62 protein-coding genes, 2 tRNA genes and 1 other annotated feature (1 of these 65 only partly in view) are annotated in these 57,254 nt (G+C 38.9%); of the genes, 42 read left to right on the plus strand and 22 right to left on the minus strand.

Going from position 1 to position 57,254, the window contains the following annotated elements:
• Positions 1-106, plus strand: the end of a protein-coding gene (locus G6554_RS06465) for a CobW family GTP-binding protein (protein ID WP_166239931.1). The gene continues 803 nt to the left of window position 1, outside the view; 106 of the gene's 909 nt are visible here — the last part of the coding sequence; the start codon falls outside the window, past its left edge; the stop codon is at positions 104-106.
• A 69-nt stretch (positions 107-175) separates the two neighbouring features.
• Entirely contained in the window at positions 176-997 is an 822-nt protein-coding gene (locus G6554_RS06470; protein WP_166239933.1) for a hypothetical protein, read from the plus strand.
• A 41-nt stretch (positions 998-1,038) separates the two neighbouring features.
• On the opposite strand, the gene G6554_RS06475 is transcribed toward G6554_RS06470, so the two are convergent.
• Positions 1,039-1,281: a DNA alkylation repair protein gene (locus G6554_RS06475; protein ID WP_166239935.1), complete on the minus strand. Its 243-nt coding sequence runs from the start codon at positions 1,279-1,281 to the stop codon at positions 1,039-1,041.
• A gap of 95 nt (positions 1,282-1,376) precedes the next feature.
• On the opposite strand from G6554_RS06475, the gene G6554_RS06480 reads away from it, so the two are divergent.
• Entirely contained in the window at positions 1,377-1,655 is a 279-nt protein-coding gene (locus G6554_RS06480; protein ID WP_166239937.1) for a hypothetical protein, read from the plus strand.
• Between the two features lie 12 nt (positions 1,656-1,667).
• A complete protein-coding gene (locus tag G6554_RS06485; protein WP_166239939.1) occupies positions 1,668-2,132 on the plus strand; it encodes a FixH family protein in 465 nt (154 codons plus the stop codon).
• 73 nt (positions 2,133-2,205) lie between these two features.
• On the opposite strand, the gene G6554_RS06490 is transcribed toward G6554_RS06485, so the two are convergent.
• From G6554_RS06490 to G6554_RS06510, 5 genes are all read right to left on the minus strand, one after another.
• The gene (locus G6554_RS06490) at positions 2,206-2,592 is read right to left on the minus strand and encodes a hypothetical protein (protein WP_166239941.1); all 387 of its coding nucleotides are present in this window, start codon (positions 2,590-2,592) and stop codon (positions 2,206-2,208) included.
• A 9-nt stretch (positions 2,593-2,601) separates the two neighbouring features.
• Positions 2,602-3,081: an Hsp20/alpha crystallin family protein gene (locus G6554_RS06495; protein WP_166239943.1), complete on the minus strand. Its 480-nt coding sequence runs from the start codon at positions 3,079-3,081 to the stop codon at positions 2,602-2,604.
• Positions 3,082-3,155: 74 nt separating this feature from the next.
• Complete coding sequence (locus G6554_RS06500; protein ID WP_166239945.1) at positions 3,156-3,632, minus strand: Hsp20/alpha crystallin family protein; 477 nt, start codon at positions 3,630-3,632, stop codon at positions 3,156-3,158.
• 20 nt (positions 3,633-3,652) lie between these two features.
• On the minus strand, positions 3,653-3,895 hold the full coding sequence (locus G6554_RS06505; RefSeq protein ID WP_166239947.1) for a spore germination protein: 243 nt from the start codon (positions 3,893-3,895) through the stop codon (positions 3,653-3,655).
• A gap of 7 nt (positions 3,896-3,902) precedes the next feature.
• Positions 3,903-4,154, minus strand: a complete 252-nt coding sequence (locus G6554_RS06510) for a spore germination protein (protein WP_166239949.1) — start codon at positions 4,152-4,154, stop codon at positions 3,903-3,905.
• 373 nt (positions 4,155-4,527) lie between these two features.
• Here G6554_RS06510 and G6554_RS06515 point away from each other — a divergent pair, with 373 nt between their 5' ends.
• Both G6554_RS06515 and G6554_RS06520 read left to right on the plus strand, forming a co-directional pair.
• On the plus strand, positions 4,528-5,295 hold the full coding sequence (locus G6554_RS06515; RefSeq protein ID WP_166239951.1) for an SDR family oxidoreductase: 768 nt from the start codon (positions 4,528-4,530) through the stop codon (positions 5,293-5,295).
• A gap of 87 nt (positions 5,296-5,382) precedes the next feature.
• Positions 5,383-5,541 (plus strand): hypothetical protein, encoded by a 159-nt coding sequence (locus tag G6554_RS06520; RefSeq protein ID WP_166239953.1) that lies wholly within the window; start codon positions 5,383-5,385, stop codon positions 5,539-5,541.
• A gap of 122 nt (positions 5,542-5,663) precedes the next feature.
• Here G6554_RS06520 and G6554_RS06525 read toward each other — a convergent pair whose 3' ends face one another.
• Together G6554_RS06525 and G6554_RS06530 are read right to left on the minus strand one after the other, a co-directional pair.
• Entirely contained in the window at positions 5,664-6,224 is a 561-nt protein-coding gene (locus G6554_RS06525; protein WP_166239955.1) for a GNAT family N-acetyltransferase, read from the minus strand.
• Between the two features lie 308 nt (positions 6,225-6,532).
• Positions 6,533-7,660 carry an amidohydrolase gene (locus tag G6554_RS06530; RefSeq protein ID WP_166239957.1) on the minus strand — a complete coding sequence of 376 codons (1,128 nt, stop codon included), beginning with the start codon at positions 7,658-7,660 and terminating at the stop codon, positions 6,533-6,535.
• A 188-nt stretch (positions 7,661-7,848) separates the two neighbouring features.
• Between G6554_RS06530 and G6554_RS06535 the strand changes: the two genes are divergently transcribed.
• The 7 genes from G6554_RS06535 (at position 7,849) to dapF (ending at position 13,061) form a co-directional block, all read left to right on the plus strand.
• On the plus strand, positions 7,849-8,172 hold the full coding sequence (locus G6554_RS06535; RefSeq protein WP_207342930.1) for a DUF4870 domain-containing protein: 324 nt from the start codon (positions 7,849-7,851) through the stop codon (positions 8,170-8,172).
• Positions 8,173-8,276: 104 nt separating this feature from the next.
• Positions 8,277-8,474 carry a PLD nuclease N-terminal domain-containing protein gene (locus G6554_RS06540; protein WP_166239959.1) on the plus strand — a complete coding sequence of 66 codons (198 nt, stop codon included), beginning with the start codon at positions 8,277-8,279 and terminating at the stop codon, positions 8,472-8,474.
• A complete protein-coding gene (locus G6554_RS06545) occupies positions 8,474-9,382 on the plus strand; it encodes an ABC transporter ATP-binding protein (RefSeq protein WP_166239961.1) in 909 nt (302 codons plus the stop codon). The genes G6554_RS06540 and G6554_RS06545 overlap by 1 nt, the downstream gene beginning before the upstream one ends.
• The gene (locus tag G6554_RS06550) at positions 9,379-10,158 is read left to right on the plus strand and encodes an ABC transporter permease subunit (RefSeq protein ID WP_166239963.1); all 780 of its coding nucleotides are present in this window, start codon (positions 9,379-9,381) and stop codon (positions 10,156-10,158) included. Before G6554_RS06545 ends, G6554_RS06550 begins: the two co-directional genes overlap by 4 nt.
• Before the next feature lie 93 nt (positions 10,159-10,251).
• Positions 10,252-11,106, plus strand: coding sequence for a patatin-like phospholipase family protein (locus tag G6554_RS06555; RefSeq protein WP_166239965.1), 855 nt, complete (start codon positions 10,252-10,254; stop codon positions 11,104-11,106).
• Positions 11,107-11,218: 112 nt separating this feature from the next.
• Positions 11,219-12,004, plus strand: a complete 786-nt coding sequence (locus tag G6554_RS06560) for a hypothetical protein (RefSeq protein WP_166239967.1) — start codon at positions 11,219-11,221, stop codon at positions 12,002-12,004.
• A gap of 73 nt (positions 12,005-12,077) precedes the next feature.
• The gene (dapF, locus tag G6554_RS06565; protein ID WP_166239969.1) at positions 12,078-13,061 is read left to right on the plus strand and encodes a diaminopimelate epimerase; all 984 of its coding nucleotides are present in this window, start codon (positions 12,078-12,080) and stop codon (positions 13,059-13,061) included.
• Positions 13,062-13,071: 10 nt separating this feature from the next.
• Here dapF and G6554_RS06570 read toward each other — a convergent pair whose 3' ends face one another.
• Positions 13,072-14,910: a DNA ligase D gene (locus tag G6554_RS06570; RefSeq protein WP_166239971.1), complete on the minus strand. Its 1,839-nt coding sequence runs from the start codon at positions 14,908-14,910 to the stop codon at positions 13,072-13,074.
• 127 nt (positions 14,911-15,037) lie between these two features.
• Between G6554_RS06570 and ku the strand changes: the two genes are divergently transcribed.
• From ku to G6554_RS06590, 4 genes are all read left to right on the plus strand, one after another.
• Positions 15,038-15,868, plus strand: coding sequence for a non-homologous end joining protein Ku (ku, locus tag G6554_RS06575; RefSeq protein ID WP_166239973.1), 831 nt, complete (start codon positions 15,038-15,040; stop codon positions 15,866-15,868).
• Positions 15,869-15,998: 130 nt separating this feature from the next.
• On the plus strand, positions 15,999-16,961 hold the full coding sequence (locus G6554_RS06580) for a nucleoside hydrolase (protein WP_166239975.1): 963 nt from the start codon (positions 15,999-16,001) through the stop codon (positions 16,959-16,961).
• Between the two features lie 229 nt (positions 16,962-17,190).
• Positions 17,191-17,391 carry a cold-shock protein gene (locus G6554_RS06585; protein ID WP_166239977.1) on the plus strand — a complete coding sequence of 67 codons (201 nt, stop codon included), beginning with the start codon at positions 17,191-17,193 and terminating at the stop codon, positions 17,389-17,391.
• A 135-nt stretch (positions 17,392-17,526) separates the two neighbouring features.
• Entirely contained in the window at positions 17,527-17,730 is a 204-nt protein-coding gene (locus G6554_RS06590) for a cold-shock protein (RefSeq protein WP_207342931.1), read from the plus strand.
• Positions 17,731-17,765: 35 nt separating this feature from the next.
• Here G6554_RS06590 and G6554_RS06595 read toward each other — a convergent pair whose 3' ends face one another.
• Positions 17,766-18,059 carry a DUF6509 family protein gene (locus G6554_RS06595; protein WP_166239979.1) on the minus strand — a complete coding sequence of 98 codons (294 nt, stop codon included), beginning with the start codon at positions 18,057-18,059 and terminating at the stop codon, positions 17,766-17,768.
• Between the two features lie 233 nt (positions 18,060-18,292).
• Here G6554_RS06595 and G6554_RS06600 point away from each other — a divergent pair, with 233 nt between their 5' ends.
• Genes G6554_RS06600 through G6554_RS06615 form a run of 4 tightly spaced genes read left to right on the plus strand, consistent with a single transcriptional unit; the run spans position 18,293 to position 22,870 of the window.
• Positions 18,293-18,958 carry a TorD/DmsD family molecular chaperone gene (locus tag G6554_RS06600; protein WP_166239981.1) on the plus strand — a complete coding sequence of 222 codons (666 nt, stop codon included), beginning with the start codon at positions 18,293-18,295 and terminating at the stop codon, positions 18,956-18,958.
• Positions 18,951-21,344 (plus strand): DMSO/selenate family reductase complex A subunit, encoded by a 2,394-nt coding sequence (locus G6554_RS06605; RefSeq protein WP_242637688.1) that lies wholly within the window; start codon positions 18,951-18,953, stop codon positions 21,342-21,344. Before G6554_RS06600 ends, G6554_RS06605 begins: the two co-directional genes overlap by 8 nt.
• Positions 21,345-21,356: 12 nt before the next feature.
• Positions 21,357-21,944 carry a DMSO/selenate family reductase complex B subunit gene (locus G6554_RS06610; protein ID WP_166239983.1) on the plus strand — a complete coding sequence of 196 codons (588 nt, stop codon included), beginning with the start codon at positions 21,357-21,359 and terminating at the stop codon, positions 21,942-21,944.
• A gap of 20 nt (positions 21,945-21,964) precedes the next feature.
• Positions 21,965-22,870, plus strand: coding sequence for a DUF362 domain-containing protein (locus G6554_RS06615; RefSeq protein WP_166239985.1), 906 nt, complete (start codon positions 21,965-21,967; stop codon positions 22,868-22,870).
• Positions 22,871-22,934: 64 nt separating this feature from the next.
• Here G6554_RS06615 and G6554_RS06620 read toward each other — a convergent pair.
• Positions 22,935-23,023 (minus strand) — tRNA-Ser (locus G6554_RS06620).
• A gap of 9 nt (positions 23,024-23,032) precedes the next feature.
• A tRNA-Gly gene (locus G6554_RS06625) sits at positions 23,033-23,106 on the minus strand.
• Positions 23,107-23,278: 172 nt separating this feature from the next.
• Here G6554_RS06625 and G6554_RS06630 point away from each other — a divergent pair.
• Genes G6554_RS06630 through G6554_RS06640 form a run of 3 tightly spaced genes read left to right on the plus strand, consistent with a single transcriptional unit; the run spans position 23,279 to position 26,824 of the window.
• Positions 23,279-24,031: a DeoR/GlpR family DNA-binding transcription regulator gene (locus G6554_RS06630; protein WP_166239987.1), complete on the plus strand. Its 753-nt coding sequence runs from the start codon at positions 23,279-23,281 to the stop codon at positions 24,029-24,031.
• Positions 24,028-24,942, plus strand: coding sequence for a 1-phosphofructokinase (gene pfkB / locus G6554_RS06635; RefSeq protein WP_166239989.1), 915 nt, complete (start codon positions 24,028-24,030; stop codon positions 24,940-24,942). The genes G6554_RS06630 and pfkB overlap by 4 nt, the downstream gene beginning before the upstream one ends.
• 13 nt (positions 24,943-24,955) lie before the next feature.
• Positions 24,956-26,824, plus strand: a complete 1,869-nt coding sequence (locus G6554_RS06640; protein ID WP_166239991.1) for a PTS fructose transporter subunit IIABC — start codon at positions 24,956-24,958, stop codon at positions 26,822-26,824.
• Positions 26,825-26,869: 45 nt separating this feature from the next.
• Here G6554_RS06640 and bcbE read toward each other — a convergent pair whose 3' ends face one another.
• The gene (gene bcbE / locus G6554_RS06645) at positions 26,870-28,147 is read right to left on the minus strand and encodes a bacillibactin exporter BcbE (protein ID WP_166239993.1); all 1,278 of its coding nucleotides are present in this window, start codon (positions 28,145-28,147) and stop codon (positions 26,870-26,872) included.
• Between the two features lie 177 nt (positions 28,148-28,324).
• Positions 28,325-28,575, plus strand: a binding site (T-box leader).
• A 63-nt stretch (positions 28,576-28,638) separates the two neighbouring features.
• Between bcbE and trpE the strand changes: the two genes are divergently transcribed.
• From trpE to odhB, 11 genes are all read left to right on the plus strand, one after another.
• A complete protein-coding gene (gene trpE / locus G6554_RS06650) occupies positions 28,639-30,027 on the plus strand; it encodes an anthranilate synthase component I (protein ID WP_166239995.1) in 1,389 nt (462 codons plus the stop codon).
• Entirely contained in the window at positions 30,024-30,635 is a 612-nt protein-coding gene (locus G6554_RS06655; protein WP_166239997.1) for an anthranilate synthase component II, read from the plus strand. The genes trpE and G6554_RS06655 overlap by 4 nt, the downstream gene beginning before the upstream one ends.
• A complete protein-coding gene (gene trpD / locus G6554_RS06660; RefSeq protein WP_166239999.1) occupies positions 30,607-31,632 on the plus strand; it encodes an anthranilate phosphoribosyltransferase in 1,026 nt (341 codons plus the stop codon). The genes G6554_RS06655 and trpD overlap by 29 nt, the downstream gene beginning before the upstream one ends.
• On the plus strand, positions 31,633-32,424 hold the full coding sequence (gene trpC / locus G6554_RS06665) for an indole-3-glycerol phosphate synthase TrpC (RefSeq protein WP_166240000.1): 792 nt from the start codon (positions 31,633-31,635) through the stop codon (positions 32,422-32,424).
• Entirely contained in the window at positions 32,421-33,062 is a 642-nt protein-coding gene (locus tag G6554_RS06670) for a phosphoribosylanthranilate isomerase (protein ID WP_166240002.1), read from the plus strand. Before trpC ends, G6554_RS06670 begins: the two co-directional genes overlap by 4 nt.
• Entirely contained in the window at positions 33,037-34,251 is a 1,215-nt protein-coding gene (gene trpB / locus G6554_RS06675; RefSeq protein WP_166240004.1) for a tryptophan synthase subunit beta, read from the plus strand. Before G6554_RS06670 ends, trpB begins: the two co-directional genes overlap by 26 nt.
• Positions 34,238-35,047, plus strand: a complete 810-nt coding sequence (gene trpA / locus G6554_RS06680; RefSeq protein ID WP_166240006.1) for a tryptophan synthase subunit alpha — start codon at positions 34,238-34,240, stop codon at positions 35,045-35,047. The genes trpB and trpA overlap by 14 nt, the downstream gene beginning before the upstream one ends.
• Positions 35,048-35,161: 114 nt before the next feature.
• Positions 35,162-35,551: a hypothetical protein gene (locus G6554_RS06685; protein ID WP_166240008.1), complete on the plus strand. Its 390-nt coding sequence runs from the start codon at positions 35,162-35,164 to the stop codon at positions 35,549-35,551.
• A gap of 216 nt (positions 35,552-35,767) precedes the next feature.
• Positions 35,768-36,841 (plus strand): tRNA 2-selenouridine(34) synthase MnmH, encoded by a 1,074-nt coding sequence (gene mnmH, locus G6554_RS06690; protein ID WP_166240010.1) that lies wholly within the window; start codon positions 35,768-35,770, stop codon positions 36,839-36,841.
• A 117-nt stretch (positions 36,842-36,958) separates the two neighbouring features.
• A complete protein-coding gene (locus G6554_RS06695; RefSeq protein ID WP_166240012.1) occupies positions 36,959-39,826 on the plus strand; it encodes a 2-oxoglutarate dehydrogenase E1 component in 2,868 nt (955 codons plus the stop codon).
• A complete protein-coding gene (gene odhB / locus G6554_RS06700) occupies positions 39,819-41,081 on the plus strand; it encodes a 2-oxoglutarate dehydrogenase complex dihydrolipoyllysine-residue succinyltransferase (RefSeq protein WP_166240014.1) in 1,263 nt (420 codons plus the stop codon). The genes G6554_RS06695 and odhB overlap by 8 nt, the downstream gene beginning before the upstream one ends.
• A 45-nt stretch (positions 41,082-41,126) precedes the next feature.
• Here the strand turns inward: odhB and sda are convergent, their stop codons facing one another.
• Positions 41,127-41,255 carry a sporulation histidine kinase inhibitor Sda gene (gene sda, locus G6554_RS06705; protein ID WP_481747911.1) on the minus strand — a complete coding sequence of 43 codons (129 nt, stop codon included), beginning with the start codon at positions 41,253-41,255 and terminating at the stop codon, positions 41,127-41,129.
• A gap of 229 nt (positions 41,256-41,484) precedes the next feature.
• Here sda and G6554_RS06710 point away from each other — a divergent pair, with 229 nt between their 5' ends.
• Positions 41,485-43,122: an AMP-binding protein gene (locus G6554_RS06710; protein WP_166240018.1), complete on the plus strand. Its 1,638-nt coding sequence runs from the start codon at positions 41,485-41,487 to the stop codon at positions 43,120-43,122.
• Between the two features lie 97 nt (positions 43,123-43,219).
• On the plus strand, positions 43,220-43,423 hold the full coding sequence (locus tag G6554_RS06715; protein WP_166240098.1) for a DUF6501 family protein: 204 nt from the start codon (positions 43,220-43,222) through the stop codon (positions 43,421-43,423).
• Between the two features lie 60 nt (positions 43,424-43,483).
• Here the strand turns inward: G6554_RS06715 and G6554_RS06720 are convergent, their stop codons facing one another.
• The 5 genes from G6554_RS06720 to G6554_RS06740 all read right to left on the minus strand — a co-directional run bounded on the left by G6554_RS06720 (position 43,484) and on the right by G6554_RS06740 (position 49,297).
• Positions 43,484-44,077, minus strand: coding sequence for a YhcN/YlaJ family sporulation lipoprotein (locus tag G6554_RS06720; protein WP_166240020.1), 594 nt, complete (start codon positions 44,075-44,077; stop codon positions 43,484-43,486).
• 129 nt (positions 44,078-44,206) lie between these two features.
• Entirely contained in the window at positions 44,207-45,001 is a 795-nt protein-coding gene (gene yidC, locus G6554_RS06725) for a membrane protein insertase YidC (RefSeq protein ID WP_166240022.1), read from the minus strand.
• 481 nt (positions 45,002-45,482) lie between these two features.
• Positions 45,483-46,223 (minus strand): pyruvate formate-lyase-activating protein, encoded by a 741-nt coding sequence (gene pflA, locus G6554_RS06730; RefSeq protein WP_166240024.1) that lies wholly within the window; start codon positions 46,221-46,223, stop codon positions 45,483-45,485.
• A gap of 61 nt (positions 46,224-46,284) precedes the next feature.
• Positions 46,285-48,510, minus strand: coding sequence for a formate C-acetyltransferase (gene pflB, locus G6554_RS06735; protein WP_166240026.1), 2,226 nt, complete (start codon positions 48,508-48,510; stop codon positions 46,285-46,287).
• A gap of 334 nt (positions 48,511-48,844) precedes the next feature.
• On the minus strand, positions 48,845-49,297 hold the full coding sequence (locus G6554_RS06740; protein WP_166240028.1) for a cupredoxin domain-containing protein: 453 nt from the start codon (positions 49,295-49,297) through the stop codon (positions 48,845-48,847).
• A gap of 263 nt (positions 49,298-49,560) precedes the next feature.
• Here G6554_RS06740 and mprF point away from each other — a divergent pair, with 263 nt between their 5' ends.
• Together mprF and G6554_RS06750 are read left to right on the plus strand one after the other, a co-directional pair.
• Positions 49,561-52,089 (plus strand): bifunctional lysylphosphatidylglycerol flippase/synthetase MprF, encoded by a 2,529-nt coding sequence (mprF, locus tag G6554_RS06745; RefSeq protein ID WP_242637689.1) that lies wholly within the window; start codon positions 49,561-49,563, stop codon positions 52,087-52,089.
• A 103-nt stretch (positions 52,090-52,192) separates the two neighbouring features.
• A complete protein-coding gene (locus G6554_RS06750) occupies positions 52,193-53,368 on the plus strand; it encodes a D-alanyl-D-alanine carboxypeptidase family protein (RefSeq protein WP_166240032.1) in 1,176 nt (391 codons plus the stop codon).
• A gap of 52 nt (positions 53,369-53,420) precedes the next feature.
• Here the strand turns inward: G6554_RS06750 and G6554_RS06755 are convergent, their stop codons facing one another.
• Positions 53,421-53,681: a hypothetical protein gene (locus tag G6554_RS06755; RefSeq protein WP_166240034.1), complete on the minus strand. Its 261-nt coding sequence runs from the start codon at positions 53,679-53,681 to the stop codon at positions 53,421-53,423.
• Positions 53,682-53,859: 178 nt separating this feature from the next.
• Here G6554_RS06755 and G6554_RS06760 point away from each other — a divergent pair, with 178 nt between their 5' ends.
• Complete coding sequence (locus tag G6554_RS06760; protein WP_166240036.1) at positions 53,860-54,348, plus strand: Hsp20/alpha crystallin family protein; 489 nt, start codon at positions 53,860-53,862, stop codon at positions 54,346-54,348.
• Positions 54,349-54,472: 124 nt separating this feature from the next.
• The gene (locus tag G6554_RS06765; protein ID WP_166240038.1) at positions 54,473-54,883 is read left to right on the plus strand and encodes a hypothetical protein; all 411 of its coding nucleotides are present in this window, start codon (positions 54,473-54,475) and stop codon (positions 54,881-54,883) included.
• A 95-nt stretch (positions 54,884-54,978) separates the two neighbouring features.
• Here the strand turns inward: G6554_RS06765 and G6554_RS06770 are convergent, their stop codons facing one another.
• Complete coding sequence (locus tag G6554_RS06770; protein ID WP_166240040.1) at positions 54,979-55,221, minus strand: YkuS family protein; 243 nt, start codon at positions 55,219-55,221, stop codon at positions 54,979-54,981.
• Between the two features lie 101 nt (positions 55,222-55,322).
• Between G6554_RS06770 and G6554_RS06775 the strand changes: the two genes are divergently transcribed.
• On the plus strand, positions 55,323-55,460 hold the full coding sequence (locus tag G6554_RS06775) for a YuzL family protein (protein ID WP_166240042.1): 138 nt from the start codon (positions 55,323-55,325) through the stop codon (positions 55,458-55,460).
• Between the two features lie 60 nt (positions 55,461-55,520).
• On the opposite strand, the gene G6554_RS06780 is transcribed toward G6554_RS06775, so the two are convergent.
• Positions 55,521-57,140, minus strand: coding sequence for an ABC-F family ATP-binding cassette domain-containing protein (locus G6554_RS06780; protein ID WP_166240044.1), 1,620 nt, complete (start codon positions 57,138-57,140; stop codon positions 55,521-55,523).
• Positions 57,141-57,254 lie beyond the last annotated feature (114 nt).

Raw genomic sequence — 57,254 nt, forward strand, 5'->3', positions numbered from 1 at the left:
TTTAAAGGAAGAGATGAATTTACCGTTAAATCTTGTCTTTATTGGCGAAAATATCGATTGGAATGGTATTCAGGAACAACTTGCCAACCTCGAAAAAAATAGCTAGGAATGAATGAACATTTCCCCTTCAGGTAACTCTTTTAATGTAGCGAAAAACATTAAAAGGGGGTCTTAAATGAAAAGGGCAGCTAGTTTCATCGTATTCATTCATTTCCTCCTTTATGGGCAAGGAGTTCAGGCTAAAGCAGATATTAGTTATAAAATAGAAATGCTGAACTGGAATGAAGTGAATCAACTAGTACCAAAATACACCAAATTCACGGTTATGGATGTAGAAACAGGGAAACGATTCAAGGTCCAGAGACGAGCAGGAAGTCATCATGCTGATGTACAACCGTTAACAGCAAAAGATACGAAAATGATGAAAAAGATATACAGCGGAAAGTGGAGCTGGAAACGCCGTGCCATTATTGTCATTCACAAAGAAAATTGGATTGCCGCATCCATGCATGGGATGCCACATGGTGGAGGCGCACTGCAAAATAATTTTCCCGGTCATTTTTGCATTCATTTCTATGGGAGTACAACGCACCGTACCAATTCCATGGATCTATCCCATATGCTCATGGTTCTGAAGGCTTCAGGTAAATTAGATGATTATCTTGGAAAGGCAAACCCATACGAGGTGATTAATGCCTATGTAGCCGGGTTTAAGCAGCAGGATGTCCGGATTACCTCTCAAGCTTCTTTGCAAAAAGTAAGATGGAAGCCCATTTTACAGAAGGTTGAAAATGTAAGACTATCGCGATTAGAGCTTTTGCCCCCAGAAGATTTAAAAGAAGAAATTAGTTTGGATGTTCCTGCAGTGGTTGACTGGTACATAGAAGATAGGGGCAGGCAAACATTTAGCGGGGATATCCATTTGGTTAGGTTTTCACCTACTGACCCTTGGAAAGTTGATTCGGAGGATTTTTTAAAAGAAAACCATCTGCCATAATACGCAAAAAACACCTTTGATTAAAGGTGTTTTTTGCGTAATTATCCCTGCTCACCAAATTTGATAAAGGTCCGTTCATCTTCGATTAAGCCGCAGGCACCGCATTGTATCCGATAATCCGGTCCGTTGTAGGGAAGATGAAAGGGTTCTAATTCATTTTCACCATACCCCCTAACAACGACACCTGATACGGGGTCAAGCTTAACAGATTGTGATACTTGCTGAATGATATTAAACCGGCTGCGATTCGTTTTGCAATTCGGGCATTTGTATGGAGTGGACATAGGTTTCTCCTTTCGTGGTATGGTTAACCTCTATTTTTTGCAATAATGACAGGAAATATGTAACAATGCTAATGTAGAGTAAAGGGGGGATTTGTTTGGAAAAGGAAAAAGAGAATTATCAATTTTTATTAGAAGAATACCGCTCGATATGGAACAATAGGTCATTATCAACAAGGGATCAAACAAGTGAAGAGACATTAATCGAGGCAATCAAACGGGAATTGTTAGATGAAAACTCCCATCCTAGAATCCGAAAAGACAAATATGAAAAATATTATTCAGCAGTAAAGAGGGTTATGGCATCACAGATCTCTCTTGATTCGAAGGGAAAATTAATTGAAATGCATATTGAAGTGATGGAAGAAATTAGTTAGGGGAGAATGACGATGAAGAAGCTTTTGTCCATTTTTATAACCGTTCTTTTTTTGAGCATTGCTGTTTCCTGCAGTCAGCAACAAAAAGAAAATGCGGTAAAACCACCTGAAATGATAGATGTGGACTTGTCCATTAATCCGGAGAAGGGAGAATTAAATAAACCTATTACCTTTGAAGCGAAGGTTACGCAGGGAAAGGAAAACGTAAATGATGCTGATGCAGTGGTCTTTGAGATTTGGCGGGCAAAAGATGAACACCACGAAAAGGTGGAAATAAAACATGCCGAAAATGGGGTATACCGTCTTGAGAAATCATTTGCGCAAGAAGGAACGTATTATTTTATTTCCCATGTAACGGCAAGAGATATGCATAATATGCCGAAGAAGGAATTTATTGTTGGGACACCGAGCGATCCTGAAGACCCTAAAGCACAAGGGTCAATGGATGATATGAAGATGGATGATCAACAGGATTAGGGCCATGAACAATCAACCGAGGGACATTAAAATGGCTACATAAAAAGACAGCCGCAGCGGCTGTCTTTCCTTTTTAGGGCTCTTTTTTTGCTCTGAAATTCACCTTTGCCGCTTCTTTACCAAGTTTTTCTTTGACTTTTTCATTGATGATATCAGAAATATCTCCCTCGTAAGTGGAACCAATATTTAATTTTCCTGATAATTCTTTTATCCCTAATTGACCAAAGTTATTAGCATAATCCAAATGTTCAATTACGATTTTATCAACCTGGAGATGCTCAATTTGAATTGTGGGAGAGCTTTCCTTTGTTTGTGCTTCTGAAAGGTTGTTTGGGACAGTCTTTGTTTCCGCTTTTACCTCATTCATGTTGGCTTCTAAATCAGAAACTTTCCTCTCCAAATCCGATATTTTCTTCGTTAATGTTTTACTTGAAGTGAAAAAGCGAAAGAAAAATCGCATAGAAACCCTCTATTCGGAATTGGTTTGATCGAACGCGATTGGGATATTTTCCAAATCGTCTCGATAAAAGGGCATAACGATATATAAGACGCCATGGCGAATTTCTGATTTTACTTTATTCATTAAAATCGGATAGGGAAGGGTTAATTCTTTTTTAAACTGTCGATTGACGCGTTCTTTAAGATAATATTTTTGATTCTGGTTTAAGGATTTAAATTCGCCGGCAATGGTCAAAAGCTGCTGTTGAATGGTGATGTGCAAATCTTCCTTTGTCAATCCGGGAATTTCCGCTTCCACCACAAGTTCTTGATCCGATTCATATAAATCACATTTTGGGAAAAGTTCTCTAACAGTATTTAGGGGATTTTGGGAGAATTGATTTCCTGAAGTAGTACTATTTATCTTTTCATCAAAAATTTGATTCCAAAATTGATCCGATTTAAATTGCTGGGCTACGTCAAGCCATTTTTTCAGTTTATCTATTTCCATTAAATCCACCCCTTATGTGAATCCCTATTTTCATCATATTTTCAAGGAGGAGAAACATGCAAAAAAAATGACGTTTACATAATTTCTGTCACGTCAATTTGTGAAAACTGCATATCCACATTTTTAGGGATTTTGACTTCAAGCATCCCATCTTTAAAGTTTGCTGTGGCACCTTTCTTTTTAACAATAGCAGGCAGGGTAATAATATTTTTATCTTCTTGCTTCGGGATATGTTCCACGATTAGTTGGTTCGATGTATGATAAATACGGATTTGTTTGATCCATTCTTCCTCTTTTATTGGAATTCTAACGAATACAAAATCATGCGTTTCGAAAGCGGTCGAATTTAACACGCCTGTTGCCGGCTGTGTCTGGGATACTGAGGATTGGAAACCGCTAAACATTTCCTGTGGATTCATCATTCCTCTCATGTTTCCGGGCATAACTTTGCCAATTATATCCTGAACATATTTATCAATTTCTTCAGGCTTCATTTTTTGCATACTATCCTTCATATCCTTATTAAAAGGAAACATATTCCAAGGGAACATAATTAATCATCCTTTCTGACCTAAAATTGATTTGAAATCGGGATCGCCGGGTTAGCAATTTGGGCCTGGTCACTGACATCAGGATCTCCAAATCCATTGACAGAAACCGCTCCAGTAGGTGATAAATCACCAAATGCCATGTTCGTTCCAACCCACTTTTGATTGGCGGTGTGACTGTTTTGAATGACTTGCCCGAAATCAATATTGGCATTATTATTTACGCCGTTCGCTTTTATGTTAAAAATGTTAATTTGATAAGGCATTTCATTTTCATTCCTTTAAAATCGGATTGGTATATACGTTTGATGGGTTTGCGATATCGCCCATATCGTTGACATCCGGATCAATAAAGACGTTTTCCATGGCAGCAGTAGGGGGTGCAAAATCACCATAAGATGCATTTTCACCTTGGGATTTTGAATTAGCCGTATGAGCATTATGAAGGGCTTCACCGATGTTGACAGACCCGTTGTTAGAGACACTGTTAATTTTAAGGCTAAAGATATTGATTACAGTCTGCATCCTGTCACATCCTTTTTTATATTATCAGAATTTATATCATTCGACTTTGAGAAATGTCCAGCTCCAGCGCCCTAGCGGCGAGACGCCTTCGCTCTCCGCCCTACGATAAGTCAACATCGGTTCACTACGTTCACCGTGTTTCCTTTATCTCAGTTGGAGCGCTCCAGGCCATACGCCGCTGACCAGGGCGCTTGCGCTTTTTTTATTGATTACCCCATTCTATGCATGCTCTTGCCCATCCGTTATTAAAACTTCCGATAACTACTTTTGAGCATTTTTCTTTTCATACGCTTTATTTAAAATTTGCATATATAAACATTTCTTTTTAACATATAGTAAAGAGACGAATTTAAAAGTAGAGAGGTAATAATTTGTGAACAAGAAAACGGCCTTGATTACAGGAGGAGCTTCAGGTATAGGCAGAAAAACCGCAATAAAACTTGCGGAAAATGGATATCAGCTGATGATTAACTATCGAAATAGCGAAGAAGAAGCGGTTTTGTTAGCTAAGGAATTAAATGAATGCTTTGGTACAAAAAATGGCACTGTTCAGGGCGATGTGGCTAACAAGGAAGATTGTATTCGGATTGTGAATCAGACCCTCTCCTCGTATCCAACCGTGGATGTTTTGGTTCATAATGCCGGTCCCTACATACACGAAAGGAAACGTTTAACAGACTATACGTTTGAAGAATGGAACTATTTAATTCAAGGAAATTTATCAGCCGTTTTCCATTTGTCAAAACAAATCATTCCTGTTATGCGAAGCCAAAATTGGGGCAGAATTATTACACTTGGGTATGACCGGGTTGAAACGGCACCAGGATGGATCTACCGATCAGCCTTTGCAGCAGCGAAAACCGGTCTCGCTTCACTAACACGAACCATTGCTATGGAAGAAGCGGAGAATGGGATAACGGCAAACATGGTGTGTCCCGGTGATATAACCAATGAGTGGAAGGAAAAAGATATTGGTGAGTCGATCGGGAAAAACGCCGGAAAGAGGCAGGGGACAGGAGAAGACATTGCACGAGTCATTGCTTTTCTTGCGGACGAAAAATCCGATTTTATTACAGGGAGTATTATTCCTGTCACTGGAGGAGTGGATGTGCTCGGAAAGGGAGTAAGAATATCGCTTTAATCACTTTTCAAACTATTCGATATTCAGGAATGAAATCTGTTCCTTTTGTGGATAATAGAAATAATCATCTAGGAAAGGAGCAAAGATATGAGTTTTAACATGAACAGGATCAATCCTAACCAAACCCAAGTTTTTTTTCATGATGGCCGCTTTGAAACATTAACAAATGAGGAACTGGACGATTTTTTGCTCCAAATGGGTCTTAGTGATGTAAATGAAACAATTGAACAAAATGTATTGGAATAGCTGGAATTATCTTCTAAAATATATATAAAAGCAATCGGCAAAAGCCGATTGCTTTTTAATACTTCCGAAATGAATACGTTTCAGCCTTGAGATACGTCTAGCACCAGCGCTCTTCGGCTTTTCTATGCTTCTAATAATTGCGAAGAATCTGTTTGCGGTGAGCCATTCCGTAGCAAATGGAAAGTGTATAAATCCTTTGGGATTTCATATAAATCGTAGATCTCACCATTTGCATTCAATTGCTCATAGATTGATTTTCTTGTCTCATTGGCTTTCACAACATATGGAAGTTTTTCCGCAGCTTTAATGGAGCGAATATTTACTTTTCGAATCCGCATAAAAACTGTTTCAATCCCCGTTTCGTAAAATAACTCCTGAAAAAAGGCATCTTTTGCAGGGCTGTTATAGCCTTTTCCATGATATGATTTCCCCAGCCATGTTCCTAAAAAACCGGCGTTGTCTTCAATATCATACAAATTAATCGTACCGATTGGAGTACCCCATTCATCAAGAATTGTCCGTGAAATTAGTTCACCGCGCTCTTCCGCTTCAATGGTTTGTTTTGTAATAAATATGAATTCTTCATAAGAATCAGCTTTCTGACGTACAAAAGGGAAGACATCAGGGTGTGTCATTAATTCGTACAATGTGTGGCTGTCATGAAGATCACGTTTCTTCAGCATGAATATCCCTCCATTAGGGCATACCGATCCCATGTCTAAAGAAGCGGCCCACCCTCGAAATTTTTTATAAAGTTACGTAAAAAAATTTCGGGGTGGGAATCGAACCCACTAGAACCAGTAAAAACTGGTGGCGCACCAATTGCCTTCCCTATTTCATTTTTTTGTTAATAAATTATGTTGTTAAACCCCCAAGTTTTTTCAGGTCTAAAACAGTTTCATCTAGAGTATGATACAAGAAAAAACGAAAAAAATAAATAGGTTTTTTGTTGATTTTTCGATAATATTTTTTACCAAATTTTAGCAAATTTCTACGCTTCCATATAGACGATTTCGCCGTTAATCATCGTCCATTTTGGCTTAGCTAAATAATGGAAAGGATGATGGCTCCAAAGCACTAAATCTGCATCTTTTCCTTCTTCGATACTTCCAACCTTTTGGTCAATTCTTAGGTTTCTTGCTGGAAGAATCGTGATTCCTTCTAAGGCTTTTTGCTCCGTTAATCCTTCCCTGACAGCAATCCCGGCACAAATATTTAGGTATTGAATCGGTGTATAAGGATGATCTGTTGTAATCGACACTTCGACACCGTGATTTGTCAATTCCTGATAGGTTTTCCATGTCTTATTTTTTAATTCGACTTTGGATCTTCTGGTCAGGGTAGGTCCAACGGAAACCTTCAAGTCCATTCCGGCTAACTCACTGGAAATTAAATGCCCTTCGGTGCAATGTTCAATCCGTAGGTCAAGATTAAATTCTGCTGCGAATCTAAGAGCAGAAATGATATCATCGGCACGGTGGGCATGAATTCTAACTGGGATTTCTCTTCTCAAGGCCATTATTATCGGCATAATTCTAAGTTGCTCGGGATTATTAGCATGGATAGCTTGATAGAAGGCCTCTCTAAGCATTCCCATAATACCCATTCTGGTAATCGAATTACTATTACCGCTACTATGGATTCTTTTTGGATTTTCACCTAAGGCAATTTTTAATCCAGCCACCTCTTGGATAATCATCTTTTTGATATTTTTTCCAGTTGTTTTAATAACGGAGGTCGTTCCACCGATTACGTTGGCACTGCCTGGCATAACGTGAACAGTGGTGATTCCGCTTTTTACCGCATCAGTGAAGGCTGGATCCAATGGATAAACACCATCAATAGCTCGAATATGGGGGGTGAGGGCTTCTGCTGTTTCGTTGGCATCATTTCCAGCCCAACCGGTCCCTTCATCATAAAGTCCTAAATGGGTGTGAACATCGATAAAGCCTGGAAAAAGGAACAATCCCCCACAATCGATGATTTTAACGGTTAAATCCGTGGAAAGATTTCTTCCTATTTTTTTTATTTTGTCATCTTCAATTAGCACATCAGCATTTTTCATCGGTCCGGATGTAACCGGAAAAAGATAGGCATTTTTTAAAAGAATATTTGTCATAATAAAACCTTTCTGTATGTTGTTAATAATATTTTATCTAATTTTGCAACGGTTGTGCCTAAGGGACTAGCGGAAAATCTGGTCATAATTAATTATTTTGCTGAATTTATTGGATAGTATGAAACCTTTATAGGGACACTGCGTAAATAATAGGGTAAGGAAATTTTTTTCCACTGGAGGAAATGAAAATGGTGAAGAGTGAAGATAGGTTGCTGGCCGCCGGTATTTATGTGTTAAGTATATTTTTCCCCATTATTGCGCCGCTAATTATTTGGTTATTAAAAAAGGAAGAGTCCTCGTTTATTGATTATCATGGAAAGGAATATTTTAACTTCTTTATTTCTTATCTCATCTATTCAGTGGTAGCGGGTATCTTAACCATCGTTATTATTGGAATTTTTCTATTGTGGGCACTTGGGATTGCAGCACTAATTTTTAGCCTAATGGCAGCCGTTAAAGCTTACGAGGGTAAAGAATATCAATTTCCGTGGATTTTTAGGATCATAAAATAAAAAAACACATTTGAACCCGGCAAAAATTATTTGCCGGGTTTTTGAACGTTTTTCTCCTTCGTACGTCATATGAATGTAAAAACAAACCAAGGGGGAATTTAGAAATGGATTCTTTAGCAAGTTATATACCTATTATTGCGCCCATTCTCATTATCCAGCTTATATTATTAATTGTTGCCATTATTGATCTTGTCAAAATAGAGAAAACTAATGGACCAAAGTGGTTATGGGCACTTATTATTTTATTCATTAATATTATTGGACCTATCCTTTATTTTGTGATTGGAAGGAGAAGTCACTGATGTCCCTTATTCAAATTAAAGAATTAAAAAAGAGTTTTCAAGGGATGGCAGTCATTAAAGGACTTAATTTCACCTTAGATAAAGGGAAATGTATTGCTTTATTAGGTCCAAATGGTGCTGGCAAAACTACCATTCTTAGAATGCTCTCAGGACTCATGAATCCGACGAGTGGAAGGATTATCTTTACCAATGCCAGAAAAGGGGAAGATATCCGTGAATTAATTGGTTACCTTCCCCAATTTCCTGTATTCTACGAATGGATGTCGGGACTTGAATTTTTATCCTATGTTGGCAAATTAGCGGGATTAAACGCCAAGGAAGCAAAGGATAGATCTTTGGAGTTGTTGGATCTTGTTGGGATTATGGAAGCGAAAAATCGTAAAGTGGCTAAATATTCCGGTGGGATGAAGCAAAGGCTTGGGATTGCACAAGCATTGATTCATCGTCCGCAACTAATTATGCTTGATGAACCAGTATCGGCTTTGGATCCGATTGGCAGAAGAGAAGTGTTGGATCTACTTGAAGGGTTAAAGAAGGAAACAACCATTTTATTTTCGACTCATATTTTAAGTGACGCCGAAGAGGTTTGTGATGAAATTCTGTTCCTACATAATGGTGAAATCGTTGAATCGGGGTCCATGATTGATCTACGGGAACGGCATCAGCAGGCTAAAATTGATTTGTACTTTAGGGGAAAACCGGATGCGTTTATTCCGTTCTTCTCAACCCATGAACTAACCAATTCCTTAATGAAGGATGGAAATCGCCTTAGTATTTTAGTTAAGGATATCGCTTTAGCAAGGCAGTCATTCCTTAAGTGGATTTCAGAGCAAAACCTGCCGCTTGAGAAATTTGAGATTAGTAGTATGACCCTCGAAGATGTGTTTATGAAGGTGGTGGGAAAATGAGCCAGTGGATGACATTGTTGCAAAAAGAGATGGTTGAAATGTGGAGAAATTTCAAATGGATTTGGGTGCCAATCACCTTTATTTTAATTGGTGTACAACAGCCAATTTCATCGTATTACTTGCCGCAAATTCTGGATTCGGTTGGTAATTTGCCTGAAGGTGCGGTGATAAAGATTCCCACGCCATCCGCCGGTGAAGTGTTAGCTCAAGGACTTGGACAATATACTACCCTAGGGGTGCTAATCATTGTCCTTTCCACAATGGGAATTATTGCTGCAGAAAGGAAAAGCGGTGTGGCTGCGATGATTCTTGTAAAACCTGTATCCTATGGTTCTTATGTCACGGCAAAATGGGTGGGAAGTCTTTTATTACTCTGGTTTTCTTTCCTAATCGGATCCCTTTCAACATGGTACTACACAGGTATTTTATTTGATTGGATTCCAGCAGCGGACTTTTTCCAGTCGTATTTTTTTTACGGGCTATGGTTTTCAGTGATAGTAACGATCACACTGTTTTTTAGTGCATCACTCTTGGCACCGGGGATGGCAGGATTTTGTTCATTAGCAGTTGTCATTGTATTAAGTTTAGTAAGCAGCTCCCTTTCCAATGTGTTTGAATGGAGCCCTGCGCAGTTAACCGCCTATGCGAATGAAATACTGGTAAATAGCGGTATTCCAGACGGTACCTTACCAGCTAGTTTAATAGCGGCAGGTGTCATTCTACTATTGCTATCATTCAGTGTATTTATTTTCAAGAAAAAGGAGTTAGCCTCATAAGGAAGACCTTTCGCTTTGCGAAATGATTAAGGGTATCTTATAATAGCTATTATTATATTTTTGCAATGGTTGAGATCGAAAGGATGAGGCAGTTTGATAGATCAAGTCGGTTTGGTTTTAGAAGGCGGCGGGATGCGCGGTGTGTATACTGCAGGAATCCTTGAATATTTTTTGGAAGAGGATTTATTTTTCCCATATGTAATTGGGGTTTCTGCGGGTGCCTGTAATGCTGCTTCGTATTTATCGAGACAAAAAGGGCGGAATAAAACGGTTACAATTGAATATGCCTCAGATCCCAGATATATTTCGTGGAAAAACTATTTGAAAAATCGGCAATTTTTTGGGATGGATTTTATTTTTGATGAAATTCCTAATAAGCATGTTCCATACCATTATGATGTGTTTTATGATAGTCCATCAGAATTTGTCGTTGGGACAACAGATTGCCTGACAGGAGAGCCTACTTATTATAAAAAGCAAGATTATGATCAAGAGCTGCTTACTGTTTTACGGGCATCAAGTTCCTTGCCGTTTATTGCGCCGGAAATCCGCTTTAAAGACAAGGTGTTATTAGATGGCGGTATTAGTGATCCGATTCCCATCAAAAAGGCGCAAGAGGATGGTTATAAGAAAAATATCGTCATTTTAACGAGGAATGCAGGATATTTGAAAAAACCTTCTAAGTTTCATTTTCTTGTGAACCGGAAGTACCCAGAATATAAAGGGTTGCAACAGGCTCTTCAGAAAAGGTACCAAAAATATAATGAAACAGTTACCTATTTGGAAGATGAAGAGCGAGCAGGAAATGCACTTATCATTCGCCCGACACAACCGTTAAAGGTTGGAAGAATGGAGAGAAACCCAAAAAGGCTAGAAGACCTATACAATCAAGGCTATGAAGATGCTAAAATGTCGATGACGTCAATTCTAAACTATATCAATACCTAAGCGAAGAGTTTCCAATACTCTTCTCTTTTTTTTGGCCACAAAAAACTTCTATCATTTTTTTGAATACTAGTAAATAAACTAAGTGTAGAGGAATTGATAAGGAGTTTTATCGATGAAAATAAATAAATATTACCGGGATATAGCTAATTTGAACTTAAATGGTGGTATTGCTGCACTGGTTCCAACAATCCTAATTATTGTTTTAAATCTTTCTATTATAAGGCATAGGGAGATCATGCTATGTACGATTCCATTTATCCTGTATAGTATTATCAGTTTTCAACTCTACCTTTTTAGAATGAGACAATCGCTAGAAATAAGTAGAAGTCTCGTTTTATCTGGAAGGATCGATCAGTCGATATTTGAAGCAAGCCATCTTTTGGTGTTGTATAGGAACACCCAATTCTCACGCATACACCTCTATTTTCCAGACGGCCATTTGGCAGGGATGGTAAAAAAACACCGTGGAAACGGTTGGGAACGGTTAAAACCTTCAAGAACATTTGCCCTTTACAATTCTGATCAAGAAGTCCTCGGATTCTTTAATGTGATAGGAAGAAAATCTAGTAAGATTGATGTGTTCGGTCGAAACAGACGTTTTTTGGGCAGCTTTGAAAAAAAGCGTCTAGGTTGGAGAAAATATCAAAAGGAATTGTTCAATGAATTAGGAAGATATGTTGGTGCAATTGAAGGATCCTCTGTTTTTATGGATGAGCAAGTAATGGATATTGGTCATCAGCGGGTAGGACGACTCCGAAGAGGTTGGATGCCTTTGGAATGGAGTTCATTGTTTCCGGAACCCAATACACCAGTATTGTCATTTAATGAGGCTCTTTCAGGGGAGGAGAAACTCCTACGAATGTCATTACTCATAAACGAATATTTTATAGAAAGATAGCGATTTGGATAGTTCCCCTCTAAACCAATGTTTGATATGATGATAAATAAAACGAAATGGTGGAGGTTTTACTGTGCAAATCGACTTAATTAAAGGTCATGGGTCGGGAAATGATTTTCTAATCATTGATGAAATGACGAACGGTTATTCTTTTTCGGAGGGTGAACGAGCAAACCTCGCCCGGTTGTTATGCAATCGTCAGTCTGATTTAGGTGCTGATGGGATTCTCTTTGTCATGAAGAGCGATCATGCCGATGGAAGAATGCGTGTATTTAACGCAGACGGCTCAGAGGCTTCGATGTGTGGAAATGGACTCCGCCTTGTAGCAAGATATGTTTGTGAACAGCAAGGGCTAAATGATGCAGTAATTGAAACCATGAAAGCGAATTTAAAGGTTAGCAAGCAGCAAGACCTCGCCCCAGATGTCCATACGTATCAAGTGGAAATTTCACCGGTACTATTTGAATTAAAGGCGTTACCATTAAATTTACATAAACCAACGCTTTTTAATGAAAGAATAGCAGAATTGTCTGAGGAATTAAGATTTACCGCACTTGCCGTTCCAAATCCGCATTTAATTGCGATTGTTGAAAGCGATCAGCTGCGAATTGAAATCCAACAACAACTCAGTGAAAAAGTAAACGGCCCTAATCTGTTATTTCCGGACGGTGTAAATGTAAGCTTTGTAAAATCGCTGCAGCCAGGGTCAATTTATGTTAGGACCTATGAACGTGGTGTAGGTTTTACAAATGCTTGTGGTACCGCAATGTCAGCTTCCTCGCTAGTTACCTGTTTAACAGGACTCAATGAATTTGAGCAGGTAACGGATGTGTATAATAATGGCGGCAGGGTTCAGTGTGTTGTCCATAAATACGAGGGAACCTACTCAATAGATCTAATTGGAAATGCTACCTATCTATATAAAGCATCCATTGTAGTTGACCTGGATGAGGAAGTAGTTAGGTTAGCATCGAGAAATGATTTTACTGAACAGCAAACATATGAGCTGTTGCAAACAGAGGCACAGCAATTTATCGAAAAAACAATAAAAGGATAAGGCGCTTGCCTTATCCTTTTTTACCTTGTTTCAAAATTTCAAGAACGGGTGCAAATGCTTGAATTTGTTTCGTTTGAAAATAATTCCGAAATGGATCACCCTGACTGCGAATTCGTTTGAGGGCGTTTTCCATTGTAAAGGAAACGGACTCCAACTTTTCATTCACTTCTTCCCAATAAAGCGGGGTGGCAACACCGCCATGTTCATTTCCTCTCATTGAGTATGGGGCGACAATCGTTTTTCCTTCACTGTGTTGGACATAATCAACATATAACCTGTTTCCGCGATTTTTTTTCATTCGTTCTATCGTAAAAGAATCGGGATCTTTAGATAGTAAATATTCGGCAATAAAGCTGGTAAATAGCCTTGTATCATTGTAGGAAAAAACATTTTCCGGGAGTGGGAGGTAAATTTGCAAGCCTTTATTACCGGAAGTTTTGATGAATCCGATTAGATTTAATTGGTCAAGGACTTCCTTTATTAAAAGTGCCGCCTTAACAGCTAATTGAAAGGCATCCTTTGAGGGAGGGTCTAAATCAAAAACAATTTCGCTTGGTCCCTTACTATTAATAGTTTGAAATGGGACATGGAATTCAATTGCCAGCTGATTCCCGAGCCAAACAAGGGTCTTCAAATTATTGCACAGAATATAATCTATTCCTTCAGATGGGTGTGTTTGAACAAATTCTGGTGCATAGTCGGGACAGTTTTTTTGATAAAAGGCTTCCCCAAACATTCCATGTGGATAGCGAATAACTGTTAATAACCGATTGGTTAAAAAAGGAAGCATATAGGGAGAAATTTCTCGTAAATACAGGATATAATCTGCTTTCTGGATAGGAAGCTTTTCCCACAATGGTTTATCTGGATGGGTAATTTCCAAATCTGAAGGCAAGTTTTTTTGCGCAAACATAAAGCGGTCATAAGTACATTCAGCAGGCTCCATATCAAAGCGAAAGCGGTCAAAATGGGGCTCCCGCAATTGATTATCATAGAGCTCCAAATATTTCACTTCGAGGCAAATGGCAGGCTCCACATAAATAAATTGATCATCCTCTCTCACCATATTCTGTTTAATTGTTTTCTTTAATGCATCCTTCTCTTCAGGTTTAAAACCGAAAAGAACTTGACCTATTGGTAAGATGTCTTTATCCTTATAAACTCCCACGTGAAAATAGCCATTTGTTTTCTCGAAGGAAGTAATGAAGCTGCTGACATATTTCCAATTCTTGTACTTTAGCCATAGTAACGATCGTTTCCCTTCCTCCCAAAGGCTATTTTTTGATTTGGCAATAATGCCTTCCCCATCATATAAAACCACCTTTTCCCAGAGGCTGTGAAAATCTTCGTGCGCCGTTACATATTGGAGCAGCTGGTCATCGTACGGATCAGGGTCTAAATGAAATCCAATGGTTTGAAATAATTTGCCCAGTTGGGCCTTTCGTTTATGAAAGGCAATAGAATGGAGTGGCTTCCCTTTTAACATAAGTAAATCAAAAACCATCAGCCGACAGGGTGAGCGGGTTGCTTGCTGGTAAATTTTCTTTTCGGATTTTAATCTTCCTCGCACTTGGGTAGCGGAGAAATTCGCTTTGTGTGTGTTTTCGAGAGAAACTAGTTCTCCATCAAGCTGTAGTGGTAAAAATGGTTTGAATTTTTCCTCATACCGGAATAAAAACTCCTTGATCTCAGGGAACTGAGGAAATAGTTCTTTTCCGTTTCTGCTTTTTAATGTGATTCCTTTTGAATTCCACTCTAAAAGAGCCCTAAACCCATCATATTTAACCTCATACATCCAATCGGGCCTAATAGGCAAATCAAAGGTTAAACTTGGCAGCATCGGCTTCATTAACTTTTTTCCTTCCTTTTTTCTTTATTGTGCTTCTTTGGTGATGACTTCATCCTTTTCCATTTCTTTTTAGGCATGTAACCGAATGTTACGCCACAAAATAAAGAAAAAAGAATGGAGAATCCCTATGCATACGATGTGGAAAGGAAGTATTAGTTTCGGGCTTGTGAACATCCCCATTAAGCTTCACACGGCGACAGAAGATAAAGATATAAAGCTCAGGACCCTGCATAATAAATGCCATGCACCCATCAAGTATGAAAAAACTTGCTCTGTTTGTGGAGAAGAGGTAAAACCAGAAGAAATTGTAAAGGCATATGAATACACAAAAGGAAAATTTGTTGTGCTTGATAACGATGATTTAGAAAAGCTGAGAAAGGAAAATGAAGAAAAGGCTGTAGAAATTATTGATTTTGTCAAAATAGAAGAGATTGATCCGATTTATTTTGATCGTAGTTATTATATGTCACCTAATGAGGGCGGCGGAAAAGCTTATTCCCTATTACGCAAGGCACTTGAAGAATCACAAAAGGTTGGTCTTGCCAAAATTATTATTCGTTCAAAGGAACAGATGGCAGTTATTCGAGTGTATGAAAATACATTGGTCATGGAAACGATACATTTCCCTGATGAGGTTCGAAAGGCTGGAGATGTCCCTAATGTTCCTTCAGAGGATAAAGTAACGAAAAGGGAATTAGACACCGCAATATTATTGATTGATCAGTTAACAACCACTTTTGAACCGGAAAAATATACGGATGAATATCGAACAGCCCTTCTTGAACTCATTGAATCCAAACGCAGTGGCAAAGAAACCGTTACAGCTGCAACAAAGGAACCTGCTTCAAATGTCACTGATTTAATGGCTGCCTTGCAGGCATCAATTGACCGGACTAAACCTAAAAAAGCTTCAGCACCAAGGAAAAAGGCTGCCACAAAAATGAAGAAAGAAGCATGATGGAATACAAAATGCAAAAAAACCGATTCGAGGCCTCCGATCGGTTTTTCCTTTTGGTTCATGTTCTTTCAAGTATTGATTTATCATAATTTTAAAAAGGGCTAATTAAAAGTAAAATGGAGGTAAAAATATGGTTTATAATGTACTCCTGATTGCTGATCCGGGTATAGATGATTCATTTGCTATAATGTATGCTTTACTCCATCCTCAAATAAATATTGTTGGTATTGTTAGTGGTTATGGAAACACCCCAAAAGAAAAGTCCGTAAAGAATACAGCTTATCTGGTAACATTAGGTAATAGAGAGGACATCCCCATTATTGCTGGAGCAGCCGGTCCTCTATTAGGTGAACCGATTCAATATTATCCGGAAATTCATGGAAAGGAAGGATTAGGTCCGATTAAACCACCTGAAACAATTAAAAATTCAAACGTTTATGATTTCAACAAAATCCTTGAAATTGTTAAACAATATAAAGGGAATTTGGTGATTGTTTCTGTTGGTCGATTAACAGAGTTAGCCTTAATGTTTATCTTATATGGAAATAATGCCTTACAGGATGTTACAGCTTTTTATATCATGGGCGGGGCATTTTTGGTGCCTGGGAATATTACTGCCGAAGCGGAGGCAAACTTTTATGTAGACCCTATTGCCGCAAATACGGTCATGGAAAAAGCACACAATATTTACTTACATCCACTAAATATTACGAATAAAGCGATCATTTCACCGGATCTCATTAACTTTCTTAGCGAAAATAGTCCAACTTCATTTAAACCTTTAATAAAACCAGCTTTTGATTATTATTATAAGGCATACCAAAAAAATGTCCCTGGGATTCAAGGCGCACCCATGCACGATGTAGTTCCGCTAATGGCTTTAACGGACCCATTACTGGTTAAGTATATACCTCGTCGGGTAAGGGTAGAGGAATTTGGGAATGCAAAAGGAAAAAGTATCGCTGATTTTCGCCCCAAGCCAGATAAAGAACCTGCAAAAACCATTGATTATATAGGTATGGAAGCGGATATAACGAAATTTACAGCCAACTTTATTGAAATATTTATGAAAGGTAATTCTCGTAAACATTAATACAATATATTTTCAGTATTTCCTAGTTTTAGAAATTACATTGACAAATCAAGAGAAACACGATAAACTTAAGTTACGCTTTAATGTTCGTTAATATTTTTGGAAGTAACTAGCCGTAACTGCACGAATATGTGGGGAATGTCTATTACCCCAAACGTGTAAGTACGTCTTTTTTATTATTTTATTGTACGAGTAACTTAAAGTGAACAAATTTTGGGGGTAAGATTCCATGAAAAACGGTAAAGTAAAATGGTTTAATGCAGAAAAAGGTTTTGGATTTATTGAAGCTGACGGCGGTCAAGACGTATTTGTTCACTTCTCAGCTATTCAATCAGAAGGCTTTAAAACATTAGAAGAAGGTCAATCTGTTTCTTTCGAAATCGTTGAAGGCGCTCGTGGACCACAAGCAGCAAACGTACAAGCAGTTTAATTCCTTAACATAAAAGGGTGATGCAGACGATGAAGGCATCACCTTTTTATCTATATATGTTCTAGAATAATAGTTTCATAACTAATCAAACATAGGTTCAAAAACAGTCATAACTAATTAAAAGGAGTGATCGTTTTGGCGTTTGGTAGAAAAAATGAAGAAGAAATCAAATTAGAAGAAACAAAAATCTGGGTATGCACTTCAGAGGATTGTAAATGCTGGGTTCGTGATAATTTTAAAAGTAGTGAACTGCCGCTTTGTCCCATTTGCAAAAGTGAAATGAGCCAAACAACAAAAGAACTACAAGTTATCCATAATCATAGTAAGAATTTTATGTAATGATTATACAGGGAGACTACTCTCCCTGTATTTTTTTATTCTACACGATGCTGCTGGCAATAAGTAAGGACCAGTTCTTCCTCATCCTCTTCAAGAGCAAAGTCAAGAACCGTTTCGCTGCCTCGTTCGTAAAAGTAATAACTAGTGATTTTGTCACCCGTTTCCTCACTGACATAAATTACTTTCAAACCAATTCCTTTATCAGAATAAAGTTCATCTTCCATATCAACGTCAAGTTCAAGGAAAAATTCATAGCGATCACCCGGTAATAATCCAAATGGGTCTTCAAGTTTTTCCACTTCGTGGCCAGTAATATTCAAGAGTATCATCCTTTGCGGTTTAATTAGACCTCCTTATTATACACATTTATTTAATAAGAAGGTAAATTCATCTGCCTGTAGTCATTTTGCTGATTTTGAACGATATGTGAATAATTACACAAACTGATTCCAAGTATGGAAGATTGAGGTAAGATAAAAATATAGAAAATTGGTAAATGAAAAAGGGAGTGTAAATCGACGGTAATATTGTGAAATATTTCACAAAGAAGGAGTGAAAAAACATGACTTCAATGTCAGAGCCTTTGCATAAACAACTACAGCCATTTTTTTTAGCACGGCAAAAGTTTTATCAGCTGCTTTATTTGTTATTTCAGCAGCCAACGAATAAGTTGTTAGAAGAAATTCGTGATAAAGCTAATTTTCAGGGTTTAGCAGAGGATCATGAGGGTGGGAAAATTCTTTGTCACTTTTTTGACGGCCTCTCAGTTGAGCAGATTAACAATGAGAATGAGGAATATCAACGGCTCTTCGTTGGACCCGGTCCACTAGCTGCGCCTCCTTGGGAATCGTACTACAGGAGTAAGGAGCAACTGTTATTTGAAGAATGGATGTATGAAATCAGAGAGCAATATCATCAATTTGGCCTTCAATATGTAAAAGAAAATAATGAACCAGATGACCACTTGTTACTAGAATTGGAATTTATGATGTTTCTTGCGAATCTAAGTTTGCAAGAAACAAATCCTAAAAAAATTCTTGAATTAATCTCTAGCCAAATCATTTTCTTAGAAAAACATCTAACTGTTTGGATTCCGTTTTTTTGTGCAAAGGTCATTGAGAATACAACTAGTCGATTATATTTAGGAACCGCCATGGTGCTCGAAGACTTTGTATGCTTTGATAAAACATTTTTATTGGAAGTTGAGGGGGCGATTATTCATGTCTGAAGAAAATCGTTTAAAGAACTTGTTAACAAATAAAATGCAGCGGAGGACCTTTTTGAAATGGTCTGGGGCAATTGGGATTCCCGTTATTGCCGGTGGAATTGGGACAAAAATGCTTGTTGAACGGACAGAGGGAACAAAGGCAGTGAATGCCAAAGAAAGGGAGAAAATTATTTCAACCTGCAGCATTAATAATTGCGGGGGACGCTGTGTAATCAAAGCACATGTGAAAGATGGTGTCGTTATTAGGGTGAGCACCGACACACAGGAAGGTGGGGACATATCAACGCCTCCGTTACGAGCCTGTGTGAGAGGGCGAAACTATCGAAGTTTGCTATACCACCCCGACCGGCTGAAATATCCGATGAAACGTGTTGGTAAACGGGGTGAAGGAAAATTTAAACGAATTTCGTGGGATGAGGCGATTGACACCATTGCGGCCGAAGTAAAGCGGATTGGTGAACAATATGGTCCAGAGTCAAGATATGTTAACTATGCTTCAGGACAAAGCTGGGGGCTTCATGGAGGTAAAAACGCAGCAAGGAAATTATTAGCCCTGACAGGTGGTTATTTAAATTATCGGAATGATTACAGCTCCGGGGCGGGAAATGTCGCAACACCATATACATATGGGACGAATAACTCTGGAAGCAGCTTTGATTCCCTCTTACACTCGAAATATATCATTTTGTGGGGTCAAAATCCGTCAGAAATGATTTTTTCAACGCCCTACCGCGAATATTTAATGCAAGCAAAGAAAAATGGGGCAAAAATCATTGTGATTGACCCGCGATATACAGATACGGCGATTGCTTTTGCCGATGAATGGATCCCCATTCTACCGACAACAGATAATGCAATGATGGATGCAATGGGCTATGTAATCGTTACGGAGAACTTACATGACCAGGCATTCATTGATCAATACTGTATAGGATTCGACGGAAATCATTTACCTAAAGGAGTTTTAAAGGAAGAGTCAATTAAAAGCTATTTACTTGGTGAGAAAGATGGGGTAGTAAAAACGCCTGAATGGGCTGAAAAGATTTGCCGTGTTCCGGCTGAGAAAATTCGTGAAATTGCCAGAGAATATGCAAAGGCAAAACCAGCAGCGCTGATACAAGGCTGGGCAGCACAACGGCAGGCATATGGGGAGCAATTCATGCGCGGTGGGGCACAGCTTGCCTGTTTGACAGGTAATGTTGGCAAGCTTGGCGGCTGGGCAGCGGGAACGGGTTATTGGAGCCGTTCAGATATTGTTTATCCTTTTTCATATGATAATCCAATTAAAGCCTCCATTCCATGTTTCCTTTGGACAAAGGCAGTGGAACAAGGGACTGAAATGACAGTAGAAGATGGTTTACAAGGAACGGATAAATTATCGACCAACATCAAATGTATTTTTAATATGGCCGGTAACATGCTGATTAATCAGCATTCGGATATTAATAAAACAATTAAGCTGCTAGAGGATGAGAGCAAGGTTGAATTTATTGTGGTCAGTGATCTTTTTATGACGCCTAGTGCAAAGTTTGCTGATATTTTACTACCAGGGACAACGTTTTTTGAACGCTATGATATTGGTGTCCCATGGTGTTTTGGTGATTATGTGGTTTTTGGTGACAAAACAATTGATCCGCTTTATGAATGCCGTGATGAATATGATGTCTTTGCAGAAGTGGCAGGGAAATTAGGGGTGAAGGAGAAATTCACGGAGGGGAAAACAACCCTTGATTTGGTTAGGGAAAGTGTGGATCGTACGAAAAAAGAGCTTGATCCCAACTTCCCTGCCTTTGAAGAGTTTCGAAAGAAGGGAGTATATCATTTTAAATTTGATGCACCACTTGTCGGCTTTAAAGAGCAAATTGATGATCTTCAGAACCATCCGTTTGAAACCCCATCTGGAAAAATCGAATTGTTTTCAAAAGCATTATGGGATATGAATAGGCACGATGAAATTCCTGCGATAGCGAAATATATTCCATCATGGGAGGGGCCGGAAGACCCATTAAATGAAAAGTTCCCCTTACAGTTAATTAGCTGGCATTATAAGCGGAGATGTCACTCCACCTATGATAATCAGCCGTGGCTTGAGGAAGTAGCAAAGCAAGAAATATGGATAAATCCTAAAGATGCAGAAAAACGGGGAATTAGCGATGGAGATCGAGTTCAGGTCATGAATGATCGTGGTTCACTCAATATCGTTGTTAAGGTAACACCGCGTATTACTCCTGGAGTTGTGGGGATTCCCCAGGGGGCCTGGTATACTCCAGATAAAGCGGGACTGGATCAGCGTGGATCAATTAATGTACTGACATCACAGCGGCCAACACCTCTCGCGAAGGCCAATCCACAATTAACGAACCTTGTTGAAGTAAAAAAAGCGTAAGGAGTGAGACAGTTGGCCCAGTTAGGATTTTATATAAATCAAAGTCTTTGCACTGGCTGTAAGGCCTGCAGTGTGTCATGTAAGGATAAAAATAATCTCCATGTAGGTATAAATTTTCGCAGAGTTTATTCCTTTGAGGAAGGGAACTTCATCCAGCAGCCGTCAAGCGGAATAGTCCAAAATGTAAAAGCATTTTACTTTTCTATTGCTTGTAATCATTGCGCACAGCCTAAATGTACACAAAGCTGTCCAGTTGGGGCAATAAGTAAAGATAAAGATAATGGCGTGGTAACAATAGATCAAGAAGTATGTCAAGGAACACAATTATGTGTAAGGGCGTGTCCCTACGGGGCGCCGCAATATAATAAAAAGGTATTTAAATCTGATAAATGTAATTTTTGTATCGACCTCCAAGAAAAGGGCGAGGAACCTGTATGTGTGTCAACGTGTCCGATGAGGGCAATAGAATTCGGTCCAATAAGAGAGTTACGGAAAAAGCATGGGAATGTCAGCCAAATAAAAGGGATGCCAAGTGATTCGCTTACACATCCAAACATTGTGATAACACCGCATAGAGATGCAAAATTATCCAGTAGTTGACATAGTTTGGAGCTGGTCATATGTCTTTACTTGTTAATTGGCTTGAAAGCTTGCATATTGATTTAAAAATATCAAACAAATGCTCGAGAAAGAGAAATCTTCGCGCAACATGTACAACGTGTATCGAAGAATGCAAGTTTGAAGCTTTAACGATTCAAGAACAAACCATTAAAGTAAATAGGGAACGCTGTACTTCATGTGGGGAATGCGTGATTTCCTGCCCATTATCAGCTATCGAAGGAATCCCTTTATCAAGGGAATTTGACAAGTGCAGTCTAATTTATAATGAAGACTACACTCCTTCTGTAAAAGAACTGCTGATTTATAAAAAAAGAAAAATCCATTCGATTACTATTGCAGAGAACTCCCTTAATCAAAAGTGGGAATCTGTTCTAAATGAAGTCAATCGGAAACTGAAAATTCTTGGCGATGATCCAATTTGTGTTAAGCAAAAAAATAAGGAACAAATGCTTTCAAGAAGAGCATTTTTTACCTCATTGAAAAAGGAAATGAAGAATGTTGCAAGAAACATGGCACCGGCCAAATGGAAGCTGGATGCAGAGGAATGGATGATTACAAATTATTATCCGGATTTTCAATTCTTTAAAGTGGAGATTGATCATAACAAATGTACACTTTGCCAGGTATGTTTTGCTTTTTGCTCACAAAAGGTTTTTAATGCAGGCGATTCTTTTCTGCGTATTAATAATGAAAAGTGCGTAAACTGTACCGATTGTCGGGATATTTGTCCGGAACATGCTATTCAAATACAAGTGGATTTTCAAGAAAATAGTAAACTAGTTGAAAATTTTCATAAAAAGAAATGTCGAGCATGTGGCCAACTTTTTTTTTCCTTTAAGCAGGAAAGGGAAAAATGCTATTTTTGTACAGGCAGGGATCCTAGATGGTTAAGCCCTTATCAATAAGGGAAAGCAAAAAAACGCCAGAAACCTCTAGCGTTTTTTTGATGTTTTATTGAAAGATTAAGTAAGGAGAAGATGAGATTCGAACTCACGCAACGGTCGCCCGTCCTAACGCATTTCGAGTGCGCCCCCTTATAACCACTTGGGTACTTCTCCACGTCTTTTTGGAGCGGGTGAGGGGAATCGAACCCCCGCCGTCAGCTTGGGAAGCTGAAATTCTACCATTAAACCACACCCGCAAGATATGATTTGAACATCGATTATTATAACATAATAATGAATAGAGTAAAAGAAAAAAATAAATCCATCAAAAACAGTCACGAAATGAATGTTTTTGAAAGAAATTGATTGATTCCTGCAATCGGTTTCAGTATAATAAACACATGAATAACAAACTAAGGCGGTGATGACTTGTTAACTCCTGAACGTCATCGAATCATTCTGCAATTATTAAAAGATAAAAATATCGTGAAAATCCAGGAAATTATGGAGCTGACTAATTGCTCAGAATCAACGATTAGAAGGGATCTATCACAATTAGAAGAACAAAAATTCCTAAAAAGGATCCACGGCGGCGCTCAAAGATTGCAAGGGAAGTTACAAGAGCCAAGCATGATTGAAAAATCATCCAAAAACCTTCAAGAAAAACGACGGATTGCCAAATATGCTGCGAGTTTAGTGGAAGCGGGAGATTGTATTTATCTTGATGCCGGTTCAACTGTGGTTGAAATGATTGAGTACTTACCTTTAAAGGATATTGTCGTCGTTACCAATGGGATCATGCATATATCCCCGTTGGTGAATAAAGGAATCACAACCTATCTAATTGGCGGGTTAACCAAGTTGAAAACAAATGCCATTATCGGGCGTGGAGCATTAGTAAGCCTAGATCTTTACCGCTTTGATAAATGCTTTATCGGAGTAAACGGAATTCATCCGCAGTTTGGTTTCACTACTCCCGATCAAGAGGAAGCGCTGGTCAAGCAAAAGGCGATCTCTTTAACAAGAGAAGCCTTTGTGTTAGCAGATAACTCAAAATTTGCAGAAATTTCTTTTGCTAAAATTGCCGATATCCACGAGGTAGCCATCATTACAAATGATTTAGATGAAGAAACAGAGAAGCAATACTTAAATCGAACTTCAATAAAGGTAGTGACATCATGATTTATACATTAACGCTTAATCCTTCTGTTGACTATATAGTCCAATTGGAGAGCTTTCAACTGGGTGAGTTAAATCGAACGATAAATGAAACCAAGTTTCCTGGGGGTAAAGGAATTAACGTCTCAAGGGTGTTAAATCAATTTGCGGCAAAAAGTAAGGCACTTGGCTTTGTAGGCGGTTTTACGGGAACTTATGTGGAACAATTCTTACAAAATGAACGGATTGATACAGAGTTCGTTCAAGTCGAGGAAGATACTCGGATAAATATAAAACTAAAAACGGGTCAAGAGTCAGAAATAAACGCAGTTGGTCCCCAAATAACTGAACAAAATTTCACACGTTTAAAAGAAAAAATTCAGAGACTAGATTCAGAGGATTTACTGGTACTTGCAGGAAGTATTCCTTCAACATTGCCGGAAACAACCTATGAAGACTTAGTGAAAATTTGCCAAAAAAATGGAGTGAAATTTGTCGTCGACGCTGAAGGAGAGCTGCTTAGAAACGTCCTTCCATACGGGCCGTTTTTAGTCAAACCCAATCATCATGAGCTTGGGGAGCTTTTTGAAACATCGATTTCAAGTGTAGTGGAAGCAATCCCCTATGGTAAAAAACTGATCACCATGGGTGCCCAAAATGTTATTGTCTCACTTGCTGACAAAGGGGCAGTTTTAATAAACAAAAACAATTCCTTCATGGCAACGGTGCCAAAGGGTAAGCTTAAAAACTCAGTCGGTGCGGGTGATTCCATGGTGGCGGGATTCTTGGCTGTATATGAAAAAACAAAAAATATTGAAGAAGCCTTCCGCTACAGCGTTGCTTCAGGAAGTGCAACTGCCTTCTCACTTGGTCTTTGTACCAAGGAAAAAGTTGAGGAGCTCCTGCCGGAGGTTCATATTAAGGAATTATTTTAAGGGAGACAAGGCGATGAAAATTACAGAATTATTATCGGAAAATACAATTTTACTAAATATTAAAGGCAACGAAAAAGAAAGTACAATTGATCAGCTAGTGGAGGTTTTACTAAAGGCAGATAAAATTTCGGATCCGAAGGATTTTAAAGCGGCAATAGTAAAGCGTGAAGAACAAAGCACGACAGGAATCGGTGACGGGATTGCTATTCCTCATGCGAAAACGAAGGCTGTAAAGGAAGCAGCCATTGTTTTTGGGAAATCATCCGAAGGAGTAAACTATGAGTCATTAGACGGCAAGCCTGCCCACCTGTTCTTTATGATTGCGGCCCCAGATGGTGCAAATAATACCCACTTAGAAGCTTTGGCGCGTCTTTCGGGATTATTGATGAAAGTGGAAGTGCGATACGAGCTATTAATGGCAACTACGGCTGAAGAAGTTATGAATACGATAAATCGGTTTGACAAAGACGAGGAGGAAGCACCTGCTACAAAAGATAACAATCAGACAGTTGTGGCAGTGACAGGTTGTCCTACAGGAATTGCTCACACATATATGGCCGCAGATTCACTTAAAGCTAAAGCAAAAGAGATGGATGTTACCATAAAAGTTGAAACGAACGGTTCTGGCGGGGCTAAAAATATTCTTACGAAGGAAGAAATTGAACACGCAGCAGCTGTTATTGTTGCTGCAGATATAAGTGTGGAAATGGAACGTTTCAAGGGTAAACATGTCATTCAAGCACCGGTTGCAGATGGAATCCGACGACCTGAGCAATTGATCGACAAGGCATTAAAGCAAGACGCTCCTGTTTATCAGGGAAATGGGGCTAAAAGCACGGATGATCCTGACCAAAAGAGTCCTCGTAAAGGCTTTTACAAGCACCTAATGAATGGTGTTTCAAATATGCTGCCGTTTGTAGTAGGTGGTGGTATCTTAATCGCGATTAGCTTTATGTTTGGCTATAACTCGGCAAATCCGGACGATCCATCCTATAATCCGATTGCAGCAGTTATCAAGGCCATTGGCGGTGACAATGCATTCGCCCTTATTGTCCCTGTTCTTGCCGGATTTATCGCCCTAAGTATTGCCGACCGTCCTGGTTTCGCCCCCGGTATGGTAGGGGGGATGATGGCTGCCAGTGGAGGTGCTGGCTTCCTTGGTGGGTTGATTGCCGGTTTCTTGGCAGGTTATATGGTATTATTGTTGAAGAAATTGTTTGCCGGACTTCCACGTTCACTTGAAGGAATTAAAAGTATTTTAATATATCCTTTATTAGGTATTGCCATTACAGGATTTTTGATGCATTACGTTGTTAACAATCCGGTGGCCTGGATCAACAAGGAAATAGCTGATTGGTTAACAGGACTTGGAACGGGTAATGCGGTTTTATTAGGTATTGTTCTGGGACTTATGATGTCATTTGATATGGGTGGACCCATTAACAAGGCAGCCTATGTGTTTGGAACAGGGTTGCTAGCAAGTGGTGTATATGGGCCAATGGCAGCTATTATGGCAGCAGGAATGGTGCCGCCGCTAGCCATTGCTATTGCGACCACGGTTTTTAAAAATAAGTTTAATGAGCAGGATAAAGATGCTGGAAAAGCGTGTTATGTTATGGGATTATCATTCATAACAGAAGGCGCCATTCCATTTGCTGCAGCGGATCCACTACGTGTCATTCCGTCTGTAATGGTCGGTTCTGCGATTGCAGGGGCACTGTCCATGGCATTCGGTATAGGCCTCCGAGCACCGCATGGTGGAATCTTTGTGGTTCCATTGGTTGATGGTGGTGCCTTGCTGTATGCTTTGGCAATACTCATTGGTTCAGTCGTTTCTGCATTATTAATTGGGTTCCTAAAGAAACCTGTAAAATCTGTATAACAGCAGACAAACAAAGTGCTGAGGAAGTTTACCTCAGCACTTTTGCTATGCCTCCGCTTTCGGCTTAATTGATATCAGAGCCACAATGGCGGCGGTAACGCTCAGACTGCTCAATAATATAAATATCCAATGATTCGCATATTTCATTAACACAGCAATAATCGGAGGACCTGCTGCGACTCCGATAAATCTCATTGAATTGTAAATCGATGTAATGGTGCCCCGTTCTTTCTTCTCGACACCTTCAGTGATTAAGGCATCCAAACATGGAAGGCCTAAACCAATTCCTACTCCGCTGATCAGAAACATGGTAATCATATACCAGAGCTTAATCGAAAACCATAGGGCGGCAATGGATAATGCTGCTGCGACTATTCCGCCAAAGGTTAACCATTTCATGAGTACTTTATTTTTCTTAATTATTTTTCCACTAATAAAGGATGATAAACAAAGTGCTCCTAATGGTAATGCTAAAAATAACCCCTTTTTAACATCTTTTATTCCGTATTCACTTTCGAAAACTTCTGAGAGGTAAAATAAAATTCCAAATAGAATCAGCATCAAGATGCCGCCAATAAAAAAGATGGCATAAAGCCAACGTCCCTTTTCCGTAAAAGTTTTTTTTACATTGATAAAAAACTCTTTAAAGGGGATTTTCTTTTCATCTGTTTTTGGACACTTGACGAGAAAAATCATCATGATAACGGAAATTGCACAAAAGATTGGAAAGGAGAAAAAGGGTAAAAACCAGATAAACCCTGCTAAAAATGCACCCAAGATCGGACTTAGTACTTTCCCAAAGGTATTGGATGTTTCAATCAGACCTAGGCAGGTGCTAACATCATCATCATTTTTAAACATGTCACCGACCAGCGGCATAACAATTGGCGCGGCCCCAGCAGCACCTACCCCCTGTAAAGCCCTGCCGGCTAAAATAAGCCAATAGGCGTCCTCTAACTTCCATGACGCGAAACCAGAAACCAGTCCGCCAATTCCCGCAATAATTAAGCTGGGAATAATGACTTTTTTCCTTCCAATATGATCGGACAAATAACCGGCAACTGGAATTAAAAAAATGGCAACAATGGAATAAACGGTAATAATCATGCTGGATTGAAAAGAGGAGATCGATAATTTTTTTTCCATTGATGGTAACACAGGTATCAGCATTGAATTTCCTAACGTCATAACCAATGGAATGGAAGACAGTGAGACAATTGCCCACTTTTGCTTAGATACCTCATTGGATCGCTTTTGTCCAGCAGTAGACTGCTTCTTTTTTGCAGTACGTGGATTTTGGCTTAATTGTTCAATATGTTCCATGAATAGTCTAGCCTGCCTTCATTTATTTGCTACTGTTAATATTCACTAATTTAGATTTAAAAAACAATGAAATATAAATCCTTTATTTGGAAGTCGGAGAAGCGACTTTGTGAAAATTCAAAAAATAATTCCTTGACAGAGGTTAGAATCTATATTAACATGATAAAAAATAATCATAGTAAATCGTTGAGCAAGAGGAGTACACATATTTGATTCTTTCCAGAGAGTCGGGGCAGGTGGGAACCGATAAGATAAGATTTGTGGAATGGACTTGCGAGAGGCATCTTGAACAAGTAGTAGGGATGCACGGAGTTCCACCGTTAAAAGGATAGGATATCGAACAAAATGTTTCTGTATCCGAAAGAGGAAGCAGATTTTTTCTGTTTCAAATTTGAGGTGGCACCACGGTCAATAGAATCGTCCTCTATATGCGTAAATTATTTACGCATATAGAGGACGATTTTTTTTTTTACTTTGAGAGGAGTTGGGACATGAAAACAGTAAACGGTTTTTTTATCCGAGAAATTAAAGGTGATACATTAACGCCGATTTCTATTTTGCAAAAGATAAGCGGAAACAAAAAGTTCTTATTGGAAAGTTCTCATAAATACAATGACTCTGGGCGCTATTCGTTTATCGGGGCAGACCCTGCCTTTGAACTCATTTCACGAGGTGATCGGAATGAAATTGTCAATCGAGATGGTAAGAAAAGTGTATTGAAGGGAAACCCGTTGGAGGTATTAAAGGAGCTTTTACCGCCAAGGGCTTTTGAAGAGAATGCCTTTCCATTTGTAGGCGGTGCTGTAGGGTATGTTGGCTATGACATTATTAGATCCTACGAAATCATTGGTGAGGAATATTCAAACGGGTTAGACATGCCAGATGTACACTTAATGTTTTATGAGGAAGTAATTGTATTTGATCACCTTGAAGAGAAAATCATGCTTTGCGGGCTGCCGCTGACAGAAACAAGCACAGAAGAAGTGATTGCAAACCGCCTAACGAAAAGGATCGAGGAATTAAAACAGCCCATTTATTATCATGAAGATGAGCCCGTTCGTTTTGCAGGTTTTCATTCAGATACGGAAAAAGAAACCTTTATTAATCAGGTTGAAGTCGCAAAGGATCATATTTTAGCTGGGGATATATTTCAAGTGGTGCTATCAAGACGAATGAAGTCATCGTTTGAAGGAACACCATTATCCCTGTATCGAAAACACCGGAGTCATAATCCAACCCCTTATATGTTTTATATTGATTTTGACGACTATACCGTTATCGGTTCTTCTCCGGAAAGTTTACTAAAGACAATAGGGAGAATAGTTATTTCAAATCCGATTGCTGGGACAAAGCGGAGAGGGGAGTCAAGGATCGAGGATCTGCTGATTGAACAGGAATTAGTAACTGATGAAAAAGAACTGGCAGAGCATCGGATGCTGGTTGATCTTGGCAGGAATGATCTCGGAAAAGTTTGCGAATTCGGAACGGTTCAAATTGAAAAGTATATGGCGGTGGAAAAATTCCGACATGTCATGCATCTTGTGTCAGAGGTAAGTGGTGAGCTCCTGCCGGATAAGACAGCCATTGATGCCCTTGCCGCATGCCTACCGGCAGGAACGGTTTCAGGTGCACCAAAGGTAAGGGCGATGGAAATTATCAATGCCCTGGAGAAGTCAAAACGGGGTCTCTATTCAGGAGCAATTGGCTATGTATCGGCGAGCGGAAATATCGATTTTGCCCTTGCGATTCGAACAATGATTATTAAGGATGGAACAGCTAGTATCCAAGCAGGTGCAGGAATTGTCTACGATTCCAATCCTGAGTCAGAGTATGAGGAAACCGTCAATAAGTTAAAAACCTTTTTGGAGGGTGAGCAATGATCTTGCTAATCGATAATTTTGATTCGTTTACATTTAATCTTTATCAGTACTTAGGTGAATTAGGAGAAAAAACTGCTGTATATCGAAATAATCAACTGTCTATCGAGCAAATCAGAGAAATGAAACCAAAAGCGATTATTTTATCACCAGGTCCAGGAAGGCCGGAAGCTGCAGGAATTTGTATGGAAGTGGTTCAAACTTTCTATCAGGAAATTCCTATTTTAGGAATATGCCTGGGTCATCAGGCTATTGGTGCTGCATTCGGCAGTGTAGTAGGCAGGGCCCATTCTATTATGCACGGGAAAACATCCTCCATATCACATGGCAGTAGTGGAATTTTTGCAAATATGGAATCGCCTTTAGAGGTCATGCGCTATCATTCCTTATCTATTGATAAAAGCCATATTGCTGCACAATTAGAGGTTATTGCGATTTCAAGTGATGACAATGAAGTGATGGCGATCAAACATCAGCAATTTCCTGTTTATGGTCTGCAATTTCATCCTGAATCCATTGGAACACCATTAGGTAAGGCAATGATAGCTAACTTTTTACTTGAAATAGAAGGGGAGAGGACAAATGAGGAATTATTTACTCCAATTAGCTGAAAAACAATCGTTTTCAGAAAATCAAATGAAAGAAGCCTTCGATTTTATCTTGGGGGAAGAAGTTTCCGAATCGGAAATTGCAGCCTTTTTAATGGGCCTAAAATCAAAGGGTGAAACCGTCGAAGAAATTGCCGGGATTGTGAGGGCATTAAAGGATCATACGTTAACATTTACCCGTAAATTTCCGAATGTTCTTGATAATTGCGGGACTGGAGGAGACGGTTCTTCAAGTTTTAATGTCAGTACCACTTCTGCCTTTGTCATTGCCGCGGCTGGTATCCCTGTAGCAAAGCATGGGAATAGGAGTATATCAAGTAAAACGGGGAGCGCTGACGTACTAGAGCACTTGGGGGTAAATTTTAATTTATCTGCAGAACAAACAGAAGAAATCCTTGAGGAAATCGGTGTGGCATTTCTATTTGCTCCGCATGTCCATCCCAAATTGAAAAAAGTGATGTCAGTAAGGAAACAATTAAAAATTCCGACTATCTTTAATTTTATCGGACCGCTTACAAATCCAATTGATTTAGACTATCAATTGCTTGGTGTTTACCGAAGAGATTTATTGAATATATTTGCGGAAGTGCTTCAGAAACTTGGCCGTAAACGGGCAGTAGTCATTAATGGTGCCGGTTATATGGACGAAGCTTCACTACAAGGAGAGAATCACTTTTCGCTTTTGGAGGAAGGATGCATTAACAATCATTCTTTTTTCCCTGAAGAAATGAATCTTACTCGATATGATAACAGTTGTATAAAGGGTGGGGATTCAAAAGAAAATGCTGAGATCCTAGTCAGAGTTTTAAAAGGGGAAAAAGGAGCACAATTGGATACTGTTTTACTCAACGCGGGAATTGGAATTTTTACCGCTGGGAAAGCAGAAACGATGAAAGCCGGAATTGAATTAGCAAAAGAGATGATTGACACGGGTGCAGCATATGAAAAACTAGCTGCGCTCATTGATAAATCACGAGCAAACAGGAGGGAGGCAATTTAAATGGTGACTATTCTTGACCGAATTATTGAACAGAAGAAGAAAGAGGTGCTGCTTCTTCAAGAAGGTGTACACAGGATTCCGCAAATCGAATTTCCAAAAAGGTCCCTTATTCACAAGCTGAATGAAGCAAATGAATTGTCGATTATCGCTGAATTCAAACGGGCATCACCTTCAAAGGGACTCATCAATAATGGAATTGATCCTGTCCAGCAGGCAGCGATGTATGAGGAATCTGGGGCAACTGCCATTTCTGTGCTAACTGATCAAAGTTTTTTTAAAGGGTCATTTTCTGATTTGCAGCGGGTTCGTGAAACGGTTGATCTTCCCATACTTTGCAAAGATTTTATCATCGACCCGTTGCAAATTAATGTAGCTGCTGCAAATGGTGCTGATTTGATTTTATTAATAGCAGCCGCCTTGGATGAAAACCGACTGAACGAGTTATATCAATATGCGAGGTCAAAGGACTTGGAGGTTTTGGTAGAAGTTCATAATCAGGAAGAATTAGAAAAGGTACTTCATACAAGTGCAAGGCTGATTGGGGTCAATAATCGGGATTTAAAAACCTTCCATGTTTCACTTGAAGTTACTGAAACATTGGCACTTGAGGTAAAAAAATCTGGTGCCTTCCTTATAAGTGAGAGCGGTATTCATTGCCAAGAGGATGCAGAGCGGGTTAGAAATGCCGGTGCGAATGGAATTTTAGTTGGGGAAGCATTGATGACAAGTAGGGATGTCAAAAATGCCTTCCTAGATCTTCGTCTGCCTCTTCTGCAGGGGATAAACGAATGAAAGTGAAAATTTGCGGCATAACGGATGTCAAAACAGCACTTGCCACAGCTGAGTATGGTGCCGATGCCATTGGTTTTGTGTTTGCTGACAGTAAGCGAAGGATTTCAATAGAAAAAGCAACAGAAATTGTTTCCGCTTTACCAAATGATGTGTATAAGGTTGGTGTATTTGTAAATGAAACACAGGAAGAAGTCGAACGAATTGCCTCGGTTGTCGGGTTAACACATATCCAATTGCATGGTGATGAACCTGCCTCATTTTGCGAATTGCTTTCATTACCTGTAATAAAGGCAATAAGCTTTGATGGGAATGAGGGGCTAGCAGATATTAGCCAATTTCCGGCGGAGTATATATTGTTGGATGGCCCAAAAGAAAAATATCGGGGTGGAAATGGGACAGCGTTTGATTGGAATGAGGTAAACGCAGCAATTTTAAGTGAGAAAAGAGTCATTCTTGCTGGTGGTTTACATTTGAACAATGTGGAACTGGCCATCAACATTGTAAAACCGGCAATGGTGGACGTAAGCTCCGGAGTTGAATCTGATGGAGTAAAGGACCTTGTAAAGATAAAAGAATTTATTACCAAAGTGAAAAATTTGGGGGGAAATGAAAATGAGCACATATACATTACCAAATGAAAGAGGACATTTCGGTATTTTTGGAGGAAGATTTGTACCGGAAACCTTGATGAAAGCCGTTATTGAGCTTAATGAAGCATATGAAATGGCTAAGAAGGAACCGGGCTTTCAAGCTGAGATAGATCGATTATTAAAAGAATATGTCGGGAGAGAGACACCACTATATTTTGCAGAAAATCTAACGAGACATGCTGGTGGTGCCAATATTTTTCTTAAAAGAGAAGATTTGAATCATACAGGAGCCCATAAAATCAACAATGCCATTGGTCAGGCGTTGCTAGCAGTTCGGATGGGAAAGCGAAGGATTGTAGCCGAAACAGGTGCCGGTCAGCATGGTGTGGCGACGGCGACTGTTTGTGCCTTGTTAAACCTGGATTGTATTATTTTTATGGGGGAAGAGGACATAAAAAGACAGGCATTAAACGTCTTTCGCATGGAATTGTTGGGAGCAAAGGTGGTTGGAGTAACCTCCGGTAGTGCTACATTAAAGGACGCCGTCAACGAAGCGCTGAGATACTGGGTAGCCAATGTGGATGACACCCACTATCTTTTAGGATCTGTCATGGGTCCTCACCCTTTTCCCGTGATGGTAAGAGATTTTCAAAGTGTCATTGGCAAGGAAACAAGAGAACAATTTCTAAAGCGGGAAGGCTGCCTTCCTGATGCTGTTGTTGCCTGTATAGGGGGCGGAAGTAATGCAATGGGGATGTTTTACCCATTTATTGAAGATACGTCAGTCCGTTTATATGGGGTTGAAGCGGCTGGTGCCGGTGTTGAAACCGATTTTCATGCGGCCTCGTTAACAAAAGGTAAACCCGGTGTTTTACATGGCGGCTTAATGTATTTATTGCAAACCAATGATGGTCAGATTCAAGAAGCCCATTCTATATCTGCCGGCCTTGATTATCCCGGGGTAGGTCCTGAACACAGCTACTTAAAGGATAGTGGGAGGGCAGACTATTATTCTATTACAGATCAAGAAGCACTGGAGGCCTTTCAACTTTTATCAAAGCTTGAGGGTATTATACCTGCACTTGAAAGTGCCCATGCTGTTGCCTTTAGTGTTAAGCTAGCGGCTGAATTGAACGATACGCAAAACATTGTTGTATGCCTCTCCGGCCGTGGTGATAAGGATGTAGATACTGTGAAATCAAGAATTGAAGGGGGAAATGATCATGTACCGAATTGAACAATCATTTTCAAAATTACAGGCCCATAACAACAAGGCATTTATTCCTTACATAATGGCAGGGGATGGAGGGCTAGATAGTTTAATAGATAGGTTGACGTTACTTGAACATTACGGTGCGAGCGCAATAGAGGTTGGAGTTCCTTTTTCTGATCCAGTAGCGGATGGTCCAACCATTCAACAAGCGGGACTTAGAGCCCTTCAAAACGGTACCACCCTAAAGGGAATCATTGCAGAATTACAAAAGGCAAGGGAAATCATTACCATTCCCATTCTCCTAATGACGTATTTAAATCCAATTTACGCTTACGGAATAGAGGAATTTGTTCGCGATATCCGAATTGCCGGTGTAGATGGATGTATTATTCCCGACCTCCCCATTGAGGAAGAAGAGATCATAGCACCCCAGCTTGAGGAGGCAAATATTGAACTAATTCGCTTAGTTACCCTTACAACGCCACTTGAGCGGATAAAAACAATTTCAAGTAAAGGCAAAGGATTTTTATATACAGTTACCGTTAAGGGAATTACTGGGGCGAGAAATGAATATGATGCTGAATTACTGCATTTTTTGAAAACAGTAAAAGAGGTAAGCACCATACCGGTAATGGCAGGATTTGGGATATCAACAAAGGATCAAATTGCTGAATTAACAACGTACTGTGATGGAGTTATTGTTGGCAGTAGAATTGTTGATTTGTTTGCACAAAATGATCTTAGTGAAATGGAAGAATTAATGTCATGTTTCAAACGGGAAACAAAAATACTGCAAGTAAAAAAGTCTACTTCATCATGAAGTGGGCTTTTTTACTTACAGTATCATTTGTTACAGCGGAAAATGTCTATCTTTACTATAATTTGCTTGAATACATTACAAAAAAATTATAATGGTAAATAAGGATGAAGGATTATGAGGGATTATGAATCAATCCTTTCTATTATGGCTTCACTTGAAGGATTCGGAGGAATTTCGTATCTACTTCGAGTTAATTTTGAAAAAAATACATTTGTGTCTTTAGAATGGAGAAATAAAGGGGTTTGTCAGACACTACCAGATCTCCAGACAGTAAAATCAGGCGATTTGGAGGAATTTAAAAGGGAAGTTTACAGCCTAAATATTAGGAAATGGAAGCCGTCTTACCGGAAAGAAGAAGGAATTATTCTGGAAGGTAAATACTGGTCGGTAAAATTGAAAACAAAGGAAAAAATGTATGCTAGTGAAGGAACTGAATGTTTTCCTGCTAATTGGGATCAATTTTGTCGTGCAGTTGAAAAGTTAACGGGAACACCGTTTCGATAAGAAGGAAAGAGTGTTAATTGCTGACAAAGGTCGACAATTTCTTGATAAGAACGGTTATCTCCTTTATAATGTGTATATACTTTTACTATCTAAACTGGCTTGTAATAGTCTGTGTTGCCAAAATCTTGTATGAAACTTCCAGTTGTGGAAGTTTTGTTTGTTTTTATAGATGTTTTCACCCATCTAATTATGATTTTTATCTAGGGGCGTTGTGTAATGAAGGAAATAACCGTTGAAGATCTTTTTAATTTGAAAGAATCGATGATCATTGATATCCGTTCACCGATTGAATTTAAGGAAGGCTCCATTCCCGGTGCAATCAATGTTCCTTTATTTTCTGATGAAGAACGTCAAGTAGTTGGAACCATTTACAAACATGAAGGCCAGGCAGCGGCAAAGTGGAAAGCCATGGAATTTGTTTCCCCGAAAATTCCTGCTCTTCTAAAGACCATTAAATCCTATCATACCGAGGGAGAATTAGTGATCCATTGTTGGCGTGGCGGGATGCGCAGTAAAGCAGTGATTACCTTCTTGGAATTTGCCGGTATTTACGCATGGAGGTTAATTGGTGGTTATAAAGCATATCGTCACCATATCCTTGAAAAAATCCCCACCATTATTCCTAATCAAGCGGTTGTCCTCCATGGGATGACAGGGGTTGGGAAAACAGAGGTTTTGAAGATCTTGGAAAAGAAGTGCTATCCTATCCTTGACCTGGAGGAAATGGCGGGTCATCGTGGGTCTATTTTCGGTACGATTGGCCTTTCGGAGGGTCATAATCAAAAGATATTTGATTCTCTATTATTTAAGGGACTTCAGGAAATCCAGGGTAGTGATTATTTTCTTGTTGAGGCAGAAAGCAAACGAATTGGCAAAGCCGTGCAGCCTGAAGAATTGATGGATGTTAAATTTAAGGGGATTAACATTTATATTCATTCATCGCTTGAACAAAGAGTTACACAGCTTGTTTCTGAATATGTATTGCCATATGAACAGGAACCTTGGTATTTCGAAAAAATTTCTTTAGGTATTGAAAAGGTCTTAAAACGGGTGAAGGATGTAGAAATAAGAAAAAATCTCCTGCAAACACTACATGAAAAGAATTATAGGGAAATGATTCTGCTTTTACTTGACCATTATTATGACCCACGCTATGACCATGCAAGACAAGAATATGAAGGTGAATTTATTGATATTTATGCTGAAAATCCAATAGATGCAGCTGCAAAAATTATCACTAAACTTGATGAGTTAACCTTCCAACCATGTTTAATAACAAATAAGCTTTAAGACCTCTTAGGTCTTTTTTTTTATTGATTTATATCAATTTCAGGTTCGTTTTATTGTGAAATGATAATAGTAATAAAGATGGTTAACAGAACCATAAGGTTTAAGGAGGTTCGACGCATGAATAGAAAATATTTAGAAAAAGGAGACTTTCTGAATAATTTTTCAGGTCCCAATCTTGGCTATCTGGTTGATCAATTTGAAAGGTACAAACAGGAACCTTTGTCAGTTGAAGAAGAAATGAGAGTGCTTTTTGAGAAAATGAATGAAGCTGACTTTTCCATTTTCGCAAATACTGTTTCAAAAGAGGGTTCAGATTTTGGTCGAACAATTACGTCTGATTCTACACAGCAGAGAAAATTAATAGCGGCTGTAAAACTGGCTGATAATATTCGAACCTACGGTCACCTGGCTGCCAACATTTATCCGCTTGGTAATCATAAACCGGATCCAACCCGTTTCGAACTTGGGAATTATGGACTCAGTGAGGAGGACTTGAACACCCTTCCGGCGGAAATTCTTTGTTCCAATAGTGATTTGGCAACAGGGTTAGATGCATATCGATTTTTGAGGGATGTTTACACTAAATCCATCGCCTATGAGTTTGACCATGTTCATGCCGTAGAAGAGAAAAATTGGCTAATTGAAAAAATTGAGACTGGCAGAATGAGCCCAGGTACTTCCAAGGACAAAAGAATAAAAACATTAAAACGGCTGTATGAAGTGGAAGAGTTTGAAAGATTTCTCCATAAAACGTTTGTCGGGCAAAAGCGTTTTTCTATCGAAGGACTTGACGTGATGGTGCCCATCCTTGATGAAATTATTTCCGATGCCATTACAAACGGTGCTGAATACCTAAATATTGGTATGGCACACAGGGGCAGATTAAATGTGCTTGCACATGTGCTTGGAAAACCCTATGAAATGATTTTTGCGGAATTTCAGCATGCACCCAATAAAGAACTCGTACCATCAGAAGGATCAATTGGAATCAATTTTGGCTGGACAGGGGATGTCAAATATCATCTAGGTTTAAATAGACAGTTGTCTGCAGAAAATGCAGTAGAAGCGAAGAAGATATCCCTAGCGAATAATCCGAGCCATCTTGAGTATGTTGGGGCTGTAGTTGAAGGTTTTACAAGGGCAGCCCAAGACGATAAAAATAACCCAGGTTATCCAATGGAAAACAGTAAATCGGCACTTGCCATTCTAATACATGGGGATGCAGCATTCCCTGGTGAGGGAATTGTAGCAGAAACATTGAATTTAAGCCGCTTAAAGGGGTACCGGACAGGTGGCACCATCCACATTATCGCAAATAATACGATAGGGTTCACAACAGAATCAGAGGATTCCAGATCCACACGTTATGCAAGTGATTTGGCAAAGGGATTTGAAATTCCGATTATACATGTGAATGCAGATGATCCGGATGCTTGCATGAAAGCGGCCTTTTTAGCAGCAGAATATCGTGCCGTTTTTCAAAAAGATTTCCTGATAGATTTAGTGGGATACCGTAGATATGGTCATAATGAGATGGATGAGCCGATGACTACAAGCCCGCAAATGTATACGCTCATTCAGCGTCATCCAACTGTTAAAGAAATATATACGAAAAATCTACAAAATGAAGGTATGGTCAGCGAAAAGGATGTAGCTGGAATGGAAAAGGAAATTCATGAAAAACTGGAAGCCGCTTTCCGGAAAGTTTCACAAATCTCAAAGGACGGAGAAATAAAGGTACCGGAACCACCAGTTTTCATGAATCAGGATGCATCAATTGTCACGAATGTCCCTTTGGAAAAGCTACAAAAAATAAACAAAGAATTACTTGATTGGCCAAAGGATTTTAACGTATTTAACAAACTAGAAAAAATCTTAAATAGACGGGCTGATGCACTGAATGAAAATGGAAAAGTGGACTGGGCATTAGCGGAGACTCTTGCGTTTGCAACCATTTTAGCGGATGGGACACCGATCCGATTATCGGGGCAAGACTCAGAGCGGGGGACCTTTGCCCAACGTAATTTGGTGCTTCATGACAGCAAAACCGGGGAGGCTTTTTTACCCCTCCACCTACTTTCTGATGGAAAAGCTTCCTTTGCCGTTTATAATAGTCCATTAACAGAAGCAGCAGTAGTTGGCTTTGAATATGGGTATACAGTATTTTCACCCGATACACTTGTTATTTGGGAAGCACAATACGGGGATTTCGCAAATGCTGCGCAAGTTATTTTTGATCAGTTTATTGCAGCGGGTATGGCAAAATGGGGGCAAAAATCCGGTCTTGTTCTATTGCTGCCACATGGCTATGAAGGCCAAGGACCGGAACATTCCAGTGGAAGAATGGAGAGATTTTTACAGTCAGCAGCTGAAAAAAACTGGACGATTGCTAACCTTTCTAGTGCTGCACAATATTTTCATATTTTAAGACGTCAGGCAGCCATGCTGATGAAAAAGGAAGTACGCCCTCTAATTATCATGGCACCGAAAAGCCTGTTAAGGAACCCAATGGTATCCTCGTCTGGTACTGAACTAAGTGAAGGAGAATTTAAGCCTGTATTGGAACAATTCACTACCGACAGGGATCAAGAAAAGATAGAACGGCTTGTCCTTTGTTCAGGTAAAATCGCAATCGATATTGCCGAACAAGTAAAAGATGATAGTCAATTTGACTGGCTTCAAGTATTAAGGCTTGAGGAAATCTATCCATTTCCAACAACTATCATTCATGAAATAGTAGGACGATATAAAAATCTGAAAGAAATTTTCTGGGTTCAGGAGGAGCCAAAGAATATGGGTGCCTGGAATTTTGTTGAACCCCGACTCAATGGAATTGCCCGTGATGGAATTAGAGTAGAATTTGTGGGCCGCCGTCGCCGTTCAAGCCCTGCTGAAGGGGAGCCAAATGTTCATAAACTCGGTCAGTCTAAAATTCTTCATGCTGCACTTTCACGGAATGAACAAGGAGGAGTAAATAATGGCTGAAATAAAAGTACCTGAATTAGCAGAATCGATTTCAGAGGGGACGATTGCTAAATGGCTTAAAAATGTTGGGGACATTGTGGAACAGGGAGAATACCTAGTCGAATTAGAAACCGATAAAGTGAATATCGAGATCATTTCTGATTTTTCTGGTGTTATTACCGAGCAGAAGTTTTCAGAGGGTGATAGTGTAAAGGTGGGAGAGACGATTGCCGTTATCACTGAAAGTAGCGTAGGTTCAGAACCTGCGGTTGGAAAAATACCAGCAGAATCAATGGCTGAACCAACCAAAATGGAACCGATAGCGACTATTGCTGATTCCAAAGAAATAGCAAGCAATCAAAAGACAGATCAAAGTAGTAACCAACGACCAATCGCTTCTCCGGCCGCCCGCAGACTGGCTCGAGAAAAAGGAGTAAATCTAAATGAAATCCCTGCAATGGATCCACTAGGAAGAATCCGCAAGCAGGATGTAACTTCTTTTCAGCAAAAGGATAAAAATAACCATCAAACTATAGCTAAAAAGGAAACAGTTCCTGAGAATCAAGATGAATCTAAACCAATTATTTTTGAACGGATGTCAAGACGCAGGCAAACGATTGCTAAGCGCCTTGTCGAGGTTCAGCAAACAGCAGCAATGCTTACAACTTTTAATGAAATTGATTTGACCGCTGTGATGGATCTTAGAAAACGGAGAAAGGATACATTTTTTGAAGAACATGATGTCAGGCTTGGATTTATTTCCTTTTTTACAAAAGCAGCAGTGGCAGCATTAAAGAAATTTCCCTATATTAATGCTGAAATTCAAGGTGATAATCTGCTGATAAAAAAATTCTACGATATAGGCATTGCAGTTGCTGCCGCAGAAGGACTGGTTGTACCAGTGGTAAGGGACGCCGATCGTAAAACGTTTGCCGAAATAGAGCTGGATATCATGCAGCTTGCTGAAAAGGCAAAAACGAATAAGTTAGCATTAAAGGACTTACAGGGGGGAACCTTTACTATTACAAACGGAGGGGTATTCGGCTCATTACTATCGACTCCTATCCTAAATGGGCCCCAAGTTGCCATCCTTGGGATGCACAAAATTCAACTCAGACCTGTGGCGATCGATAAAGAGAAGATGGAAAACAGGCCAATGATGTATGTTGCCCTTTCGTATGACCATCGTATTGTAGATGGAAAGGAAGCGGTTACCTTTTTAAGTAAAATAAAAGAATTGCTGGAGGATCCAGAAAATTTACTTCTAGAAGGATAAAATAAGAAAAACCGCTGATCTTTTCTCAGCGGTTTTTAGCTGTCATTACGTGCGATTCTTAAAGGGTCTTAATCCACGACGTTGAATTTCATCTTTTAAAATCTTGATCCATTCCTTTTCCTTTCCAGATTTTAATGCATCCCGGTACGAAACAATTAACTGCTCGTTACTCATAATTTTCAATTGAAGAATGCCCTCCTTAGAAAAGTGGATTGAATATTCAGTTTTTACTATTGTAATAGGTCTCTGAGCTTTTGAGAACCACTATTTGATAATTGTAAAAAAAGGTTCACAATCTACTGAATAAAGTTGTATTTTAAAAATATTGAATATTCAACCAAATGTGGTAACATATTTTTGTAAGCACATTTTATGGTATTTTGGAACAGTAGGGGGATGAAGGATGTCATCATTATTAAATGTTACCATCGGAAAACTAGTAGAAGAAAAAGCAACATTACATCCGGAACACGTGGCAGTGGTTTATTCAGATCGAAATTTGAGATGGACATACCGTGAATTTGATGAAATTTGTCGAAGGGCCGCAAAAGGTTTTATGAAGCTCGGAATAAACAAGGGAGAACAGCTTGCTGCTTGGTCAACTAACACTCCTGAATGGCTCGTTACACAATTTGCGACCGGTAAAATGGGTGCAATCCTCGTTACAGTTAACACTAACTACCGAACTGCTGAACTTGAGTACCTCTTAAACCAATCTGATACAACAACGATTGTATTAATGGATACTTGGAAGGATGCTTCCTATATGGATATGGTATATGAAATTGTCCCTGAATTGAAAACCTCAGAACCAGGCAGGCTGAATAGCAGCAGGCTCCCTTTTCTAAAAAATGTCATTGTCCTAGGTGAAAAAAGGTATCCCGGAACCTATTCATGGGAAGATATCATTAAGCTTGGGGAAACCATTTCAGATACGGAATTAAATGTGCGAATGGATTCTCTTGAACCGGATGATGTCATTAATATGCAGTATACCTCGGGGACAACGGGGTTCCCCAAAGGGGTCATGCTCACCCATAATAATATCGTTAACAACGGCTTTAATATTGCTGGTTGTATGAAGCTGACCGTAGCTGACAGGCTTTGTATTCCGGTTCCTTTTTTTCATTGTTTTGGATGTGTCCTGGGAACGATGGCATGTGTTTCTGTCGGCGCGACCATGGTTCCTGTTCAAGAATTCAGCCCAAGAAGAGTTTTACAAACGGTTCAAGACGAAAAGTGTACAGGGCTTCATGGAGTTCCAACCATGTTTATTGCCGAATTAAATGATCCTGATTTTGACAAATATGATCTTTCAACATTACGAACGGGAATCATGGCAGGGTCCAACTGTCCGATTGAGGTCATGAAGGCAGTCATCGAAAAAATGGGAGTAACTGAAATCACCATCGCATATGGTCAAACAGAATCATCACCGGTTATTATGCAAACAAGAACCGATGATCCAATTGAGTTACGGGTAGAAACGGTGGGAAAAGCATTGCCGAACGTGGAAGTGAAAGTTGTTGAACCGGGAACAGATAGAGAAATCGGATACGGTGTTCAGGGCGAGCTTTGCACACGGGGATATCATGTAATGAAAGGGTATTATAAAAATATTACCGCCACAAATGAGGCGATTGATACAGAAGGGTGGCTGCATACAGGCGATTTAGCTGTAATGGATGAAAACGGGTATTGTAAAATTACGGGGCGGTTAAAAGATATGATCATTCGCGGTGGCGAAAATATTTATCCTCGAGAAATCGAAGAATTTTTATATTCCCATCCAAAGGTTCTTGATATTCAGGTTATTGGGATTCCAGACGAAGTATATGGGGAAGAAGTAATGGCCTGGATTATTTTAAAAGAGGGACAAGCGGCTACTGCTGAAGAACTACGAGAATTTTGCTCGGGTAAGATTTCCAAACACAAAATTCCCCGTTATATTGAATTCACGGATGCCTATCCCATGACGGCATCAGGAAAAATTCAAAAATTCCGTCTTAGGGAAAAAGCGATTGAGATGGTAAAAAATTAAGAGGTACCTCAAGTTATGAAGATGGATATTGTTGCACAACACTTGCTGGATTGATTATACTAGAACATGGACAACACTGAAAGGAACGGTGGCAGCAATGATTCATTTAACGTGGCGAGATCGAGAAACAGTTAGAAAAGTAAAATGCGTTCATACCGATGCAAAAAAATATCTGGTAAATAACGCCTTAACTGTCGGTACTATTTATGATGTAAAAAACGAAACAGAAGAATTTTACTACATCATTGATAATACCGGAAAAGTCGGTGGGTTTTATAAGGAATATTTTCAGGATGTTTAATGCATAAGGTTTTAAGGGACAGATTCCTATTAAGAATCTGTCCCTTTTACTTCGCTACAATTATCGTGCATCCGGGAACACTCTTCTGATAGTATCGGAAAACTCATTTACGAAACCTGAGATTGGTTTTCCATTTCGAATATCGCTGGCATAATGATTCATTCGATCATAGAAATCCGGATTAACCGATATATAAACATTGTCGATATCGGCGTCGACCGATTTAACAGCTCGAGAAATTTTATTTTCAATATCTGTTGTCAGCTCATTCCTTGAGGATGGATCCAGCTTGGCTGCCACATAGGCATTATTATCGGTTACAATAATATTCGCATGGTCCACCTCAGGCAAATTGGTCACTTTATCGGCTGCTTTATCCGCGATTCTTATCTTTGATTGATTGTTTCCAACATTATTTCGATTATCGTGGCGTACATTAGTAAGGTTGTTTCGAGTTCGATCAAGGTCCCGATTGCTTGTATCAACCCCCGTAATCGCAGGGCCGCCATTATTCGGGGTATTATAATTTACCCTTGTTGGTTCATTTGTATTTCGGTTGCGGTAGGCGACATTATCATTTACATCATTCCTTGCACAACCAGATAAATAAAGACTAAATACGAGGGTTCCAATTACAAACAAACTTTTTTTCATGTGGTTTAAGCACTCCTTTTATCCAAGTTGTACAAAGATAGAATGTCTAATTTCGCAAAGTACTATCCTGCCAACATTTTGGAAATAAAAAAAGAAGCATTCATAAGAAATGCTTCTCTTTCAAATCGATTATTTTTGTTTAACTGGTGTCGATTCGATCGACTTTGTTGATTTATAAAGTCTGTGGCTAATAAAGGTTTGGGTAGTTAAGAATAGCCCACCAACAACCCAATAAAGTGGTAGTGCCGCAGGAGCGCTAAAGGAAAACATTACAATCATTAATGGCGACATTAGACCCATGATTTTCATTTGCTGCTGCTGTGCAGTCGGCATATTGGTTTGCGATACTTTAAACTGGAAGTAGTAAACTACCCCTGCGATAATTGTGATAATGATATCAGGATGCCCCAAATTAAACCATAAGAATTGATGGGCGGCAATTTCTTTTGAACCACGAATCGCATAATAAAAGGCGGTTAAAATTGGCATTTGAATTAAAAGTGGTAAGCAACCCATATTCAATGGATTAACACCATGTTTTTTATACAAACCCATCATTTCAGCTTGAAGTTCTTGCTTTTTCTTAGCGTCCTTTTCCGTCTTCATTTTCTTCTGAATAACATCCATTTCAGGTTTTAAGACATCCATTTTTTCCTTCATTGCCATTTGATTTTTGTATTGTTTTAACATGAACGGCATGAGGATAAGCCTGATCACCAGGGTGACCAGAATAATTGCTAAACCATAGTTTCCATTGAATAGTTCAGCTGTTGAATGAATAATGGTCGAAAAAGGATGGACAAAATAAGTTTGAAAAAATCCATGGCTATTTCCACTTTGTGCATTTGATGAACAAGCTGATAATAGCATAGTTGGTAAGATTAAAAGGACTGCAAGTAAGATAGATGATCGTTTTGTTTTCATACTTCCTCCTAGAATGTTTGTCTAAATTGGTTAAGTGAAAAGGAAGGAAATAGGTTCTTCAGAATCATCTTGAGTACATTCTTTTCTACGAATATATTTAACAATTCTTTTCAGAATAAAACTTCCATGTAATCCGCTTTTTTTACGGTAAAAAACCAATGGGTGAATTATTTTTGTGTTTGTTGGATCGGAAGTATTGCCCAAAAAGGAATACTCGACACCCCAAGCCAATAAAAATTTGAGTATTAATCCCAAGTAAATACTGACGTAAAGAGCATTCAGGGTATTTATATCCGAGTGGTCAATAAGTAACTGAAACAAAAATTATCACCTCTTCTTTTAAACCAATGATATGAGTATAGCCGAGAACAGCCAAATAATCAATTTAAACCGTATAAAATACTAAGTGGGAATGACTTCCTAGCTCTATTAAATGAAAAGAAAACACCAATTCTTCAAGAATTGGTGTTTGAATTCTTCTTTAACGCCTTTTCCAATGGGCGGTAATCGCTTGATAAGCATACTCGACCTTTTCTTCAGTTGGTGGCTCGACATGTTTTAACGGATACTCGTGTCCTAGGGCTTCCCATTTATATACCCCAAGTTTATGGTAAGGAAGGATCTCAATCTTCTCCACATTTTCAAGGGTACCAATAAACTCACCAAGTTTTTGGAGATCTTCCGGATCATCAGTAACGGTTGGCACCAATACATGACGAACCCAAATAGGAACGTTTCGATCTGATAAAAATTTTGCGAATTCAAGGATGTGGTCATTCGCCATTCCTGTCAGCTGAATATGCTTTTTCCGATTTATATGCTTTAAATCAAGAAGGACTAAATCAGTAACCGCTAAAAGTTCTTCCAGCTGCTCGATAAAAAGTTTGGAATGGGAGAAGCAGCCACCGGAAGAATCAATTGTTGTATGAATTCCTTGCCTTTTACATTCTTTGAATAATTCCGTTAGGAAAGGAATTTGCAGCAATGGCTCACCACCGCTAACAGTAATTCCTCCCCCAGAAGCCTGAATGAAAGGAAGATAGCTGATCAGATCATCCATGATTTCGGAAACAGTCATCTGCTTGCCCGTGCCGATTTCCCATGTATCTGCGTTATGGCAAAATTGACAGCGCAATAAGCAGCCTTGGGTAAAAATTACGTAACGAATTCCTGGTCCGTCGACAGTTCCTAATGTTTCAATAGAATGAATATTTCCGTTCATGATGATGACCCCTTTCATTTATAAGGCGGGAGCTCCTCGAAATAGGGGAGCCCCAGAATATTTATAGTGATTCATGGAATGTACGATTAATGACGTCTAGTTGTTGTTCTTTTGTTAGTTTAATAAAGTTCACCGCATATCCGGACACACGAATCGTTAATTGTGGGTAGAGCTCCGGATGGTCCATTGCGTCCATTAGTGTTTCGCGATTAAAGACGTTTACATTAAGATGGTGTCCTGTTTTCATTGCATATCCGTCCAAAATGGAAACTAAGTTGCGAATTTGGCTTTCTTCTTCTTTTCCAAGTGCCTTTGGTACGATGGAGAAAGTATTTGAAATTCCGTCCATTGCATAACGGTAGGGAAGCTTTGCAACAGAAGACAAAGAAGCTAATGTTCCTTTTGTATCCCGGCCATGCATTGGGTTTGCACCCGGTGCAAATGGTTCACCAGCACGGCGTCCATCAGGTGTATTACCTGTTTTCTTACCATAAACCACATTTGAAGTGATAGTTAAAATGGACAATGTATGCACCGAATCACGATAGGTTTGGTGTTTGCGCAGTTTTTTCATAAAGGTTTCAACAATTTCAACCGCCATGCTGTCAACACGATCATCGTTGTTTCCGTATTTAGGGAAATCACCATTTACTTCGAAATCTATAGCAATTCCGTTTTCATCACGAATGACCTTTACTTCACCATATTTAATGGCACTTAGTGAGTCAGCGACAACACTTAAGCCGGCAATTCCGGTTGCCATGGTACGTAGAATCTCCGTATCGTGTAAAGCCATTTCTATCCGTTCGTAGCTGTATTTATCGTGCATGTAGTGAATAATGTTTAAGGTGTTTATATATAGACCTGCAAGCCATTCCATCATTTTATCAAATTTTTGCATGACTTCATCGTAATTTAAAACTTCTGCTGTAATTGGCTGATATTTTGGCCCGACTTGAATTTTTAATTTTTCATCGACACCACCGTTTATAGCGTAGAGCATCGCTTTAGCTAGGTTTGCACGGGCACCAAAGAATTGCATTTGTTTCCCGATTTCCATCGCCGATACACAGCAGGCAATTCCATAGTCATCACCATATTCCGGACGCATAATCTCGTCGTTTTCATATTGAATAGAGCTAGTCTTGATGGACATCTTTGCACAATATTTCTTAAAGTTCTCAGGCAGTTGGGTTGACCATAACACTGTTAAGTTTGGCTCTGGTGCAGGCCCTAAATTATCTAGTGTATGAAGGAATCGGAATGAGTTTTTCGTAACTAATGAACGTCCGTCAAGCGCCATACCGCCAATGGATTCCGTTACCCATGTTGGATCACCGCTAAATAATTCGTTATAGTCTGGTGTACGGGCAAATTTGACAAGACGCAGCTTCATAACAAAATGGTCCACAAGTTCCTGTGCTTCCACTTCTGTTAATCTACCATTCTGTAAATCTCTTTCAATATAGATATCTAGGAATGTAGATACCCGTCCAAGGCTCATCGCTGCACCGTTTTGCTCTTTAATGGCTGCCAAGTAGGCTAAGTATACCCATTGGAATGCTTCTTGAGCTGTTTCGGCGGGGAGGGAAATATCAAATCCATAGCTTTTTGCAAGTTCTTTCAGTTCTTTCAATGCACGATATTGTTCGGACAGCTCTTCACGTAAGCGAATGTTATCTTCTGTCATAACGTTGCTCGTATTTTGATAATCTTTTTGTTTTTCTTTCATTAAGAAATCAACACCATATAAAGCAACACGGCGGTAATCACCAATAATGCGTCCTCGTCCATAGGCATCAGGAAGACCGGTAATGATTCCGGCTTTGCGGGCTTTTAGCATTTCGTCTGTATAGGCATCAAAAACACCTTGATTATGTGTCTTACGAAACTCGGTAAAGAATCTCTCAATTTCAGGATTTAATTCATAGCCGTATGCTTCGCATGCTGCCTTTGCCATACGAATTCCACCAAAGGGCTGCATTGATCGATTAAAAGGTTTATCTGTTTGCACGCCCACTACTTTTTCAAGTTCTTCATCAAGATATCCTGGTCCATGTGAAGTGATAGTTGAAATGGTTTCCGTGTCCATATCAAGGACACCGCCATTCTCACGTTCTTGTGTGGTTAGCTCCATTACCTTTTCCCATAGTTTGTTGGTTGCGTCAGTAGCTGTAGTTAAGAAGGAGTCAGCACCCTCATATTGAATAAAGTTCTTCAAAATAAATTCGCGTACATTTACTTCTCTTGTCCAAGTTCCTTTAGAAAATCCTTGCCATTGTTCCATGATTATCCACCTCTTAGATTTGATAAATTATATAACAGATTAGTTATTTATATCTTAGTTAGAGTATAACAGTGTGAATGTGAAAAGTCTCACATAAAAAGGATGTAATTGTTAAGATATTGTGAAGTAGTGCAAAATGAGGGTTTATTGCGGATAAATTTGAAGAAGTTGTGAACTTGATTGTTAATAATTAATAAACTGTACTATAAAAATATACACGATATTAAAATCTGTTTTATAAAAAGAATTCAAAATATCAATGCTTTAATAGTGAAAATAAATGAAACAGTGCCATTTGATAAATAAAAAAAAGCAGGTAAGAGGCAACCCGCTTTTAATCAACCACAATATAGGCAATCATTGGCCCATTATGGGACCTGTCTGAATGGACCTCACAGATTAAGCGGTAGGTCCCCGCTTTCTCGAATTGAAGGGGAACTGTCGTTTCCTTCCCCTTTTTCACTGTGCCTTTAATCTTGGTCCCTTCAATATAAAATGGATGCTTTTCACCATTTATTCCACTAATGAATAGCTTTACTTTTTCCCCTTTTTCAAGAAACACGGTGCTAGGGTCCCAACGGTAGGATTCTAGTTCTTTCCCATCCTTCGTGGTTGTCTTGAATTCTCCAGTCACCATATGAATTTCACGAATCTCTTTATCTGATTGTTGATTAAACACGGTGGTATCGCCAGCTTTTAACATGAACCAAGCGGAAATACTGGCGATGACGATGCCGACAGCTAAAAAGAATAGTAGTGTTTCTTTCTTTAAGACTAAGAATTTCATGTATAAAATAACCCCCTCGATAATTTGTCCTATTTATACTTATGCATAGAAGGTAAGTAAACTTGTCTCTTTTAAAAAACTTTTATTACTTTGTTCCTCTTTTCGAAATATTCTATAGAAGCAATGGGATTACGCAAAAGATGGTTGAACCTTATCTAAACTGTCTACAATTAAACTAAGCCGTGTTGGAATATATTTCTTTGTTTTTACTGGCGAAGAGTTTATAGTAAAATCAGGAATGAAAAAAATAGGTGGTAATCTTGTTGGGGATTAAAAAAGAAAAGGTTCTAAAAGTGGCCAAATTTATCTTTCCATTATTATTATTAATTTTCGCTATTATTGAGATAAGAAAATTCACCGGAAATTTAAATGGTCAATTACTCAAAAATGAAATCAATCAACTGAATATTTGGAGTTTATTATTGATCCTGATCGTTACCTTTGCTGCTGTTTTACCGATGCTGCTTTATGATGTCATCTTAGTGAGAATATTAAAGTTAAAGGTTTCAAAAAGAGAACTGCTGGAACAATCATTTATCGCTAATTCCTTTTCTAATTTAATCGGTTTTGGCGGATTAATTGGTGCCATGCTAAGAACCTACTTTTTTCATAAGCTAGAAAAGGACAAGCGGAGACTTTTAGGGATAATTGCTTCTGTGTCGCTCTATTACCTTACGGGAATTTCTCTTCTTACCTGGATTGTTACCATTCACTATCGAAATTTTCCGCTGTTTGTGGAAACCAAATGGCTTTATTTCGCCGTTGTAGGGGTAGGTTTGTATTTACCTGTTTTCTTAATAATACATATGATTAAGTCAAAAAAGGACAATCAGACATTGATTACCACGAATGAAACAATCAAGCTAGTCATTGTCTCCGTTGTTGAGTGGTTCGCTGTTTTTATAGCTATATTTGTTTTAAGCAGGATCCTTGGTATTTCAATCACGTTTGAAAATTTATTTCCGGTATATGTTGTGGCCGCATGTGCGGGTATTATCAGTATGATTCCCGGCGGGCTTGGTTCTTTTGATTTAGTCTTTATTTGGGGGATGCAGGATTTACACGTGCCCGAAGAGAAATTCCTCGTCTTGCTTTTGTTATATCGCATTGGTTACTATTTCATCCCATTTTTGGTCAGCTTAATCTTTTTTGTTAAACTTTACTGGCAAAGGTGGAACCAATCCTGGAACTACCTTCCTAAAGCAATTGTTCAAGGATTAAGTCATGTCATTTTAACCATGCTCGTATTTCTATCGGGGTTGATTTTACTGTTATCGGCGAGTGTTCCGGGAATTATGTCGAGGCTTAAAATTGCTCAGGAATTGTTGTCCTTTCCAATTATTAATGTGTCACATCAACTTTCGGTAGCAGCTGGTTTTTTACTGTTAGGTTTATCACGCGGCATTGAATACAGCGTGAAAAGAACCTATGATTTGACCATGCTTGCGCTAATTCTGGCTGCTTTATTCTCCATTTTTAAAGGGATTGACTATGAAGAGGCCATCTTTTTAATCATCGTTGCGTTGCTGTTGAGAATGTCAAAAGGGCAATTTTATCGAGAAAGTTATGTCCTCACATGGGGAAAAACCATTTTCGATGTGACGGTGATTTTGGTCCTTACTTCCATGTATATTTTGATCGGATATTTAAACTTGCCGATAGCAAAATTAACGATACCAACAAAATTCATACCATATGTCATTGTCGATTATCGAGACTTGTTCAAGAGTGCAGGCATTGGCCTCGTAATTGCAGTTTTGATCTTGTTTGCCGGCTATTTGATCAGTCTGCCAAAAAAGTGGAAATTCGAAAGATCGATCGGTCATGAAAAAGAAATAATGAGCCATTTTACCAAATATAAAGGAAAAGTGTTATCCCATTTAATCTTTTTGCATGATAAATATATTTTCTGGAATAGCGGGAAAAATGTTTTAATCCCGTTCCAAAAATACGCGGATAAATTAGTCATCCTAGGCGACCCGGTTGGGGAGAAAAAGGAATTATCAAATGCAATCGAAGAATTTCAAGAACTTGCCGACCTATACGGTTATACCCCCGTCTTTTATCAAGTGAGTGATGAGATGCTTCCATATTTACACGGTCATGGCTTTGCCTTTTTTAAATTGGGTGAAGAGGCCTTTGTGGATTTGAAGACTTTCACACTTTCTGGAAATAAAATGAAGGGATTAAGAGCCCTAAAGAATAAATTCAGCCGTGATCAGTTCCACTTTGAATTAGTAAAACCTCCTTATTCGTCAGAACTGTTAGGAGAATTAAGGGGAATTTCAAATGAATGGCTGCAAGGTAGAAAAGAAAAGGCGTTTTCGCTCGGATTCTTTGATGAACATTATTTAAATAAGGCACCTATTGCTATTGTCACTGATGAGAATAAGCGGATTCTTGGTTTCATGAGCATCATGCATGTTTATGATGATTATCAAACGATCTCTGTTGATTTAATGAGAGTGATACCTGATGCACCATCAGGTACCATCGATTTTCTGTTTCTTTCGTTAATTGACTGGGCAAAGGAACAAGGGTATGACCGCTTTAATATGGGGATGGCCCCACTTTCGAATGTGGGCCTTTCAAGGTTTTCCTTTTTAAGTGAGAAAATAGCAGCACAAATTTTCTTACATGGCCATTTTATTTATCATTTCCAAGGCCTGAGAAAGTTTAAGCAAAAATATACAAATAGTTGGGAGCCGAAATATTTAGCTTACAGAAGAAAATCGTCTCTTCCCTTTATAATGGCCCAAATTACATTATTAATTTCTAAAAAAAGGACATGAAAGTTAACCGGTAGGATATTCCTATCGGTTTTTTCTCTTTATTTTTTTGAAGAATCTGTTAAAATCGAATAGGGATAAATTGTAATGTAAGGGTGTTTATTTATTGAAAAAATTTGTTAGCTGTACCATCATTTTGCTCTTCCTATTTACAACACAAATAAAAACCTTTGCTGCTGAACCAGTCCAATTGGATTTAAAAAGTGAAGGGGCCGTTCTGTTAGATTCTGACACGGGTGCTGTTCTTTATGCTAAAAATGCCAATGAAAAAATGTACCCGGCAAGCCTTACGAAAATTGCTACTGCCATCTATGCCATTGAAAAGGGGAATTTAGATGGAATCGTGACTGTCAGCAAGAATGCCGCAAGCCAAGACGGTACGCGAGTATATTTAAATGAAGGGGAACAGGCTCCGTTAAAGAAGTTGATTCAAGGCATGCTTATTAATTCAGGGAATGATGCTGCAATGGCAATTGCAGAACATCTCGATGGCACAGTGGATCATTTTGCTGAAAATCTAAATGATTATTTGAAGAATAAGATTGGTGTTAACAATACGCATTTCACCAATCCTAATGGATTGTTTGATGAAAACCATTACACCACGGCGATGGATTTAGCCTTAATTACCAATTATGCAATCAAGAATCCCGTTTTTGCAGAAATATTTGGGACGAAGGTACTGGAATGGCAGGGTCAGTCTTGGGCGTCTACACTATATACCCATCACCGAATGCTAAAAGGGGAGCTCCCCTATCCTGAGGTAACAGGGGGGAAGACGGGTTATACAGATGAAACAAAACAAACATTAGCCACTACTGCTGATAACGGAAAAATTAGGCTGACAGCGATTGTGTTAAAGTCGAATTTAAAAAATGATAAGTATAAGGATACCGCCTTATTATTGGATTACGGTTTTAAGGCATATCAGCACTCAACCATTAAACAGGGAGAAATTTATACAGCCGAAAATAAAGAATTTTTTCCGGAACACGATACTCTTATTACCGAAGATGTTGCAGGTTGTACGAAAAAAATCAATCCTGACGGAGTACTTTTGATAGAAAATCATGAAGGACAGTCCATCCAGTCAATTCAATTAAAGGATAAAGAGGAGCCTAAAGTGAAAATAGCTCCCATAAAAGAAGGTAATACGAAGGAAAGTAAAACAAAAGAAAAAAATCTACAAATTTTAAATAGTAATGTATTCTTTGGGTTAACAATTCTTGCATTAGTAGCGGCAGTCATTGGTTTTCGCAAGAAAGGGGCGAGTAAATACTGATTCTTATATGAAATAGGCCATGGAAAGAAACTCCTTTCCATGGCCTATTTTTTTAGGTTTGCCTATCGACTGTCATTGGTCGGGAGTCGAAGGAGGAGGGAGAGTCGATTTGGTCTTTATCATCGACAAAGCTTCTCGTACCTATAAAGTCACTTTTGTCACCAAAGTTTTGCCCGTAGCCCTGATTTTTTTTATCTGAATTATGCCATTCAGCTAATAGATTCTGCCCAATATTTACGGCAGATGCATTTTCAAAGGAATTAATTTTAATCATAAATATATTTATATTTATATATGGAATCGGTACTGGCATCTAATCTCCTCCTTTTTCCTTGCTAATAACTATATGCGATTTTTTAATGTTTATGAAACAGGCATAATAGTTGGATTAAATTTCGAATTAGATTAGTAAGATGGAAGTAGGAGCGATAAATATTAATTTCCTTTTTTACTCCACACATATTTAAGAGGAAAGAAAGGGGTGTGGATTGATGGAGATGGATAAATTAAAACAATGGATGGACATTGCCAAGAATATGCATGGGGGAGACTTCTGGAATAATATATTTGATCAAGATTTCGCAAAGCAATTTATGAACGAACAACAATTCACCCAGCCGTCTGCCAATACTAACGGACCATCTGGTCGTGAGGAGAAAACCACGCGTACATTCCCGGTCATTGATGTATTAGAGAATGCGAATGAGGTGGTGGTTATGATTGAAGTTCCCGGAGTTAGGAAGGAAAACCTGGAATTAGGGCTAAACGGCACAATCCTCACCGTCAAAGGAAAGGCATTACCAATCCATCCGCAATTAAATTTAACCTACTCAGAAAGATTTTATGGAGAATTCCAAAGACAAATCACCTTACCGGATTCTGTTAGTCCCAATCAATTAAATGCAAAGTTTTGGAACGGTATCCTTTTCGTTAGTTATCAAAGAACAGTTGAAAAAGGAGAAATTATTCCTATCGACTAAACTGATTTTGCCCTGAGATCTTTGACGATCGAACATTTATGTTCGATTATTTCATGATTGGACATGTTTAGCTGTTTTCTCTATATAAATGTAAGTAAGGTATAAAATAAGGGAGTTTGTGAGCATGTCACTTAGAGATGTATTCCTATTATTCAGTAAAAATGATGGAGAAAAGGAATTAAAGAAAAAGTTACTTTCCTTAGAAAGTAATATCGAAGAGTTAAAAAAATCGCTGCACGACTTCCAAGAACAAAAGGAAAAGGATTACAAGCCACCAGAACCGCCAATCATCATTGAAAAAATAAATATAGAAAAAATAATTTTAGATAAATATGAACTAAATAACAATTTTGGGCAGCTTGGAATTAAAGAATTAAAAGGGAAATTAAATATAGGGGCGACATATGGGAGTGAATTTACCCCCAAGTTTGATGAAGAAGATAAAATAGAAGAGGTGCGGAATGAAAAAATGAAATCAAGCTCTAAAGAAAGGGGTCCTAAGGTCAATATTCACGCGAAAAAGGAGAATCAATAAAAGACTAAAGTGGATTCCTTTAGTCCTTTAAATGTTAAACTGCTTTGAATATTGTCTAGCTCCATACGCCGAGAACCAGGCGCCTTACGCTTTTATTATTGCAGCCTGCTTTCGACCTGCTGGCATACTTCATCAGCTGACATTCCATTTGCATCGATGACAGAGCCTTTTGTATAGGTATCCTGCATACCCATTACGTTTGAATCAAGGCCAGTAACAACACAACAGTCACAATTTTGTGCATCTGACTCCTGCTTCAGCTCAATCACATCATGACCTTTTTCCCTAAGTGCTTGTTGAATATTTGTAAGCGATTGTTCTACTCCAACTTTTGCCATACAAAACACCTCCTCCTGTAAATTATCTTGCCAAAGATTACGGTAAATATTCGGTATAGCAACCATTAATTTTCCGAAAGATAGTAGGGGAGGTGTATCAAATGGGAAAACGTAGTAAACGAAAAGCTGATCCATCCACAATTGGGCTTAGTTCGCCGCAAGTAGAGGGTCAAGGAACAACCATGACTGAAACAGGATCACGAGAAGAACCATCTTCAAGAAAAAAACAAAAGAGATAGTAGAAAAGGAAAAGGATGTCCCGGGGTGACTTAATCGCACCTGAGACATCCTTAATATGATTATTTGTACATTTCCGCAACTTGCTTTTGTATTTCCTCATTCTCAAGATATTCGTCATAGCTCATTTGCTTATCTACTAAACCATTTGGCGTAAATTCAAAAACTCGATTGGCGATCGTTTGAATGAACTGATGGTCATGTGATGAAAAGAGCATCGAACCCTTGAAATTGATTAATCCATTATTTAGAGCCGTGATGGATTCTAAATCTAAATGGTTGGTTGGCTCATCCAGCAACAATACGTTTGCTCCATTTAACATCATTTTTGAGAGCATACAACGTACTTTTTCTCCACCAGAAAGGACACTTGCTTTCTTTAGCACTTCCTCACCGGAAAATAGCATTCTTCCTAAAAATCCGCGCAAGAAGCTTTCACTATCATCCTTTGGAGAGAATTGACGAAGCCAATCTACCAGGTTAAGATCACTGTTCTCAAAATACTCGGAGTTATCCTTCGGGAAGTAAGCCTGTGAAGTAGTGATACCCCACTTAAAAGTGCCACTGTCTGCTTCCATTTCACCCATTAATATTTTAAAAAGAGTGGTTTTTGCAACTTCGTTAGTTCCTACAAGCGCAATCTTATCTCCCTTATTCATAAAGAAGCTAACATTATCAAGAATTTTAACCCCATCAATCGTTTTTGTTAAACCTTCCACTCGTAATAAGTCATTACCGATTTCACGCTCTGGTGTAAACCCAACAAAGGGGTAACGGCGAGAAGATGGTCTGATGTCATCAAGGGTGATTTTATCTAATAGCTTCTTCCGGGATGTTGCCTGCTTTGATTTAGAAGCATTTGCACTAAATCGGGCAATAAAGCTTTGTAGTTCCTTAATTTTTTCTTCCTTCTTTTTATTCTGATCCGACGCCATTCTTGATGCCAACTGACTAGATTCATACCAAAAGTCATAGTTTCCGACATAGATTTGAATTTTACTGAAGTCCAAATCGGCGATATGCGTACACACTTTATTTAGAAAGTGACGGTCGTGGGATACTACAATAACGGTATTTTCAAAGTTAATTAAGAAATCCTCTAGCCATTGGATGGCTTTAATGTCCAAGTGGTTAGTCGGCTCATCGAGAAGTAAAACATCAGGTCTACCGAATAATGCTTGTGCAAGTAATACCTTCACTTTTTCGGAACCCGTTAATTCGGCCATTTTTTTGTCATGAAGCTCTTCGCCAATCCCAAGACCTTTTAACAGAATAGCTGCTTCAGGCTCAGCTTCCCAACCGTTTAATTCAGCAAATTCACCTTCGAGTTCTGCGGCTTTCATTCCGTCTTCATCTGTAAAGTTTTCTTTCATGTAGATAGCATCTTTTTCCTGCATGACCTCATACAATCTTGAGTGACCCATGATAACGGTTTTTAAGACTTCAAATTCCTCATATTCAAAATGGTTCTGTTTAAGTACAGCCATCCGTTCATTTGGACCAAGTTGAACTGTTCCGGTTTGGGCTTCAAGTTCTCCGGACAAGATTTTTAAAAAGGTTGATTTTCCGGCACCATTCGCACCGATTAGCCCGTAGCAATTACCCGGTGTGAATTTAATATTTACGTCTTCAAATAACTTTCGGTCACCATATCTTAAACTTACATTACTTACAGTAATCATGATCAAAACATCCTCCAAAAAACATATTGCTTTAAATTATACCATTAAAATAGGAGAAGAGCGAATTTTTTCAAGAAGAGTGGGAAGGCTCAAGAAAATTTTTCTAAAAATATT

This window comes from Bacillus sp. MM2020_4 (assembly GCF_011250555.1).
Taxonomy (GTDB): domain Bacteria; phylum Bacillota; class Bacilli; order Bacillales; family Cytobacillaceae; genus Neobacillus.

Bases quoted from the DNA above. Each gene is read 5' to 3' on its own strand.
- G6554_RS06470 (WP_166239933.1), top strand. From the start codon at position 176: ATGAAAAGGGCAGCTAGTTTCATCGTATTCATTCATTTCCTCCTTTAT.
- G6554_RS06475 (WP_166239935.1), bottom strand. From the start codon at position 1,281: ATGTCCACTCCATACAAATGCCCGAATTGCAAAACGAATCGCAGCCGG.
- G6554_RS06485 (WP_166239939.1), top strand. From the start codon at position 1,668: ATGAAGAAGCTTTTGTCCATTTTTATAACCGTTCTTTTTTTGAGCATT.
- G6554_RS06490 (WP_166239941.1), bottom strand. From the start codon at position 2,592: ATGCGATTTTTCTTTCGCTTTTTCACTTCAAGTAAAACATTAACGAAG.
- G6554_RS06495 (WP_166239943.1), bottom strand. From the start codon at position 3,081: ATGGAAATAGATAAACTGAAAAAATGGCTTGACGTAGCCCAGCAATTT.
- G6554_RS06500 (WP_166239945.1), bottom strand. From the start codon at position 3,632: ATGTTCCCTTGGAATATGTTTCCTTTTAATAAGGATATGAAGGATAGT.
- G6554_RS06505 (WP_166239947.1), bottom strand. From the start codon at position 3,895: ATGCCTTATCAAATTAACATTTTTAACATAAAAGCGAACGGCGTAAAT.
- G6554_RS06510 (WP_166239949.1), bottom strand. From the start codon at position 4,154: ATGCAGACTGTAATCAATATCTTTAGCCTTAAAATTAACAGTGTCTCT.
- G6554_RS06520 (WP_166239953.1), top strand. From the start codon at position 5,383: ATGAGTTTTAACATGAACAGGATCAATCCTAACCAAACCCAAGTTTTT.
- G6554_RS06525 (WP_166239955.1), bottom strand. From the start codon at position 6,224: ATGCTGAAGAAACGTGATCTTCATGACAGCCACACATTGTACGAATTA.
- G6554_RS06530 (WP_166239957.1), bottom strand. From the start codon at position 7,660: ATGACAAATATTCTTTTAAAAAATGCCTATCTTTTTCCGGTTACATCC.
- G6554_RS06535 (WP_207342930.1), top strand. From the start codon at position 7,849: ATGGTGAAGAGTGAAGATAGGTTGCTGGCCGCCGGTATTTATGTGTTA.
- G6554_RS06540 (WP_166239959.1), top strand. From the start codon at position 8,277: ATGGATTCTTTAGCAAGTTATATACCTATTATTGCGCCCATTCTCATT.
- G6554_RS06545 (WP_166239961.1), top strand. From the start codon at position 8,474: ATGTCCCTTATTCAAATTAAAGAATTAAAAAAGAGTTTTCAAGGGATG.
- G6554_RS06550 (WP_166239963.1), top strand. From the start codon at position 9,379: ATGAGCCAGTGGATGACATTGTTGCAAAAAGAGATGGTTGAAATGTGG.
- G6554_RS06560 (WP_166239967.1), top strand. From the start codon at position 11,219: ATGAAAATAAATAAATATTACCGGGATATAGCTAATTTGAACTTAAAT.
- G6554_RS06570 (WP_166239971.1), bottom strand. From the start codon at position 14,910: ATGAAGCCGATGCTGCCAAGTTTAACCTTTGATTTGCCTATTAGGCCC.
- ku (WP_166239973.1), top strand. From the start codon at position 15,038: ATGCATACGATGTGGAAAGGAAGTATTAGTTTCGGGCTTGTGAACATC.
- G6554_RS06580 (WP_166239975.1), top strand. From the start codon at position 15,999: ATGGTTTATAATGTACTCCTGATTGCTGATCCGGGTATAGATGATTCA.
- G6554_RS06585 (WP_166239977.1), top strand. From the start codon at position 17,191: ATGAAAAACGGTAAAGTAAAATGGTTTAATGCAGAAAAAGGTTTTGGA.
- G6554_RS06595 (WP_166239979.1), bottom strand. From the start codon at position 18,059: ATGATACTCTTGAATATTACTGGCCACGAAGTGGAAAAACTTGAAGAC.
- G6554_RS06600 (WP_166239981.1), top strand. From the start codon at position 18,293: ATGACTTCAATGTCAGAGCCTTTGCATAAACAACTACAGCCATTTTTT.
- G6554_RS06605 (WP_242637688.1), top strand. From the start codon at position 18,951: ATGTCTGAAGAAAATCGTTTAAAGAACTTGTTAACAAATAAAATGCAG.
- G6554_RS06615 (WP_166239985.1), top strand. From the start codon at position 21,965: ATGTCTTTACTTGTTAATTGGCTTGAAAGCTTGCATATTGATTTAAAA.
- pfkB (WP_166239989.1), top strand. From the start codon at position 24,028: ATGATTTATACATTAACGCTTAATCCTTCTGTTGACTATATAGTCCAA.
- G6554_RS06640 (WP_166239991.1), top strand. From the start codon at position 24,956: ATGAAAATTACAGAATTATTATCGGAAAATACAATTTTACTAAATATT.
- bcbE (WP_166239993.1), bottom strand. From the start codon at position 28,147: ATGGAACATATTGAACAATTAAGCCAAAATCCACGTACTGCAAAAAAG.
- trpE (WP_166239995.1), top strand. From the start codon at position 28,639: ATGAAAACAGTAAACGGTTTTTTTATCCGAGAAATTAAAGGTGATACA.
- G6554_RS06655 (WP_166239997.1), top strand. From the start codon at position 30,024: ATGATCTTGCTAATCGATAATTTTGATTCGTTTACATTTAATCTTTAT.
- trpD (WP_166239999.1), top strand. From the start codon at position 30,607: ATGAGGAATTATTTACTCCAATTAGCTGAAAAACAATCGTTTTCAGAA.
- trpC (WP_166240000.1), top strand. From the start codon at position 31,633: ATGGTGACTATTCTTGACCGAATTATTGAACAGAAGAAGAAAGAGGTG.
- G6554_RS06670 (WP_166240002.1), top strand. From the start codon at position 32,421: ATGAAAGTGAAAATTTGCGGCATAACGGATGTCAAAACAGCACTTGCC.
- trpB (WP_166240004.1), top strand. From the start codon at position 33,037: ATGAGCACATATACATTACCAAATGAAAGAGGACATTTCGGTATTTTT.
- trpA (WP_166240006.1), top strand. From the start codon at position 34,238: ATGTACCGAATTGAACAATCATTTTCAAAATTACAGGCCCATAACAAC.
- G6554_RS06685 (WP_166240008.1), top strand. From the start codon at position 35,162: ATGAGGGATTATGAATCAATCCTTTCTATTATGGCTTCACTTGAAGGA.
- mnmH (WP_166240010.1), top strand. From the start codon at position 35,768: ATGAAGGAAATAACCGTTGAAGATCTTTTTAATTTGAAAGAATCGATG.
- G6554_RS06695 (WP_166240012.1), top strand. From the start codon at position 36,959: ATGAATAGAAAATATTTAGAAAAAGGAGACTTTCTGAATAATTTTTCA.
- odhB (WP_166240014.1), top strand. From the start codon at position 39,819: ATGGCTGAAATAAAAGTACCTGAATTAGCAGAATCGATTTCAGAGGGG.
- sda (WP_481747911.1), bottom strand. From the start codon at position 41,255: ATGAGTAACGAGCAGTTAATTGTTTCGTACCGGGATGCATTAAAATCT.
- G6554_RS06710 (WP_166240018.1), top strand. From the start codon at position 41,485: ATGTCATCATTATTAAATGTTACCATCGGAAAACTAGTAGAAGAAAAA.
- G6554_RS06715 (WP_166240098.1), top strand. From the start codon at position 43,220: ATGATTCATTTAACGTGGCGAGATCGAGAAACAGTTAGAAAAGTAAAA.
- G6554_RS06720 (WP_166240020.1), bottom strand. From the start codon at position 44,077: ATGAAAAAAAGTTTGTTTGTAATTGGAACCCTCGTATTTAGTCTTTAT.
- yidC (WP_166240022.1), bottom strand. From the start codon at position 45,001: ATGAAAACAAAACGATCATCTATCTTACTTGCAGTCCTTTTAATCTTA.
- pflA (WP_166240024.1), bottom strand. From the start codon at position 46,223: ATGAACGGAAATATTCATTCTATTGAAACATTAGGAACTGTCGACGGA.
- pflB (WP_166240026.1), bottom strand. From the start codon at position 48,510: ATGGAACAATGGCAAGGATTTTCTAAAGGAACTTGGACAAGAGAAGTA.
- G6554_RS06740 (WP_166240028.1), bottom strand. From the start codon at position 49,297: ATGAAATTCTTAGTCTTAAAGAAAGAAACACTACTATTCTTTTTAGCT.
- G6554_RS06755 (WP_166240034.1), bottom strand. From the start codon at position 53,681: ATGCCAGTACCGATTCCATATATAAATATAAATATATTTATGATTAAA.
- G6554_RS06760 (WP_166240036.1), top strand. From the start codon at position 53,860: ATGGAGATGGATAAATTAAAACAATGGATGGACATTGCCAAGAATATG.
- G6554_RS06765 (WP_166240038.1), top strand. From the start codon at position 54,473: ATGTCACTTAGAGATGTATTCCTATTATTCAGTAAAAATGATGGAGAA.
- G6554_RS06770 (WP_166240040.1), bottom strand. From the start codon at position 55,221: ATGGCAAAAGTTGGAGTAGAACAATCGCTTACAAATATTCAACAAGCA.
- G6554_RS06775 (WP_166240042.1), top strand. From the start codon at position 55,323: ATGGGAAAACGTAGTAAACGAAAAGCTGATCCATCCACAATTGGGCTT.
- G6554_RS06780 (WP_166240044.1), bottom strand. From the start codon at position 57,140: ATGATTACTGTAAGTAATGTAAGTTTAAGATATGGTGACCGAAAGTTA.